Here is a 57,671-nt window from a genome sequence, read left to right as displayed (position 1 = left end):
AACAACTATCTTCATTTTCATACTTCCTTTCAAAATGTTGTAATATAATACTTCATATGAAATATTATTATATTACTATTTTTCGTAAAAAGAATCAACATTTTCCTTAGTTACAACACTTACTCCTGTATCAACAAAACGTGGAAGAGGATTTATTTTTTTATTTTTCCAATCTTTTGAAGGATTTATTAAATTGTGTTTAAGCTGATATAAAAAATTCATTGATTGATAACCCATAACATAAGTTTCTTGAGCTATAGAAGCAGAAATAATTCCTGATTTAATTGCATCTAAAGTTCCTTTTTCAGTGTCAAAACTTACTATCTTAACCTGACCTGCTTTGTTGGCTTCTTTTACAGCTGTAGCAGCTCCTACCCCGCTAGTAGCATCTGTACAAAATACTCCCTTAATATTAGGATGAAGCTGAAAAAAAACTGAAAGTACTTTTGCAGCCTCTGTTGGATCACTTTTACCATTTCCAATTTCAATAAGTTTTAAATTTTTATATTCTTTTTCTAATGCCTCTTTAAATCCAGCAGCCCTCTGCTCATGGTTTTGCTGCATTGGAAGAGTTATTATAACAACCTCACCTCCATCTTCTCCTATCTGCTCTGAAAGAGTTTTTGCCGCAACATATCCAGCATATTCATTATCAGTTGCAAGTGTTGAATATCTTTTACTTTTTGGAGAATCTGCATCAAAAGTAACAACAGGTATTCCTAAATCTACAGCTTTATTTATAGGTGCAGCTAAAGCATCTGGATTTATACACGATATAGCAATTCCTGCAGGTTTTTTAGCAATAATTTGTTCTAAAATTGTTACTTCTTGATTTATATCATATTGAATAGAACCTGTGTAAACTGTTTTAATTCCATATAATTTCCCGGCATCTTCAAACCCTCTATAAGCACTTTTCCAATACTCCATACCAGATTGAAAAGTTATCATATAATATTCTTCATTTTTATCTCCAACCATAGGACTATATGATTTTTCACTTTGAATATATTCATTTTTTTTAGCACATCCACTTATTCCAATAATTAAAGCAGCAAATAAAGATGTCATAAATAAAATATTTTTCTTCTTATTTAACATAAAAAGTCCCTCCATATGACTTTTAAACAAAATAAAATTAAAAATTTGATTTTACTTTTAAATTTTTAATTCTATTTTGATGTCTTATATAATCTATTGTAACAGCCCCAATCAAAATAATGCCATTTATTAAATCCTGCCAATAAACAGGTACATTTAAAAGTATAATACCGTTATTTATTAAATTTATAAAAACCAGTCCAAGAAAGGATCCCAAAATACTTCCTTCTCCTCCACTAAGACTTGCTCCACCAATAATTGCTGCTAAAATACATCTCATACTAACATCAGTACCTAATCCTATTGTAGGAACAGCAACAGTAAATCTTGCCATATTAAGTATTCCAGCAATACTTGACAATAAAGCTACTAACATATAAATTTGTATTTTAAGCTTAGAAGTATTTATTCCTGCAAGAATGGCTGCTTTTTCATTACTTCCAGTATAAAATACTTTTCTCATAATATCAGATTTCCTTACCATAAAATCTCCTATAATAGTTATTAGTAAAAATACAAAAACTATAAGAGGAAGTCCTAAAACTTTACCTTGTCCTAAAAATTCAAAAGATTTAGGAACCCCAAATAATGATATAGGATAACCTTGAGTAAGAACATAAGATCCTCCTCTAACTATACTCATAACAGCCAAAGTTGTTATAAAAGGATTTAACCCAACTTTACCTATAAAAAATCCATTTAAAAATCCACATAATACACCTGCAATTAAAGCTATAAAACATGAAATCCAAATATTTATACCTGCTGTAAATAAGGCTCCAGCAATTACGCCGCTTAAAGCCATAACTGCTCCTGTAGAAAAATCAAAACCTCCTGAAATTAATGCTATTGTCATTCCCACTGTTATAATACCATCTGTAGAAAATCCTATTATTGTTGCCATTAAATTATCTTTTGTTAAAAAATTAGGTGAAAGGATACTTAGTACAATAATAATTATTAATATAATAAATAATACTGTAGCCTCTCTAAAAGAATTAATCTTTTTCCACAGTTTTTTGGCTCTAAAGCTTAAATTTTTTCTTTTAATTCCTATATCAGAATTCATAGTTAAGCTCCCCTTATATAAAAATAATTTTATACATAAACGTTTTCCATATTGTTAAGTATACCAGTTTTATATCAATTATGTAAATGTCTTTTATGTTCCACAAACAAAATTTACAAATAAAGTAAGAAAAGGTTTGTCACAGGAAACCTTTTCTTACTTATTAATATTTTAATATTATGAATTCTTAGATTTTGTAAAAATATCAAAAGCTACAGCAATTAGTAAAACTAAACCTTTAATAGCTTGCTGCCAATCAATTCCTATACCCATTAAAGACATACCATTGTTCATAACTCCCATTACGAGTCCCCCTATGATAGCCCCAATTATAGTACCAACTCCACCACTTGCTGAAGCTCCACCTATATAGCAAGCCGCTATAGCATCAAGTTCAAAATTTGTACCTGCTTTAGGTGTTGCTGCATTTAATCTTGCTGTAAATACAAGCCCTGAAAGTGCTGCAAGCATGCCCATATTTACAAAAACCAAAAATACATTTCTCTTTGTTTTTACTCCAGAAAGTCTTGCTGCTTTTTCGTTACCACCTAGTGCATATATATGTCTTCCTAAAATAGTTTTGCTAGCTACAAATGAATAAATAAGAATTAATATAAATAGCAATATAAGAACATTAGGAATTCCTTTATACTTAGCTAAGGTAATAGTAAAGGCATTTATTGCAGCTGAAATTAAAACTATTTTAACTATAAAGAATTTTTGGGAAATAACTTCAAAATTATATTTCTTTTGATTGTTTCTATTATAAATTTCAAACAATATATATACAACTGTAAAAATTATACCTATAATAATAGTTGTTATGTGTATTTCTTTTCCATGAAAAATATCAGGCACAAAACCAGAACTTATTTTTTGAAATTCTTTAGGAAAAGGTGCCATAGAAGTACCATTTAAAGTTACCATAGTAAGTCCTCTAAATATAAGCATACCAGCAAGAGTAACTATAAATGCAGGTATTTTTACATAAGCAACCCAAAATCCCTGCCAAGCTCCTATAACTGCTCCTATTGCTAAACATATCAAAATTGAAGGAATAACAGGAAGCTTCATTTTTACCATAAGTATTCCTGAAACAGCTCCTATAAAAGCGGCTGTTGATCCAACAGACAAATCTATCTGAAATGCTACTATTACTAAAAGCATACCTATTGCAAGTACTAAAATATAACTGTTTTGCAATATTAAGTTGGTTATATTTAACGGTCTTAATAAAGTTCCTTTTGATACAATCTGAAAAAATATCATTATCGATATCAGTGCAATTAACATACCATATTGTCTAATATTTTTTTTAAATAAATCTTTTAAGTTCTCCATTTATTGTACCCCCTGCCCATGATTAATAACTAATTTCATTATTTTTTCTTGTGTTGCTTCATCTTTATTAAGCTCACCAGTAATTTTCCCTTCACTCATAACATAAATTCTATCGCACATTCCAAGTATTTCTGGAAGTTCAGAAGATATAAATATTATTGCTTTACCTTCATTAGCTAATTGATTTATGATAGTATAAATTTCATATTTTGCACCTACATCTATACCCCTTGTTGGTTCATCTAGAATTAATATATCTGGTTCTGCAAATATCCACTTGCTTAAAACTAATTTTTGCTGATTTCCTCCGCTTAAATTTCCTGCCTTCTGAAGTATACTTGAACATTTAATATTAAGCTTTCTACGTAAATTTTCTGTTTGAATTATTTCTTCATTGTTATTAATAACATAATGTTTTGAAACTTTATTTAAATTAACTAAAGTAGCATTTTCCTTTATATTATCATTTAAAATCAATCCATATTCTTTTCTATCTTCTGTAATATAGGCTATACCAGCTTCTATAGCTTTATTAACTGTACTTACATCAATTTCTTTGCCATTTTTTATTATTTTTCCACTTATTCTTTTTCCATATGATCTTCCAAATATGCTCATGGCAAGCTCTGTTCTTCCAGCTCCCATAAGCCCTGCAATACCAACAATTTCACCTTTACGAACATTAAAATTGGCATTGTTTACAATTTTTCTATCTTCGTTAAAAGGATGATATACAGTCCAATCTTTTACTTCAAATATAACTTCTCCTATATTACTTTTTCTCTTTGGAAAACGATCTACTAAATCTCTCCCAACCATTCCTTTTATAATCCTATTTTCAGTTACATTATCTTTTTTCATATCTAATGTTTCTATTGTTGAACCATCACGCAATATTGTAATAGAATCTGCAACTTTAGATATTTCTCCAAGTTTATGAGTAATCAAAATTGAAGTAATTCCATGCTTTTTAAGCTCTAACAATAAATTTAATAAATTTTCACTATCATCTTCATTTAACGCTGCAGTAGGCTCGTCTAATATAAGCAATTTAACTTCTTTAGATAAAGCTTTTGCAATTTCAACAAGCTGCTGTTTACCAACACCTAAATTTGTAACTAAAGTAGTTGGCTGCTCATTTAATCCAACTTTTTTAAGTAATTCCCTTGTTTTATTTATAGTAATGTTCCAATTTACAATTCCTTTTTTAGCCTGTTCATTACCTAAAAATATATTTTCTGCTATAGATAAATAAGGTATTAAAGCCAGCTCTTGATGAATTATAACTATACCTAACTTTTCACTTTGCTTTATATCCTTAAACTCACACTTTTTCCCTTTAAAAAAAATATCTCCAGTATAGGTTCCATGTGGATATACGCCGCTCAATACTTTCATAAGAGTTGATTTGCCAGCCCCATTTTCACCTAATAAAGCATGAATTTCTCCTTCTTTTACTTTTAAATTTACATTGTTAAGTGCCTTTACCCCTGGAAATGTTTTAGTTATATTTCTCATCTCTAAAATGGTATCCGACATATAATAATCATCTCCCTACAATATTATAAATAATTTAGTGATGGCATAAAGCAATCACTAAATTATGTTTTAAATATTTATTACTCAGCTAATTGCTCTTTAGTATAATATCCTGTTTCTATTAATTCTTTTTCATAATTATTCTTATCAACTGAAACAGGAACACAAAGATATGAAGGAACAACTTTTACTCCATTGTTATAAGTCTTTGTATCATTAACTTCTACTTCTTTTCCTGTTAAAATTGCATCTGCCATTTTAACAACTCTCTTAGCTAATTCTCTTGTATCTTTAAATACTGTCTGTGTCTGTTCTCCCTTTATTATTGATTTAATTGAAGGAATTTCAGCATCTTGTCCTGTAACTATTGGCATTGGTTGATTTGGAGTTCCATATCCAACACCTTTTAAAGAGGATATAACACCTATACTTATACCATCATAAGGGGATAATACTGCATGTAATTTATCTTTAGTATAATTTTTGCTCAATATGTTATCCATTCTAGACTGTGCAGTAGCTCCATCCCATCTTAATGTTGCTACTTGGTTAAAATCAGTTTGTCCACTTTTAACAACTAATTTTCCTGAATCTATATAAGGCTGTAATATTGACATAGCACCTTTAAAAAAGTAGTTTGAGTTATTATCATCTGGAGAACCTGCAAATAATTCAATATTAAATGGTCCTTTGCCTTCTTTTAATCCTAATGCTTTTTCTATATATTCTCCTTGTAAAACTCCTACCTTAAAATTATCAAAAGTTGCATAATAACTTATAGCATCCGTATTTCTAATCAAACGGTCATAAGATATAACAGGAATATTAGCATCTTTTGCCTTTGCTAATACATCTGTTAATGCTTCACCATCTATGCAAGCTACAATTAAAAGGTCTACTCCTTTAGTAATCATATTCTCTATTTGTGATACTTGATTTTCTACAACATCTTCAGCATATTGAAGGTTTGCTTTATATCCAAGTTTTTCAAGTTCTTTAACTACATTATTTCCATCGTCAATCCATCTTTGTGAAGATTTTGTAGGCATTGCTATACCTATTGTTTTTGCATCTTTTGATGAACCAGTTCCTGGTGCATCTGCCGGTTTTGAACTACATGCTGCTAATCCAAAAGATAATGAACTAGCAATAAGTAAAGATAAAATTTTTTTCATTTTCATTATAATTCCCCCTATCCATAATTTTCAGAAATTTTCGTTTGTTTTCGTTTACAATCAAATATTATCACATTCGAAACTAAAATACAATATATTTTTAAAAAATATATTATTATTTTTTGTTTTTATGTTTTTATGCTTTTGAATTTGTTCGTTGTTTTTTTCATATATTTTTTTATTTTTATGTTTTATTTTTTTATTTAAATGTAATATTTTATAATCATTGTAATATGCTATTTAGTTATGTATAATAAAATTAATTGCTACATATAGCTATTCTACATAATAAAAGCTAAATACATTTTGTTAAAAATTTTAAAGAAAATATATTTTTTAATAAATTTCCCAAGGAGGATTTTATGTTTGCTCCTGAACGATTGAGAATAATAAAGAAAATACTTTTAGATAAAAAACATATTAATGTTTCAGATTTAAGTGCTATGCTTAATGTATCTGAAGTTACTATAAGACGTGATTTAGAAAAATTAGAAAATGAAAATTTTTTAACAAGAACTCACGGTGGTGCAATTATAAATGAAGATAATGACTTTACTGAAGATAACTTAAACGAAACTGAATCTGACCCTTTTATTGAGCAAAGAACTGAAATAAGTGAAATAGCCTTTCATATGATTGATGATAATGATGTTATAATTTTAAGTCCAGGTATTACAAACTTATATATTGCAAAAAAAATAATAAATAAAAAGAACTTAACAGTACTAACTAATGATCTTAATATTGCTTCTGAATTTACTGCTAATCCAAGCACTAAAGTTATTGTACCTGGAGGAGATTTGGATCTTTCTACAATGACATTAACAGGAAAACTTACTGAAGAAAATTTAAAAAATTTCTTTGTATCAAAAGCATTTATTGAAGTTGAAGGAGTAAGTACTCAAAGAGGATATACAGTGCAAAGTATTGATAGGGCATCTGTAATAAGGGAAATGCTTAATATTACTTCTGAAAAAATAATAGTTTGTACATATAAAGCTTTTGATAATATTGCTTTTTCTCAAATAGGGCAATTAAATATAGCTGATAAGATAATAACAAACCCTTCTATACCTGATTTATATAAAAAATATTATTTTGAAAGCAATATAAAGCTTTATACTGCTTTTAACTCTTATGAAGGTGGTATTTAAAATGTTATCTCCAGTACTTAAGTTATCAAATATCAATAAAAAATTATCTGATTTTTTTTCTTTAAAAAATATTTCTATTGAATTTTACGGTGGTGAAGTTCATGTTTTAATGGGAGAAAACGGATCAGGAAAATCATCTTTAATGAATGTTATATGGGGAGCTTATCCAAAAGACAGTGGAGACATTTTAATTGATAATGTACCTGTTTCTATAAATTCTCCTATAGATGCAAAAAAATTAGGAATAGCAATGATTCATCAAAACTCTTCTTTGTTTGAAAATTTTACTGTTGCAGAAAATATTTTTATAGATAATAAACCATATTCAAATAAGCTTTTAAAAACAATAAACAAATCAAAAATGTATTCTCTTTGTGAAGATCTTTTTAATAAACTTGGCTTTTCATTAAATTGCAAAAGTATAGTTAAAGATCTAAATCTAGCCCAAAAACAGATTGTTGAAATATGCAGAGCTTATGTTTCTAATGCTAGAATTTTTATAATGGATGAACCAACTTCTTCACTTACCGACTCAGAGTCTTATCTTCTTTTTAAAATAATAGAAGAGTTAAAAAAATCTGGTGCTGCTATAATATATATTTCTCATAAACTTGAAGAAATACACAAAATAGCAGATAAAATAACAGTTATAAGAGGCGGAGAGATAATAGGTACCCAAGAAGTAAAATCTATGGAAGTTAACAATATAATTCATATGATGACAGGTATGGAATTAAAAAATAGGTATCCTAAACTTCATGTTAAAATCGGAAAAGAAGTTTTAAAAGTTAATAATCTTAGTTCTGATAATATAATTAAAAATATAAATTTTTCTCTTAAAAAACGTGAAATTTTAGGAATAATAGGTCTTGTTGGTTCAGGAAGAACAAAGATAGCTAAATCCTTATTTGGCATTGATAAATTAGATTCTGGGGAAATATTTATAGAAAATAAAAAGGTAAATATTAATTCTCCTAAAGATGCTATTGAAGCCGGAATAGGCTATGTTACAGAAGATAGAATTTTTAACGATCTTTTTATGTACCTAAATATACATGAAAATATAAGTGCTCCTAATATTTCTAGAGTTTCTAATAAACATATAATAGATAAAAAAATTGAAAGCAAAATTGCAAATTCATATATTAAAAGACTTAGAATAAATGCAGGTACAGTGAATAATAAAATTGCCTATTTAAGTGGTGGAAATCAGCAAAAAGTTGTTCTTGCAAAATGGATTATGTCTAAGTCTAAAATACTTATTTTAGATGAACCTACAAAAGGTATAGATATAGCTTCAAAAGTTGATGTTTATAATATAATGAATGAAATGGTTACCAAAGATGTTTCAATAATTCTTATTTCCTCTGATATAGATGAAGTTATTGGAATGTGTGACAGAATAATGGTATTATATAATGGAAATATTGCAGCAATGCTTAAAGGCGACAGTGCAACACGAGAAAATATAATGTTTTATGCAACAGGTGGTAAATAGCAATCTTTAAATAATCACTAAAATTATATAATACAATAAGGACGGTAATACAATTGAAAAAACAAATATTAAAATTACTTAAAGAAAATAATAATGATTTTTTATCTGGAGAATATATAAGCCGTACATTAGGGGTAAGCCGCAGTGCTATATGGAAACATATAAAACAGCTAAAAGAAGAAGGCTATAAAATAGAGGCTGTATCAAATAAAGGCTATAAATTAAAATCTTCTCCTGATTTATTAACTTTAGAAGAAATAGAGCCTTATTTAAACAGCTCTGTTATTGGAAGAAAATTTATTTATTTTAACTCTATTGATTCTACTAATAATGCAGCAAAAAAAATAGCTGATGATGAAAATTCCCATGGCACTGTTTTAATAAGTGAAGAACAAACAAATGGGAAGGGACGTCTTGGAAGACATTGGATATCTCCTAAATATAAAGGAATATGGATGTCTATTATTTTAAAACCAAATTTAGATCCTATAGATGCATCTAAGATTACTCAAATAGCTGCTGCTGCAGTAACTTTATCTTTATTAGAAATGAATATAAAAGCTTTAATAAAATGGCCTAATGATATAATTCTAAATCACAAAAAAGTATGTGGTATATTAACAGAAATGAACGCAGAACTTACAAATATACATCATGTTATTGTAGGAATTGGAATTAATGTAAATGCAGACAAAGAAGAATTCCCTGATGACTTAAAAGATATAGCTACTTCTTTAAAAATAGAAAGTAATAATAAAATTAATCGTCAAATACTTACCGCTAAAATATTGAATAATTTCGAAATTTTGTATAATAAATTTATAAATAATAATGATATAGAGTCTTCTTTAAAAATATGCAGGGAATATTCTGCTATTTTAGGCAGTGAAATAATAATAATAAATAAAGGAGAAAAAGTTTCTGCAAAAGCTATAGATATTGATGAAGAAGGAAAACTTATAGTAAAATATTCTAATGGTAATATAGAAAAAATCATATCTGGAGAAATTTCTATAAGAGGAAAAGAAAGCTACATTTAGGACATTAAAGCATAATGGTGTTAGTATATTAGTGTAGACACAAAAGTTCGAACACATTAAAATAAAAAACATGAGAGGATGTGTCTACAATGGGAAGAGGAAAATATTATACAGAAGAATATAAAAATATTATAGTAGAACTTTATAATTCAGGTAAAACTTTAGCAGAGTTAAATAGCAATATGGCCTGTCAAAATCAACAATATCAGGATGAATTAAGAAAGTAAAGCCAATAACTGTGGATAAAGATACAACTGTAACATCAGCAGAATATCAGGCAATACTTAAGAAAATGGCTAGACTTGAGGAAGAAAATGAAATACTAAAAAAGCCATGGCCATATTCGCAAAGAAATAACTAGTGTATTTCAATTTATTACTAATAATAAAGAAAATCATAATATTAACCTTATGTGTGAAGTATTATAGTTTTCTAGGAGTACCTACTATAAATATTTAAATAGAAAGACTAGCAAAAGAGAAAAAGAAAATGAGATCATCAAAAATAAAATAATAGATATCTATAACACTAGTGGTAAAGCTTATGGTGCACCAAAGATAAATAAGACCCTTGAAGGTGAAGGAATAAAAATAAGCTTAAAAAGAACTCAAAGACTTATGAAAAAATTAGAGATAAAATCTATTATTGTGAAAAAATTTAGACCTACAACTTCAAAAAGTAAAATAGACAATAAAGAAAATGTTTTAAAGAGGGACTTTTCTACAAACACAATTAATGAAAAATGGGTAACTGATATAACTTATATCCATACAATTAAAGATGGATGGTGCTATCTTGCTTCCGTTATGGATCTATACAGCAAAAAAATTATAGGATATGATATTTCTAAAAATATAGATACAGCTCTTGCTTTGCAAGCTGTTAAGAATGCCGTGCTGCTTCAAAAACCTAAAGAACCACTCCTTGGAAGTCAGTATACAAGCCTAGAGTTTGAAAAGTATATATCAGAAACTAAAATTATAACACATTCTTTTAGTGGAAAAGGTTGCCCTTATGATAATGCTTCCATAGAGTCATTTCATGCCTCTCTTAAGAAGGAAGAAGTAAATAAAGTTAAATACTATGATTTTGATACTGCCAGATTAGCAATATTTAAATATATAGAGTCCTGGTATAACAGAAAAAAAATTCACAGTAGTATTGGATATATTACCCCTCAAAAATGCGAGGAGCTAGCCAAGAAAATTTCATAATTTGTTCGAAAAAATATGTTTACACTATTGACATAAATCCATACAGAACTTGCTATGATAAAGGCACAGCTACTAAATAACAGAGGTCACAAATTAAATGTTCCTTATATACCTAATTCTAATTTTTTAGGAAAGATATAGTGAAACCACCGACTGTAAATAAATCGGTGGTTATTGCTTTTATATAATCATGTATATCTGTGTTATCATATTTTAGTTATTCATTTGCATTTTTTAATATAAAGCACAAGATAATAATTTCTATATCTAATTAAGTAAATCCATTTTCTAATAAGCTTCAATATTCCAATTGTAGTAAAAAACTTTATATGAAAAATGTGCTCCTTGAACTAACATAATTATAATTATTCAGAATTTCATTATTTGCTTACATAATAGATAGTTATTTATCATTTTTACTCTTAAACATAATTCTCTAATTCACTGAATTTTACTATCACGCCATCAACTTTAATAATTTTATCTTCTATTATTTGTATAATTCTATTATTTATATGATAACAATTATTAATCTTTCTAATACTGTAATTATGTTTATCTGCAATTTTTTTAATCTTCTTATACACTAAAACTTCTAAATTACTTTTATACTTTAACTCATGTGTATTTTGTGCATTTAACAATAAATATAACGTTGTATATGTTACAATCTGCGTTCCATATTGGATTGGTTCAATTTTAGGTATTTCCTTTATCCATTCAAAATTTATTCTAATGTACTCTTCATTTTCAGCTCCTTTTCTGCATTCTATTTCTCTGCATTCACTTCTCTTATACTCAATTATATCTTTTATTTTTCCATAGTACTTTATTCCTGAACTTTCATTAAAGGATTTATTTGATTGATAAAACGCTACATACTCAATATTGCTTCTAACATTAAGTAATGATTTTTTAGGTATATGATAAAATAATCCCTTTACATAGCTGTTGCAATGTTTTTCATCCTTAACATTAGCCACCATTACATTTTCTAATTTAAATTTACTATAATCATCATATTCATCTAAAACTACTCTCTTACTTCTGGCTTCTAGACTAGTTCCCTCTATTATATTTCTCAGATGCTCTGTAATTAATGATGTACTTCCTGGCAACATAGGAAATGCTCCTATGTTAACTTTCTCTATACTTTTATAGAATTTGTGGGATATAAATTGTTTTTCATTACTATAAGAAAACATTACATATGCCCCAAAAGTTTTATACTTAAATTGTACATTATTATCAAGTTCACTCACTATAGAATCCCTATATCTATGCATAACATTTATATCATCTTCAACCGGTCCAGGTTGTCCATTTGCATCTATTGATATTCTGTATTTTGCATCAAATATATATATTCTATTATATATATTCTATCATCATTTGCATCAGATACATTTTTTATACATAGCACTGTATCAGGTCTTTGATTTGTAGTTGGAAGAGCTGAATATGATTTGTTATACCATAACTCTAATTTGCTTTTCTCATTCTTGTATATCATTTTTGCTTCTTCATTTTGCAGCAGAGAAAAATATAATCCATTGTCACTAAACTTTGCAATACCATACTCAGTTACTTCATACCCAAGGTCTTTTAAAATATTATGTAATTTTAAATAGCACCATACTTCATATAATTTGTATATTTTCTTAGGTGTAATTTTATATAAATCTTTTCCAATATCTAATCCTTTATTTAACAAAATATATTTTTTATAAATCTCTTTATATCCTGGAGCCATCTGAAATACTAATGTCATTGATTTCTTATCTTTCAAATCATCTACATTTTTAAAATGTTTCTTTAAATGCCTGTTCAATATATTTATCTTTTGCCTTATAAAATTGATCCAGGAATTGTTACTATCATAATTTTTAAGGATACTTTTTTCTATATATTTAAGTCTCCTTATTATACTTGTAATCATATATTTTACATATCTATTTTCAAAAATGTTAGTAGTAGTTTCTTTTCTTATTTCTATTACTTTGTCTGGAATATATGATTTATTATTAATAGTCAATCTGCCATTTTTATTTTCAATAAGACTATTAGGATGTTTTCTAATGTAATCAATAGTTTTGTTAGAAATTCTCTTTGCTTTATGTGAATTTACCAATAAATAATTACTTTCCACTTTGTGTTTAGTATTACTTTCTATCCTCTTTAAAGCTCTCTCAATATCATCAAATATTATTTTTAAAATATTAATATATTCACTGTTACTTTGGTTTTCTGTATCAGTAAGTTTAGTATTAACATATGTTTTTCCTAAGAATTCAAAAGCTAGTCCACAAATCTCATCATTAACTTCTTTTATTAATTCCTTGTAATCTTTCATATAATCTATTTTAGATGGAAAGACTTCTATAGTTAAACTTAAAATACTTTTTCCGTTAACTAGAATATCAAATGTTGAATATCCTATATCAGATGAAAATTCTATAATTCCAACTTTAATATTTCCAACTTCAAGTAAGTTATTTTCTAAGTTTGTATCCATATGAATTATAGTTACTTCATTATTATTTTTGCTTTCTATAGCAATTTGATATTTCCCATCTTCAAAAAATGTAGGTGGCATTAAATTGCTGTTGTTTTCAACCAATTCGCCAAATGATGTTATTGTCTTTACCTTAGTTTTTTCAGCATATTCACCATCAATAAAAATATGTCCTTCTACATTTATATTTTTCCTTAAATCTAATGACTTTTTGTTTATAACATCACCTTGAATTGTTATTTCAAATTCTTCTTTACAATCTAATTTAATTAAAGTATTCTTATAGCCAGAAGGAAGTAAAGCCATCTTCATAACCTCTTAACATGATTATAATTTTCTCAGCACTTCTCTTATAGATTGCTGAATCTAATCCTTTTTCAGCTTCAGCTATATAATTTATATCATTTGATATTTGATTATTAGGATTGCAATAATTATATAGCTTTATTAATATATCTTTTATACTTAAATCTGAACCTGAAATTGTTGGCAAAATCTTTTGCATTATTTGAAAGTCAAATGCCTCTTCTTCACTTAGAAGACCAGATAATTTATTCTCAAGCATATAAAATACAATTTCATCCCTTACTCTATATCCAAAATGTTTATTTCCAGTTTTTAAAATTTCATTTATCTCAATGATTTTTTCATTTATATTTTGCGTGAACTCTTTATCTTTATTTAATGCATCCTTTATATTAATAAACCTTGTTCTAAGAAAATCATTAGTGGCTTCATATGAAGTAATGTTAGCATCTTTAAAACTTAAAAGTTCAAGGTTAACATTAGAAAATTCTATAGTGTTTGCTCTATCAAGTACCTTTCTGCTAAATGCAAAAGTTGTATCATCCATGTTGACTGTACCAATAACATATAAATTATCTGGAATAGTTAACTTTTTTAACTTATCTTTTAAACAAAGTGATTTAGGAAATATTAAATCTGTTACTACATTTCCATTTTCATTTAAACTTCTTGTCTCTATTAAACTCAAATATTCACTCAAATAATACTCTACTCTAGCCAGATTCATTTCATCTAAGCATACAAAATATGGTTTATTTCTATTTTCCTCTTTACTTGCATCAATTATTATTTCAGTAAGCTTACCACTAATAAACTCGTCATTTAAATTCTTATATCCTAAAAGCTCCGTACTGTCATTCCAATCAGGCTTAACACTTATTAAATTATACTGATTATTTTCAGGTGTTGCTCCAACAGCCTCTGCAAAAAGCTTTACTAGCTTAGATTTACCTGTTCCACTGATACCAGCTAATATTACAAATGGTTTGGTTTTTAAGCTTAAATAGAAATTACTTAATTCTTCATAGGTATATATAAATCCTTTAGAGTTAATATGCTTCATTATATCTTCCAAATAATCCCTTGCTCCAAAATTATTTAGAAAACTATCATGTACCAGCTCTGCTTCTCCATATAACTCTTTTTCTTTTAGTACTGTGTTATTTTCACTATCTTTTTTTAATGAAATATATAGTGGATTTGTTTGATTTCCTAACGCTATATCTCCTGAATCTGTTCCATATCGCTGAAATTTATTTATGATTTCAGGACTTTCATCTTCGATGCTATTAAACACTATTCCAGAAATACATCTATCTAAATCTGCTCTATAATAACTCGGTACTAAGTAAGATTTGCTTTTTACCTCTTCATTATTCAAAATATCAATTATTTTACCCTTAGCTTTAATATGTCCTCCTGTGGCAAAATAAGCATAAGTATCATTTCCACTTTCTATTTGATCTTTTATTTGTTTTATTTTATCTTTTGAAATTCCTGGGCTTTCAGCCTTTGGCTTTATAATTCCCCATATTACCTCATTATTTTCATTTATAATTTCTTTATGATTACTAATAGTATCAACTGAATATACATTATCATTATATTTAAGCACAATGTGCATTATTTGCTTAATATTACCCCTCTTATTCTAAATAATATTTTAAATATAATTGTATTCCCATTCTCATACAGATTAATTATATCACTTTCATAATTTCCTTACTATGTCTTTGGAAACATATAAACTTTTGCACAAAAAAATAACCCTGATTTCTCAAGGAAGTCTCAAAGTCAAGGATATACCCTCTCATTAGCTCCATATTTTAAAATTATCCCTATGCTTATAGGATTTTCTTAACAACTATCGTTTTTTAATGAAATTATTAACTTTGATTCATTCCTGAATAATAGGTGTCATTGTCATTAGAAATTCTAAATAAAATATTTACATCTCCCAATCATTAATTATTCAAAATTACTTACTGATAAAGGTAGTTTATCACATCAGTTAATTTGAAAAAAGTGATAAAAAACATTTACTTCTAAACGCTATTTACTAAATTACTCACATTTCTTTCATAAGTTCCATTTTATAACTTGTACTACTTTTTTCATATAAATAAATTAACAATAGAAAAGTAAGAATAGTAATACCAATCATTCCAACTTTAAACCCAAAGAAATAAATTATTCTTGATAACGAAACCATAAATATAGCATTCATTATATTATATATAAAGCTAACAAAAGACATATTATAAGCTTTATTATTTTTTGAATGGGTTAATACGTAATTATTAATAAATGGTTTAACTTTAGATTTTATTAGAGAAACAATTAATATAAATAAAAATAAAGCTATTTTATTGTTGAAAATTGTGGTTAAATACATTAACGGCATTAAAAACATTAATGTTTTATTAAATTTAAAGTTTAACTTATTAAAGATTATTGTAACAACATTACTTAAGCAGTATAAAACACCTATATAATAAGCATCTATTTTTAAGTTATTATAAAAAATCTGAGATACTACATAACTTCCAGATAATATTCCAATTAATACTCCACAAATTATAACGTCCTTATCTATAGAAGTACTTTCAAACGTTGATATTGAAAATGTCTTTTCCTCTTCATTTATGGATTCATTTTCAATATCACCAATTGATTTCTTTTTATACACAACAAATACTATATATGCTATTGTTGATAAAAGATATGTACATGCAGTTATCAAAAATGTAAGCTTTCCTTTTGAATCTAATTTATATACTATTCCTGAAAAAACAAAACTTATAAGCGTACCTATTGTTGTTAATCTATATAACTTATTTTGATATTCCATTCCATCTTTTTCACCTTTCTTTTCTAAATAAGTTGCTAAGCTGCTATAATCTGATCCGCTTATACATGAACCAAATATACCTAATAAGACTTGTGATATTATTATCATTACTAAATTAAATGAAAAAGCAAAAATTACATAAGACACAGTTGTTCCAATTAAACCTAAAACAACCAATTTATCATGACCTATTTTATCACCTATAAAGCCAGTGGGAATTTCAAACAAAAATATTGTAAAATAATAACAAGCCTCTATTAATAACATATCGCTAGATGTAATATTTCTCTTAGTATATATCATTAGCAGTACAGGTAAAAATAAAAGGAGATTGGAAAATACTGCATACAGATAGAAAAATTTAATTACTTTATTTGATTTACTCATTGTTCCCCTCCAAATTTAGCTGATTACTTTATATTTGCTAAGCTAAAGAAAATAATATTATCCATTTTTAGCCAAATATCATTTTTATATTTTATAACATCAAATTTATTTCGAAACAAATTTACTATATTAAAATTCATAGGCATCTTAATTAATGATATAGCTTCATTATTTTTGAATTGGACAGCATGAAAAACAAAAGTGCATCCTCCTGATTTTAAATCAAATGCGTGATTTCCTTCTGATGATATATTAAAATATTATCTTCAAAATCCAGCTGCCTATTCTGAAAGGATTGTAATTTTATTTCTTTTGTTTCCCAATTTAAGTGTTTAAAAATACTGATGAATGATTTCTGTAATTCATTATCATCATATTCAAATTGGTATTGTCCAATTTATTATAACCCATCCATTAATTTCAATCTTTAGCCCTTCTATATTTTCATTTGTATCATTTGATACCTGGACATCAAATGTAAGGTGTTAAGCAAAGTGTAACCAACACCGATTACCACTAATACTAAAATAAGACATATAATCTGTTTTTTTTCATAAATAAAGCACTCATTAATATTAATCATGTATTTCTTAAACATATCAAAAAAAATATAATTTGGCAATATTTATAGTGATTTACAATTATTTTTTCACATAAATACAATTAGCTTAAATTTTTTTTAAAAGGTACTACCATTGATAAAATTATGCCTCCTATTTCACGCTTTGGTGGCGGCAGGGCTGTTAAAAAGCAAGGAATTATTGAAAAGTTAACGAAGTTTTTTGAGAAATATTTTGGATTAGTATAAGTTTCAATTTATAATGATTTTAAAGTATTTACAAAATTATATGATAATAACATAACAAATACTTTGATTTTCTTTCAACTCCTAAATGAAAGCTTCTTTTAGGAGTTTTATTTTTTATATTTAAATTTTTATAGTTAAAATTTTAGTATTTTATTAACAAAATGAAATTGTTTTAGTTGATAATTTTTTAACAAAGTGTTATATTTATATAAAAGATTAATTTGGGAGGATTTTTATGGTTACTATAAGTATTTGTATTGGTAGTGCTTGTCACTTAAAAGGGGCTTATAATGTAATTTCTTCACTTCAAAACGAAATAGAAAAATTAAATATAAAAGATAAAGTAGAACTTAAAGCTTCATTTTGCCTTGGGCATTGTACTAATGCAGTATCTGTAAAAATTGATGATGGACCTGTACTTTCTCTAAAAGCAGATGGTGTACCTGAATTCTTAAAAGAACAGGTACTTACAAAAATTTAAGAAATGGTGGTTTTATTATGGAATTAATTAATTTTACAAAAGCAAATTGCAGAAGCTGTTATAAATGTCTTCGTTCTTGTCCTGTAAAAGCAATTAGAATAAAAAATGATCAAGCTAAAATAGTAAATGAACGTTGCGTAACATGTGGTCAATGTCTTATAGTCTGCCCACAAAATGCAAGACATATAAAATCAGATGTATATAAAATTAAAAGTTCTATAAAATCAGACAAAACTGTAATAGCAGCTGTTGCTCCTTCCTTTGCTGGAGCTTTTAACTTAAAATCCTCAGGACAATTTGCAGCAGCTCTTAAATCTCTTGGTTTTAACAAAATTTTTGAAGTAGCTTTAGGTGCAGAAATAGTTACTGAGCTTTATAAAGAATATGCTCTTTCAAAAAATATGAAAAATTATATTACCACAAGTTGTCCTTCTATAAATTATTTGATAAATACTTATTATCCATCACTTTCAAAATATTTAATACCAGTAGATTCACCTATGATTGTTCTTGGAAAAATATTGAAACAAAAATATGAAAATTGCTTTATAACATTTGTTGGTCCATGTTATTCTAAAAAATTTGAAAGCATTGATGAAGATAATGTAGGAATTATAGATTCAGTTTTAACTTTTGATGAAATTTATAAATGGCTTGAAGAAGAAAATATAGATATAACTTCCCTTGAACCTATGAATTTTGATAAATCATCTAAAACCTTTGGAAAGAATTTTCCTATAATGGGAGAGCTTAAATATGAACTTATAAAAAATAAAAACTTTAATTACGATTTTATTAGTGCTGATGGTGTAGATAAGTGTATGCAGCTTTTTCAATCAATGGAAGAAAATGATATAAGTGAAGTTTTTGTAGAAGCATTCGCTTGTAGAGGAGGATGTATAAATGGTCCTGCTATGCCTAAAAATGAATTGGACTTTTTTACAAGGCAGCGAAATGTAAAAAAATATATAAAAGAAAATTCTACAAAAAATATTCCTGATTATTTAAACACAGATGTAAATATAAACTTTTCAAAGACATTTAAAACTAGAACTTTATGTAAAACTAATTTTTCTCAAGAGAATATTTCTGAAGTTTTGAAAAAAATGGGTAAATTTAGTCCTAAAGATGAGCTTAATTGTGGGGTATGTGGTTATAATACATGCAGAGAAAAAGCTCAAGCAGTATTAGATGGAATGGCTGAAATAAATATGTGTATACATTATATAAGAAACAAAGCAGAAAGTATAGCAAATGTAGTATTTGAAACTTCACCAAATGCAATATTTACTTTAGATGAAGATTTTCTTATTAAAGATTTTAATCCAGCTTCTGAAAAAATGTTTAATATTAAATATCAAGATATTATAGGTAAACCTATTTGTCTAATTATGGATGATAGTGATTTTTATAAAGTTAAAGAAACTAAAAAAAATATAATAGGCAGAAGAATTTTTTTTGAAAATCAAGATTTAATTGTACTGGAAAATATAATATATCTTCAAAAGCAATGTTTATTTTTAGCAATAATAAATGATATAACTTTAGAAGAAAAAAGTAAAGGAGAACTTGCAAGAGTTAAAGAACAAACAATTGACGCAGCACAAAAGGTTATAGAAAAGCAAATGAGAGTTGCACAAGAAATTGCAAGTCTTCTTGGAGAAACCACCGCAGAAACGAAAGTTATTTTAACCAAACTAAAAGCCTTAGCTCTTGGCGAGGTGAATGAAAATAGATGAATACTTTTATAGATATTTCATATAACAGTTTAAACAAAAGTGGTGAAGAACTTTGCGGTGATAAGGTAGAGATTATTAAAACTTCTAAAGAAATTATAATCGTAATGGCAGATGGTCTTGGAAGCGGGGTTAAAGCCAACATACTCTCTACTCTTACTTGTAAAATTGCAGGCACCATGCTTAAAGAAGGCTTAAGTCTTTATGAAACGGTAGATACAATAGCCCATACTCTACCTGTATGTAGCATAAGGCAACTTGCTTATTGTACTTTTACTATAATTAAAATTGATAATAGCGGAAATGTTCATGCTCTTGAATATGATAATCCTTCATATTTTCTTATAAAAAATAATATAATAACTACTCCAAAGAAAAAACAAATTATTATTAAAGATAAGCTTATAAATGAAAGCAACTTTAAACTTGATATAGGAGATGTACTAACTGTTGTAAGTGATGGTGCTGTACATGCTGGTGTAGGTGCAATACTAAACTTAGGATGGCAATGGGAAAATATTGCTGATTATTTAGAAAGACTTGTTTCTAAAGAAAAATGTGCTGCTAATATTTCAAAAGATTTATTGGTAACATGTCAAAATTTATATGCAGGTAATCCAGGCGATGATACTACTGTAGTTGCAGTTACTATGAGAAGACCTGAATGTGTAAATATATTTACAGGACCTCCTAAAGATCCTAAAAATGATCCTATTGTTATATCAAAACTTATAAAAAGCGAAGGTAAAAAGGTTATATGTGGAGGTACCGCTGCAAATATAGCTGCACGAGAGCTTAAAGAGGATATAGAAGTTAATCTACAGTATTATGATTATTCTGTTCCCCCTACTGCTAAAATTAGAGGACTAGATTTAGTAACTGAAGGAGTTTTAACTTTAAGCAAGGCTTTAGAAAAAATAAAATCTTATTTAAATAGCTCTTTAGAAGATAAAATATCTCTCAATTTAAATGGTAAAGATGGAGCTTCAAAACTTGCTAAACTTCTTATAGAAGATTGCACTCATTTAAATTTTTTTGTAGGTACGGCTATAAATCCAGCTCATCAAAATCCAAATTTCCCTTTAGATTTAAGCATAAAGGTTACTGTAGTAGAAAATTTAGCCGAAGTTATGAGAAAACTTGGTAAAATTGTAAGCATTGAATATATGTAATTTAAATAATATTTATATTATTTAATAAAGCCCTTGCTATGACGCAAGGGCTAATATTTGTTAATTTATTTTAAATTCTTCTGTTTTTTACCATCCACTACCAACTGCATTATGAACAAATGCTGATATTCTATCTACTGGAATATCTACTATTGAACCAAATCCTCTATCAGCATCGCATCTTATTCCACTTGGTAATACATTACCATCATCACATCTAGGATGAGAGTATTTATCACAACAGTTTCCAAGTGCACATCCTGGAGCTGGACCTATTTGAGTAATAAGTCTTACAAAATTACAGTTTACGCTAGCTAATACACCTGTAAAGCCTCTCCCTGATTCTCCTCCACTAGTTGTAAAAATTGTTACAGTTTGTCCAATGTGTCTTGCTAAATTATTTACTAAATTATATGAATTTGCCATCCTATGTGTCCTCCTTTCTTATATTTAAGCTTTTAAGGACCTTTGTCCTAATATATAGTATGTTACTATATAAATAATGTTCCAAAGTATAACTATAATTTTTAAAAAATTTATACAGCATTATGAACAAAAGCTGCAATTTTATTTATTGGTATGTTTATTACTATTCCTAATGAATTTTTTTTAATATCTTCAATTTTACACTCACTTTCTAAATCTATAACTGGAGGAGTCATAGCTTTAGATAGTATTTTTATATAATCTTTTTTTATATCTAACAAAACTCCTGTAAATCCTAAATCGCCATCTTTATTACCTACAATATATACTATTATTGTTTGGCCAATATATTTAAAAAGGCTTTGAATAAATGTATCATCTTCTAAATATATTTTAGTTCCTTTTATGTTTTTAGCTTCACAGTTTTTATTTGAATTTATATATATTTTATTCTTTTTTTTAGTTCTTATATTAAATATATTTACATTTCTTCTCACTATATATTACCGCCCTTAAAAATATTTACTATATTATAATATGTAAATATTCATTATACTGTTACCTAATACTGTTATCTAAAAAAGTAGCTGCTATGCAGCTAACTAAATAGTTATATGCACAGCAGCCTTTAAATTCATCTTAAATTAAATATACATTTTATTTTAATTTAATAATGTTTTACCATCCGCCGCCTACGGCATTATGAACAAATGAAACTATTTTATCTACTGGAATATCTACTACACAGCCAAGACCATGGTCGCCTCTGCAATCTATTCTTCTTTCATCAGGAGTATAATTCCCTTGATTTTGAACATTTTTTGCATCGTTTGGAGAATTTTTTTCTCCATCTATACATAAATAATCATCTTGAATATTTCTTAAATTCCTTGGGTACTGGTACTGATAATCGCAGCAATTCCCAAGTGCGCATCCTGGTGCAGGTCCTATTTGAGCAATGAGTCTTATAAAATCTGGATTTACCATTGCGAGCACACCAGTAAAACCTCTTCCTGATTCTCCCCCACATGCAGCAAATACAGTAACAGTTTGTCCAATATAATTTGAAATATTATACATAAAATTATTAGCCATCATCTTATGTGTCCTCCTTTCTTATTTTAAAGATTATTAGGACTTTTAATCCTGCTATATATTATGTAGATTATATTATAAGTGCCACCATATTTTATAATATAACTCTGTTAACTAAAGCATAAATTCATTATATAAATTAGAAAGCCATGCATAAATTAAAAGTTTTTTTATGCATGGCTTTTTATAAAAATTATATAACTATTTATTTTTATTTTATTAAATTATTTTCTCTTAAAAAATTTTCTGCTACCTTTTGTGGTTCTTCATTAAGTTTATCTACTTTATAATTTAATTCCCTCATTTTTTCATCATCTATTTTTCCACTCAACTTATTTATTAAATCTTTTAACTCAGGATATTTTTCTAAAGTATCATTATTTATTATAGGTACAGCATAATAAGGTGGAAAAAAGTTTTTATCATCTTTTAATACTTTTAAATCAAAAGCTTTAAGAAGCCCATCTGTAGAAAAAGCATCAATTACATCTGTTTTACCGTTATTTAATGATGTATATCTAAGTCCTCCATCTACAGCATTTACTTCTTTAAAATTCATATTATAAGCTCTCTTTAAACCCAAGTATCCATCTTCTCTATTAGTAAATTCAATTGTGCTCCCTAGCCTTAATTTATTTGATACTTTAGCAATATCTGAAAAAGTTTCAATATTATATTTTTTTGCTGTGTCTTTTGATACTGCTAAAGTATAAGTGTTGTTAAATCCTAACGGTTCAAGCCAAGTTATATTATAATTTTTATTAAAATAATCACTTACTATTTTATACGCTTTATCTGGATCATTAACTGCAGGCTGATTCATAATGTTAACCAATCCTGTTCCTGTATATTCAACATATAAGTCTATTTCACCAGATTTAAGTGCGTTAAATGCTATACTTGTTCCTCCTAAATTAAGTTTTCTTTCAACTTTTAAATCTGTATTTTCTTCTATAAGTGTAGCTAGCATATTGCCTAATATTAACTGCTCATTAAAATTTTTAGAACCTATTACAATTTTATCTTCTTTTTTATTATATTTTATTATACTTCCTCCTATTATTACTATAACTAATATTAAAGCAGCAAGTTTATATATCTTATTTAATTTTGAACTTTTTTTCTTTTTTATCTTTATACTTCCATCAGCTTTTCTAATACCAGCAGGTGTAACCATTTTTTCAATTTTACCAACAATAAAATCCATTAAAAGTGCTAATAAGCAAGCTGGTATTGCTCCTGCAAGTATCATATAATTATTTACAGTCTGTACTCCTGAAAAAACCATATATCCAAGTCCACCTGCTCCTACAAAAGCCGCTATAGTCATAAGACCAACAGCTGTAACTGCAGATATTCTTATTCCTGTCATAATAATTGGTAATGCTAAAGGTATTTGTACTATTCTAAGTATTTGATTTTTAGTCATACCTATACCTCTAGCTGCTTCTAATGTATCTGGATTTATATTTGTAAGTCCAATATAAGTGTTTTTTATTATTGGAAGAAGTGAATATAAAAATACCATAATTATAGCTGGTTTGCTCCCTATCCCAAGTATAGGAATTAAAAATCCCAGTAATGCTAAACTTGGTATAGCTTGTACTACATTCGCAAAACCTATAATTGGAGCAGCCAGTTTTTTTACTTTAGTTATAAGTATACCAAGAGGAATACCAATTATAATAGCAAGTAGTAAAGCTATTAAAGTAAGCTCTATATGTTCTACAATTAAATTTATTATTTGAAGTTTTCTATCTAAAATAAAGCTAAAAAATTCATTTATCATATATGTTATTCCTCCATTTCTTTATTGATGTATTGATTGCTTAATACAGTTAATAAACTACTCTTTGTAATAAGTCCAAGCAGCTTATAGTTATCATCTACCACAGGCATATATCCTACTTTGTATTCATTCATTTTATTTAAAATGTCTATAAGAGAATCTTCTTTATTCGCTGTTTTAACTTCTTTTTCCATTATTTCAGAAAGTTTTAAGCTTTTATTATCAGCTTTTCTAAGATCTTTTACAGTAACTATACCTTCTAAAATCCCATTTTTATTTATAATTAGAACACTGTCTACTTTATTTGATTTCATTATTTCCAAAGCTTGAAGTATAGTTCTATTAGAATTTGTTTTAATTGGTTCAAAAATCATAATATCTTTTGCTTTAATAAATTCAGGCTGTTTCCATATTCTATTTTTGCCAACAAATTCTTCTACAAATGCATTAGCTGGGTTTTTTAATATTTGTTCAGGAACATCAAATTGAACTATTTTACCTTCATTCATTATGCAAATTCTATCTCCAAGCTTTAAAGCTTCATCCATATCATGAGTTACAAAAACTATAGTTTTTCTAAGTTCTTGCTGCAGATTAAAAAGTTCATCTTGAAGCTGATTTCTTGTTATTGGATCTAATGCGCTGAAAGGTTCATCCATTAAAATTATATCTGGATTTGTAGCAAAAGCTCTGGCTACACCTATTCTTTGCTGCTGTCCTCCACTTAACTCGCTTGGATATCTGTCAATATATTCTTCTGGTTTCATTCCAACCATGTTTAAAAGTTCAATAACCTTTTCTTTTATGTTGTTTTCAGGCCACTTTTCTAATTTAGGAATAATACCTATATTTTCTCCAACTGTAAGATGTGGAAAAAGCCCTGTTTGCTGTATTACATACCCTATATTTCTTCTAAGTTCTATTGTATTTTGCTCTGATATATCTTTTCCATTTACATATATTTTCCCTGATGTGTTAGTAATCAATTTATTTATCATTTTTAAAGTTGTTGTTTTCCCGCATCCACTAGGTCCTATAAGAACTACAAACTCCCCTTTGTTTATTTTTAAATCTATTTCTTTTATTATGGCTTTATCTTTAAAATATTTAGAAACCTTTTTAAACTCTATCATAATTTCAACCTCCTTCAAAAGTAACAACTTAATTTTATTAAAAAGTTGTTACTTTATTTTAACATAAAGTTGTTACTTTGTAAACATTAGTACATAATTGTACTTTTCCTTTAAACTTTATAAAATAAAAAAATGTGCCAAGAAATCATTTTAATATACTCCCTTTAATGTAGGTAGATTTAAAAAAATCTGATACCTTAAGGGAACATATCATTTAAATTCCTTGACACAATTTTTACTTGACACAATTTTTATTTATAAATTTATTCATGCATAAAATTTTTTACTCTTTCATAAGAATTTTCATCGCCTATAACTATATATATATCTCCTTTATTAAAAATAGCATACGGTCCTGGAGATAATATTATTGTTTTATTTCTTCTTATACCTATAATAGTTGCCCCTGTGTTTTGCCAAAATTTCACTTCTCCTATAGTTTTACCTATTAATTTTGAATTATCAGGTACTTCTACTTCTATAGGCAAAAATGGATTAGAATTTTTAAATCTCTCTGAATAATCAATAAGCTTATCTATATATAAATTTAACTGTTCTTCAACCTTTTTTCTTTCATTTTGTAAATTTTTTATATCTTTTTTAAGTGATTCCATTGAATCTTTATCTTTAAATTTTTCTATAAATTTAAATGCTTCTTCTTTTGATTTTACAAATATTCCACTTCCTTGGATAACTTCTACTATTTTCATATCTTCTAATAGTATAACTGCTCTTCTTATAGTCTCTGGTGATACATTATATTGACTTGCAAGAGTAGATCTTCCATAAATTTTTGTACCAATTACAAATTCTCCCTGAGCTATTCTACTAGCTAAATCTATAGCAATCTGTTGATATACAGGCTTAATTATAGTATCTTGCGGCATTTTTACTCCTCCGTATTTTACTTATATCTTATTTAATAATATTATTACCACATATTAAAATTATTTTCAAATTATATATTTATAAGATTATTAAAATACTGTATAATATAAATGATTTTATTTAAAAAATAAATAATATTATATTTATTTTTATGCTTTTAACATATTAAAATTTTAATATGTTAAAAGCAATATTTGATAATGGACTTATTTATAAAAACTAATGAACTAAATATCTAATTTACTAATTTGAGAAAGAAGTGAACTATATGAATTTTTTAAAAAATAAAAAGACTAAAAAGATTTTATCTGTTTTTCTTGCAATTATTTTAATTTTAGGACTTTTTTTAGCAGGATATGGTTATTATCAATTAAACAAAATTAAAATAACCAAAATATCTAAAAGTAATGAAGATTTAGGCATAAATACAGATACTGAAAATGACCAAAAGGTAGAAATGGATGATGATATTGTAAATATTGCTTTATTTGGAACAGATAGAAGAAGTAAAGAAGAAAGAGCTAGAACTGATACTATTATGATAGCCACAATAGATAAAAAACATAGAAAAATAAAACTTTCTTCTATAATGAGAGATAGTTATGTAAATATAAATGGACATGGAATGGACAAGATTACTCACGCTTATTTTTTCGGAGGTCCTCAGCTTGCTATAAGAACTATTAACGAAAACTTTAAAATGGACATAAGAGATTTCGTTCTTGTAGATTTTTTTAGTTTAGAAAAAATAATTGATGCCTTAGGTGGATTAGTTGTAGATGTAAAAGATTATGAAGTAAAAAGTTTAAATGAATGTGTAAAAGAATCTGCTGCTTTGCAAAATGTTAAGCCTCATTATGTTACTTCTGGAGGAGTACAGCTTTTAGATGGTATGCAGGCAGTTGCTTATGGCAGAATAAGAAATGTAGGTAATGGTGATTATGAAAGAACTGATAGACAAAGACTTATTTTATCTTTAATTTTAGATAAAATTTCTGATGCAGGCTCATTAAAATTTCCTTATATTGTTTCTCAAATGCTGCCTTATGTAGAAACAAGTATGGATAAATCAACTATGTTAAAGCTCGGTTCTCAGGTTTTTGCAGGAAACATGATGAATATAGAGCAGCAGAGATTTCCTCTTATTAAAGCTTCAAGGGATATGACTATTGGTGGAGTTTATTATCTATGGCTTGATATAGATGCTACTGCAAAGCATATACATGAATTTATATATGATGATGTAATACCTGAGGTTAAGTCTTCTGATGAAATATCTACACCTCCATCATCGTCTTCTACAAAAAATAAAAAAACTACTTCAACTTCTAAAAAAACTACTTCTAGTTCTAAAAAAACTACTTCTAGTACATCTACATCAAAAAAAACTAATACACAAACTAATAATTTAAATACAAATAATGAAGTTAATACACAAAATAATAATAATGAAACTACTAATACTGAAATTAAAAAAACTACAGAATCTACTAATAATACTTTAAAAGAAGAACCTGTAGATAATACTAACTCTTTAGAGCAAAATCCTGATACAAATTCTGGAACAACTTCTGAAACAAAAACTCCTTAAACTTAAAATAAAAGTATGCAAATTTGCATACTTTTATTTTTTACAAGAATCTCTTTCAATTATTTGATGATTTAATACAAAATGATGTTGTACAAGTTCTGCTCCATTAATAAGCTTTATTAACATTCTCATGCCTACAGAGCCCATATCATACATTGGTTGAACAACCGTTGTAAGTTTTGGATAAAATATAGATGCACTATATATATCGTTAAAACCCATTACATCTACATCATCAGGAACTTTTATACCCTTTTCTCTAAGAGCATTTATAGCTCCCATTGCAAGTTCGTCACTTGCACAAAATACAGCATCTAATTCTACATCTTTACTGCTTAATATAGTATTAATTCCTTCATAACCATCATCAGCTTTTAAGCCGCCAAAATAACACAGTCTTTCATCAAGTTCTAGTCCATGTTCTTTAAGTGCATTTTTGTATCCAGAAAATCTAAAAGCAGAAGCATGAACAGCATCTTCATGTGTACCTATGTATGCAATTTTCTTATTGCCTCTATCAATAAGATACTTTGTAGCATCAAAAGCTGCTTTATCATTATTAATAGTTACACTAGGGAAAGTATTTGCCTTATCAGTAGTTTCAACTAAAACTACTGGCAGTTCAAGGTTCTTTATAAGATCAATTACTGCTGGTTCTAGTGAATTACTCATATAAAGCGCACCATCTACCATTTTTTCTTTTAATACTCTTAGATATTCCATTTCTTTATCTATATCTAAGTCAGTATTACAAAGTATTATATTATAGTTGTATATGTTAGCAACATCTTCTGCGCCTCTTACTATTTCTGGATAAAATTGATTGGATATATCTGGTATTATAATACCTATAGTTCTACTTTTTTGTGTCTTTAAGCTTCTTGCAACTATATTAGGTCTGTAGCCAAGTTTTTTTATTGCTTCTTGAACTTTCTTTTTGGTTTCTTCATTAACTACATCAACATCATTTAAAACTCTGGAAACAGTAGCAATAGATACCCCTGCTTCTTTTGCAACGTCTTTGATTGAAGCTGCCACAATATCAACTCCTAAATTATATTATATGTATATTATAAATTATAACCATAAAACTATTTTGTTACAAGTTAATCTAAACTATTTTTTATATATTATTTTATCCCTTTATATGAAATTTATTATAAAATTTTATATAATAAAATTTTTACTCAATTACCAGAACCTTAAACGCAGCAAAAAATATTTTATCATGATATAGCATAAAATCCAATACTTATTTTACTTTTTTTAATATTATATTAATTTTAAATGTAATATCAAATATCTTTAATCTAAAACTTAAAAGCTTATGCTAAAATTTTAGCATAAGCTTAAATCCTATATTACATTATAAATTTATTTTGGACTTGATTTCCATTTGTCTATTTGATTTTTCATAAGTATAAATCATGTATGATTAAATGATAAGTCCACTCCTTCATGAGTAAGTAGTTTAATCTTTTTATCAATACCACTGGCATAACCAGTAAGTCTGCCATTTGTTCCAACAACGCGGTGGCACGGTATGATGATGGATATAGGATTATGAGCAACAGCTCCTCCAACAGCCTGTGCAGACATTCTTTTCTTTCCCTGTTTTTTTGCAATTTGCTCTGCAATCTTACCATAGGTTGTCGTACTTCCATATGGGATTTCTTTAAGGATTTCCCACACACTCTGTGCAAAATCACTTCCAATTGGAGCAAGCTTAAGTTCGCTTATTGCTGGATTTTCTCCTGCAAAATAGCGATCAAGCCATTTCTTTGTTTTTTGGAATATTTCTAGCTTATCTCTCTTAATAATTTCTTCTTTCAAAGATCCAAGATAATATTTCTGTCCTTCAATCCATAAACCTATCAGTGCATTATTCTTAGCTGCAAGTAACATTTTCCCTAAAGGTGATTCATAATATGTTTTATATATCATTTTTTCACTTCCTTTATTTAGCATAGTGTTTTTATTTTAAAAATTGCACCTGCCTATTAGCCATTCTAATACTTTCTTTTTAATTTATCATGGTTTTATGAATTCATTGCTTGAGTCTTTAATATATTTGTCTATTGTTCTTCTATCACAGTTAAATCTTTTAGCTAATTTGCTTTTATTCAATACATCTATCTCCTCCTTAAGTAACTTTATTTGATTTAATACATCTTTTGGCATAATATCTCCAATCATTTTAGAAATATTATACTAGAAAAATGCACAAATCTATACATTTTGAGATTCTAATTTTTATGTATTTTTATTTTATCGTTTACAACCTGTCAGCATATATACACAACAATCCCCTAGATATTTCAGGCTATGAGAACAATGCTGAGAATTATCGCTTTTCAAGCCTTGCAGTATACCTAGGTTTAAAGTGTTAACCGTCCCTTATCCTTATCCCTATCCTTGATAAAATACAGATATAAAGACTTGTTGAGGTATCTGTAATGGAAAATGTGACAATACACCAGTAGAAAGCTTTACTGCTTACTACTGGATTTATTGTATGTTGAAATAATTGAAGCAAATGCATGCACAGATCATATACACATGCTTGTAAGTATGCCACCAAAATTAAGTGCTTCGGTATTTGTGGGATATCTCAAGGGTAAGAGTTTGCTCATGATTTTTGATAGACATGCAAATTTGAAGTACAAGTATGGCAACATGCAATTTTAGTGCAGAGGATACTATGTTGATACTGTAGGAAGAAATAAGAAGATAATAGAAGAGTATATAAAAAAATCAGATACAAGAAGATATATCATATAAACAAATGAGTTTGAAGGAGTATATTGACCCATTTATGGGTTAACCAGTAAATAAAGGCAAAAATAGAGCACCTTTTAGGTGCAGTCAGTAAAGATATGCAGTTGGCAAAACGTTCAGTGTGAGAGTAGCACACCCAGTAAACAAAGCCTTATAGGCGAAGAGCAAGCCACCAGTTTTACGGGTGATCCTGACTATATCAAATGATAAATCAAAAATGAATACGGAAATTTTTAACGCTTACCTCTTTTTTAAGAAAAAATCTCCTACAAAAGTTCCAATAAGTGCAATTATGGTATAAATAAAGCACCATATTAAAAATGTAATGTTAAACATAAGAATAAGCATAATAAAATATGTTACAAAAATAATGCATAATATAATTATTCTATTAGATATTATTTGCCGAAGCAAAATAGATGCTATAAAAGTTATTATTGGTAAAATTGTAATTACAATTCCAATTATTTTGGTATTAGTGTCAATAATATGCATATTCTTTCTTACCTCGCTAAAAACAAAATTTTAACTCTCTGGACAAATACCTTTCACAACATGTGAATGAATTGTTTCTTTTTTAAAGCATAATTGTTTTTAATAAATATGCTTTGACAGTTTATTTTTATCATAACATATTATTTAGTTATTAAGCTAAAAATATAAGACATTATTTAATTTAGTTTTTACCTTTTAAAACAATCTTATCATTTAATTATAAAAAAGCCTTGATTTCTGTAATCATTTTTAGTACATTTGATTTCAATTTTATTATATAATTTAAATGTAGTTGGATCATATATGTAAAGATTATTATCATCAAAAATATATAATTTATCTTTATATATTTCCATTTGATTAAGATTATGTTTAAAAGGCATATATTTTATATTTTTAGAATTCACATCGACAACCGAAAGAACATTCCCTTTTTTAGACATAGGATCAAATTGAGATATTAAAATAGTTCCATTGTATTGTTTTACTTGCCATGGAAAGTCTTTGTTTAAATTAATACTAGTAATTTCATAATTATTCAAATTTAGTTTATATAAACTTGTTGAAGGTGTCGAATCATCATTCTTAGTTCCAGTAGTAAAAAACATATTACTTCCCATAAACATACTGTCCCATACATATATATCTCCATTAACTTTAATATTTTTTACTACTCTAAAAGTTTTTAGATTAATTATACTTACCTCTAGACTAAATGTTTTTTTATCAGGAGGTACAATCGTACTAAAGACGTATAATAAATCATTTAGTAAATTGATATGTGTTACCTGTCCTTGCAACTGTAATGTATCTTCGATAGACATAGTTTTTTTATTATATTTGCTAATTATTGAACTACCAACAGGACTATGAGAAGTGAATATATACTCATCATTAGCAGTTATAGACCATATTCCATATGCTATTTCATAGGTCTTATAATTATTTTCATTTAAATTCACTTCTACTACCTTATTGCTATGATTTGTATAGCCTCCTAAAGAATTCATATAAGCTTTACATGAACTTATTATTGGATGTATAAACCCCGAGTTTATGTCTGGGACTTTTATTCTTTTTTCTCCCAAATATTCACCATTAAAATTATATAGTTTCAAATAACTTATATTATTATTAGTTGATGTCTGAATTGCTGCTATATTAGCATCATATATTTTTATTTCTTTATTTGTACAACCAGCTAAAGATATAATACATAACATAAATATTGTGCATATAGCACGTTTAAATTTCTTGTCCATTTTATTTTGAATATACTATATAAGTATTATTTGAATTTACTAAGTCAACTGGCCATACAATACCACCATCATCATCTGTATTTATCCCGTATAGATCCTTAAATGCAGCCCATACTAAATGAGAACAATAGAAAGAGCTTCTTATACTAGTGTTCCAAAAGTTCCAATTATATGGAAGCGACACTTTTGCACGACACCAATTTGAAGCTTCATTATCTTGGCTAGCTGTTGTACCTCTAGTTGTAACACCATATACACTTTTATACCGTGTATTCCAATCATTAGGTTTTGTTTGAACACCACCATTTGGGAAAGATTCTACCGTAGTAGTCGACGTCCATATTATACCAGCATGTCCTGTTCCAATTCCAGAAGAAACACCATCCGTTGTTACAAGTATTACACCATATCTAGTAGGATATGTACCTGTACTACTAGTAGAAAATATACCATCAGAGCGAAGAGAACTCTTAGGATCTACAAAAGAACCTTTTTTACCCTTTATTAATTCTTCTAATTTTATTTGCTTCTCAATTGCAAGCTGTTGTTCATATTTAAATTCAGCAGTATCTTTAATTGATTCATTTCCAACTACTGTGCCAGCAGCACTTACATGAACTGTGAATGTAGCAACAACTAATAAAAATACTCCTAGTGAAGTTTTAACTTTCTTCACAATTTCCATCCTAAATTTCTTTTTCTTAAAATAACTTAATTTCATATATACAAACCTCCATACCCTAATTATTATACTCTAGAACTCTCCTACATAATAATAATAATAATAATAATAATAATAATAATAATTGTCAATATTTTCTTTGTTATTTTTTCCCTTTATATGAGTTTTTAGTTAAATTAATTAATTATTTGTTGGGCATTGGGACGGTTAACATCTAAAATATCTTATTACTTTCCACTGACAGATATCTAATTAGCTTGTCAGCATATATACACACAACAATCCCCTAGATATTTTAGGCTATGAGAACAATGCTTAGAATTACCGCTTTTCAAGCCTTACACTCATTTCTTTTATTATCTTTAGTACAATACTAGGTAGTCTTTTTATTAAATCATTTATTTTTTACCATCTACAATACACACCGTAGTAGTTTCTAAGGCTTAATCATTGCTATTTGAATGAGAATTAATAAACAAAGAAAGTTATCCCATAAAATCTCCACATAGCGCTTCCTCTTATTTTCATTTTTATATCAATGGTGATTGCAGTTTTTGCCGCTGTTCTTCAAAAACTTTTAAAGGAAGCCATAAAAATAAAATCCGAAAACGACTTAACTGTTTAAAAGCTAAAAATTAATAATTTTTATGTGCAAATTTAGAAATACAGGATGAAAATTACATTATGGCTATTATAATTAATATTGATGTAATGCTGGCTAAAAGGGGAATGAGTGTAACAGAACTTTCAGCGGCGCACCAAAAGAAAGAGTATACAGCATCTTTGCTATATACTCTTTCTTTTTTATTTAACTACTTCAACAGCTAAATTTAATTTTTCTCCATTAATATTAGCTTCATTATATTCTCTATCAGCATCATAAATTACTTCTACTGCAAGAGTTTCTTTTTTAATATGATTTTCAAACTTTTTAATTATATTTTCTAAATTTTCGTTATTAGCTACATAAAGATTGATTTTATCAGCTACTTCAAAGCCGCTCTCTTTTCTCATGTTTTGAACTTTACTTATAATTTCTCTTACATGGCCTTCTTCTTTAAGTTCTTTAGTTATATGTGTATCAAGAACAACTCCTATCTGCCCTTCTCCTGCAAAAGCATATCCTTCAAGTCCTTGCATAGTTATAAGCAAATTATCACTGTTAAGTTCTATTTCTGTTCCTTGAACATTTATAACTACAGTACCTCCATTTTGAATTGTTTGAGCAAGCTCCATCTGATTTCTAGATGCAATTTCTTTTCTTATAAAAGGTATAAGTTTGCCATAAGTTTTACCAAGCACTGGGAGGTTTGGCTTGATTTCGAAGTTAACATATTTAGAAAGATCTGCTCCAAGCTCAAGTTCTTTTATATTAAGTTCATCCTTTATAATATCGCTATAATATTCTGGAAGTATTTTTGTGCTTAAAAGCATCTTTGATAAAGGCTGTCTGTTCTTTATGTTAGCAGAATTTCTTGCACTTCTTCCAAGTTTAACTACACTATAAGCTAAATCCATTTCTGCCTCTAAATCTTTATCTATAGCATCTTCATTAACTTCTGGCCAATGACAAAGATGAACACTTTCTGGAGCATTTTTATCTAAATTTACAACTAAATTTTGATATATTTCCTCTGTTATAAATGGTACAAACGGTGCTGCAACTAAAGTTAAAGTTTTAAGAACTTTATAAAGTGTTACATAAGCTCCTATTTTATCATCTGTTAACTCTTCAGTCCAATATCTTGATCTATTTCTTCTTACATACCAATTAGAAAGTTCATCAACAAAATTTTCTATAGATAAAGCTGCTTGAGTTATTCTATAATTTGATAAATGCTCATCTACAGTTTTAATTAAAGTGTTAAGCTTAGATATTATCCATCTATCCATTACATTTTGGCTTACAAAATTTTCATATTTTGTTGGATCAAATTGATCTATTTCAGCATACAAAACATAAAAAGAATAAACATTCCAAAATGTGCTTAAAAATTTTCTCTGAGCTTCTATAACTGCTTCTTCATAAAATCTTGATGGAAGCCATGGTGCACTTGCGGTATAGAAATACCATCTTGTAGCATCAGCACCTTCATTATCAAGAACAACCCATGGGCTTAATACATTCCCCTTATGCTTAGACATTTTAAGCCCATTCTTATCAAGTACATGACCTAAAACTACGCAATTTTCAAATGGATTTGTATCGAAAATTGCAGTTGATATAGCAAGTAGTGTATAAAACCATCCTCTTGTCTGATCAACGGCTTCTGATATAAATTGTGCTGGAAAATTAGCTTCAAAAATTTCCTTGTTTTCAAAAGGATAATGATGCTGTGCAAATGGCATAGAACCTGAATCAAACCAGCAATCTATAACATCTGGTACTCTCTTCATTTCTTTACCACAATGAGGGCACTCTAAATATACATTATCTATATATGGCTTATGAAGCTCTATATCTTCTGGTACATTTTTACCTTTAGCTCTTAATTCTTCCTTGCTTCCTATCATTTCTCTATGGCCACATTCACATTCCCAAATTGGAAGTGGAGTTCCCCAATATCTTTCTCTTGAGATTCCCCAGTCTATAACATTTTCAAGGAAATTGCCCATTCTTCCAGTTCTTACATTATCAGGGAACCATTTTATTTTATTGTTATTTTCTAAAAGTTTATCTCTAAGAGAAGACATTTTTATAAACCAAGATTCTCTTGGATAATATAAAAGCGGAGTATCACATCTCCAACAAAATGGATATGAGTGAGTAAAGCCTTCAGATTTATAAAGTATATTTTTTTCTTTTAAATATTCTATTATTTTAGCATCAGCTTTTTTTACAAATAATCCTGCCCAAGGCTCTACTTCAGGTACAAATTTCCCTTCAGAGTCTACTAAATTAATAAGTGGCAAATCATATTTCTTACCCATTAAATTATCATCTTCACCATAAGCAGGTGCTATATGTACTATACCAGTACCGTCTGTTAAAGTAACAAAATCTCCATGAATTACATAAAAAGCTTTTTTATCAACTTTAGCAAACTTGAACATTTGCTCATATTCAAGTCCTAAAAGTTCCTCTCCTTTAAATTTTCTAACTATTTCATATTCACAATCAAGTTTGCCTAAAAGTGCTTCTGCAAGTATTAAATGCTCATCATGATGAATAACTTCTACATAATCATAAGATTTATTTACGGCTAAAGCCACATTACTTGGAAGTGTCCATGGAGTTGTTGTCCAAACAAGTATATACTTATCTTGCCCTTTAACCTTAAATTTAACATACACAGAACTATCTTTAACATCTTTATATCCTTGTGCAACTTCATGAGAAGATAATGCCGTCCCACAACGTGGACAATATGGAACTATTTTATGGCCTTTATATATAAGCCCTTTTTCCCACATTTGTTTAAGTGCCCACCATTCTGATTCTATATAATTATCATGATAGGTTACATAAGGATTTTCCATATCTACCCAGTATCCAACTCTTTCAGTCATTTCTCTCCACTGCTCTACATAGGTAAATACACTGCCTTTACATTTTTTTATAAAATCTTCAACCCCATATTCTTCTATTTGCGGTTTCCCTGAAATTCCAAGTGATTTTTCAACTTCAAGCTCTACTGGAAGTCCATGAGTGTCCCATCCAGCTTTTCTTAAAACTTTATAGCCTTTCATAACTCTATATCTTGGTATAAGGTCTTTCATAACTCTTGTTATAACATGACCTATATGAGGTTTACCATTTGCTGTTGGAGGTCCGTCATAGAATGTAAAATATTCACCATCAGGATTCATATCAAAATTCTTCTTAATTACATCTTTTTCTTTCCAAAGCTTTAATACATCTTTTTCCATATCAACAAAACTCTTTGAAGAATCTACCTTTTTATACATAACCTCGACTCCTTTCACATATTATTTAGATTATTTACATATTTGGCTGAAAAAACTCATATAAAATAAAAAACCTCATCCCAAAAGGACGAAGTTAAACTTACTATACCACCTATGGTTCAAGCACTGACATACTCTATCCTTTAACGCAGGATTACGGATGCACTTACTATTAAGAAAATACATATATATTTATACTAAAGCATTTTCTAAAACATATTTCAGCTCTCAGCTCAGAGGTGATTTTCCTTAAAACTTCCCTGCAGGTTTTCACCTTAAAAGCACAAATCATTATAAGATAAATAATATCAAAAATAAAGTGCTTTACTCCTGCTCTCTGTAAGTTCCGTAATTAAGTACTTTTCCTCTTCAAAGCCTTTATATTATTCGATATTATTTTATTACAGCTTAAGCAAATTGTCAAATTTTTTATTAAATTTTTAAGTTTATTATTATTAATTTGTTATAATCTGCTAATACACCACTATTTTTGTTAATAACTCAACAAAAATAATTAAAAACACTGATTTAAAATGATGCTAATATTATAAAAATTTTAGCACATTTTTATAAACGATTTCTAATTTGATTAAATTTTAGAACAAAATTTATATAAAATAATTTATACTTATAATAATTAATTATTATTTATACAAAATCCAAATTTTTGCCATGGTTTAATATAATCTAATAAAAATATTTCTTCTTTTATAATTTTCCCAACTACATTTGTCTTGCCAGAGTTTTTCATATCATTTAATGCAATTTGAAGTTCTCCAGCATAATGATCATAAAGTGAAGTATCTATTAAAATATCGCCTCTTTTTATATCAGGGGTATTAAATGGTATAAATTTATGTTCTTTGTATTTAACTCTGCTTTGAGTTGAACGAATTAAATATTCAGAGACATCCCCTCTATTAAAATGAAGTTCTTCAAAAATTATTTTTTTCTCAATTTCTGGTATATTATCCACAAGTTCTACATCAAAAGTAAGTTTCTCTTTATTTATACTGCTTAATTTTTTTAATTCTTTTTCTGAAGCAAAAGCATTTGCTATTATTACATCATCAATTAATCCACTTGCAAATAGGTGTTTTACTTGTACACTTAAAGGCATTTTTCTGTGCATTTCCAAAGTACATAATCCTTCTTTTACAGGCCATGGTCCAAAAGTTGCATCATTAGATGATACAAAAGCTGCAGTTCTTATACCATACTGTTTAAACTGTTTTGTACAGTTTATAAAATGCTCGTAGCTTAGTCCTGAATATCTATGAGGATAAAAATTATGACATCCCAAAAGTTTTTCCGTATTAGGCATATAACTCATTATATTTTCTAAATATTTAGTACCACTGCTCATATTTATTTCTATATTTAGTCCGTATTGATTAAAAGTCATAAGTGATTCCTCTAAACCTGTATAACCTATATCTAATCTTATACCATAAACCCCTAAATCATTAAAAAAAGATAGCTCATTATAACTTATGTTTAGTGATTTAAAAACTTTTGGACTTACATCTGCAATTACCTGCATTCCAAGATTGTTAGCCTCAATTATAACATTTTTAAAGTCTTTAACTATTTTTTCTTTATTTCCTTCTACAGATAAAAGACATGTAAAAACTCTTTTAAAGCCATATTTGCTTGCAAGATTTAAATAAGCTATATTGTCCTCCATAGATGCATGTCCTGGATAAACTGAAATTCCTAATTGCCTCATATTATACCTCCTCTTAGTCCATAAAATTTTAAAGTGCAACTTTTTTTTAGCTCAAGTTACAACAATTACATTATTGTAATTATGATTTATACTTCATTCACAAACACTACTATGATCATTCTTTTTCATCGAAAGAATGATCTTATTTGTTAAAATTTTCTTAATTTTAACACTTTAAAGATTTATAATAATTTCTACTATATTTCCAATATCATCTTTAGAAAAATTAATACTTAATTTTTCTTCAATACTACTTAAATCCTTTTCTATATAATTAAATATATCTTGATATCTTGCTAATATAATACTGAGATTTTTGCACTTATCTCTTTCCTCTCTTATTATAAGCTTTTCTATTAAGCATCCAATATGCATAAATAGCCCTTGCATTTTTCCCATATCTATTGGTATATTAAATTTATGTTTTACTTTTAAAATAAGCCTTAATAAAGTATCAGCTATAAAATTATACTCTGGAATATTTAAATAATCCTTATATACAACTTTTATATTTTTTAAAAAAGTTTCATATTTTTTATTATCTTCTAAACTTTCACAAGCAAACTCTTTGAAAAATTTGTCCATAGATATATAATCTATACCCGGTATTTTTAAATCAAAAGCACTTATTATGTATACTATATTTCTTTCTTTTTTTATATTTTCTACAGTAATCTTAAACTCTTCTTTATTTTTTATGCTTAAATTTATAACTTCGTACCTATTTTTTGAAAACTTGCTATATATCATATCTTTAAGCTTTTGTGCTGTTCCTTCTCCTGTAGAACAAACTGTTATAATAACGTCTTTTTTAGTTTTTATATTTTCATCTAAAAAATTTCCTAAAAATCTGCTTTCTAAATCTACTGATCTTACAATTTCATCTAAGCTTGCATTCATAAGAGCTTTTCTTGTTGCTTCAATTACTGTAGCTGTTGTAACCATATCAACGGCTCTTACTTCAATACCTGTATCATTTTTTATAATTTTATCAAAAAATTTAAGAGATCCCATATCTACTAAAAGAATAACACCTTCACCTTGATTAATTTGTTTAACTAAATTTTCAATTTTATTAAGTGCATTTTCAGGTTTCATAGAAAGTGGCATATCAAAGCCTACTGCATGATTAGTATTTAAAAGCTGATTTGTTACTTCTACTATAGATGTTGCAGTACTATTTCCATGCATGGCAACAAGCACAGCTACCTTGCCATTAGGTTCTTTAGTATCAACTGCAAAAAACATAGTTATAAAGCCTATTTCATCTATAGGTACTATAATCCCATATTTTTCTTCAATTTTTTCTGCTAAATTCATAGCAAGTTTAAATTCATCTGGATATTCTTTTCTTATTTCATCAATTCTAGGATTTTCTATAATTCTATTTTCTTTAAGTCTTCCTAAAAATGTATCTATATGAATTAATAATCCTAAAAATGTATTTTTAGTTATTTTTCTATTAAGCTTATATTCAGCTAAATACATAAAATTATTTAAAAAATTGTATAAATCATTATTAACTATCCTTTTTATATCATCTTCTTTTTCATAATCACATATACTCTCTAAATAATTTCCTATAAATTTTTCTACTTCATTGGATACTTTATTCTTTATTTCATCTTCATTTAAGCCTTTATTTTTAAGACTTTCTGTCCTATTTTCTATAAATTCATAAATATTTTTTGATAAATTATATTTATCTTCAATATCTTCCTCTTTTAAGCTATCATTTGCTTTTATAATTAATTTTAAATTTTTTCCTTTTACTTTTTTAGATGCCAAAAGTTCTGCTCTGACTTCATTTGAAAAATCATCAATTTTTACCTTTACTACATCATCTTTAAACATACTCCTTAAAAATGCTTTAGCACTTGCGATTTGTATAAGGCTTTTTAATTCTCCAATATTATTAGGGCAATCATAATTTAATAATGCAATTAATGTTTCTTCTGAAACTTCTATCTTTTTTGATATTCTATTAGATTCTTCTTCAAAAAAACTTTTAATAAGGCTTAGTCTTTCTTCAATTGTTCTCTCCTTTAAACTTGGAAGAGATATTGTAACTGGAATTCTTCTTGTAAAAGTCTTAAGTAATGTTGAATCGATATTTTCAGTTGTTGCACAAATTATCATTACATTTATGCTTATTTCTTTTGTTTCCCCCAATGGAGTATATTTCCCTTCATCTATAAGTCTAAAAAGCATCTCTTGTCCCTCTGGAGGCAGTCTATGGACCTCATCTAAAAATAAAATGCCATCTCTAGCTTTTTCAATTATTCCATTTCTATCTTCATTAGCTCCTGTATAAGTTCCTTTTTTTACTCCTAAAAGATGAGAAACTAAAAGTTGAGGATTATTTGCATAATCTGCACAATTAAAAACAACAAATTTTTTATTATCTTTTATTACATTTACTTCTAATGCATATTTAAACATAGATTTAGCGAAAAAAGATTTCCCAACTCCAGTTTCTCCTACAATTAGAGTATGAAGTCCTCTTGGTGGATATACAATTGCAGCTTTAGCAAGTGATATTTGATGTTTTAAACTTGAATCTTTACCTATAATTGAATCAAAAATAGAAATATCTTCATTAAAAATATTGATATTTTTAGATGAATTTTTATATTTTATAAAATATAAAACAGGCCTTCCTTTGTTTTTATCTATAATTCCTTCTTTATAAAGCTTTGTAAGCTCTCTAGCTACATTGCTTCGTTGCATATTAAGTTTTGAAGCTATTTCTTTAGCACTAAATCCTTTTATAGTTCCTGTTTTATCGAATTCTTTTAAGCACATTTTTTTTAGTGTTTCATAGACTATTTTGTATTTCATAAATAATCCCGCCTTAAAACTCTCTACTTCTTTTTATATTTATCATCAAAATTTAAAATGCCTTTGATTTTATTATTTTCTAATTTTATTCTCGTAGTTTCAAAAAACATTATACACATTACTATAAATATTATATAAATAATATTCATAACTATATTATCTATATTTTTAAATATTAAGGATGGTACAATAATTACTAAAAAAGCACTAAGTCCTATAATCCATCTATTTACATTAAATTTTTTATTTATAAATTTTGTAATAAAAATAGAAGCTAAAAATAGTATAATAAAAAATAATATATATATAATTTTAATAAGCATTAAATTTGCCTCCTATAACAAATTATAAATTACTAAAAAATTTATTTAGAATAAATTAATCCAATCATATCTACCATCTGTTCAATAAGATTTTTTTCAGAAATTGCTGTCATTAGTTGATCTTGAGCATGTACCATAAGAAGTGACATATTTAAATTTTCTCCATTTATTTCTTTTTGAATAAGTTTTGTCTGAGTATTATGAGCTAAATCAAGTTCTTTCTGAGATTTTTTTAAAAGTTCTTTAGCCTTTTTTATTTCATTTTGTTTAGCTGCTTTTAAAGCATCGTAAGCAATACCTCTTGCATCACCACAATGTGATATTATTTCAAAAATTTCTACTTCTTGTTCCATTATATTACCTCCGCTAAAGTAATTTAAAGCTATATTTTAAAATTTAACAATAGCACCTTAATGTTTTATTTATCATAGGTGCTATTGTTTTTAATTAAGTTTTTATCCTCTTTGTTCTTGTTCTTCTTTTATCATTCTTTTTTCATAAATTTTGAAAAATGGATAATATATTAAAGCTACAACTATTATATTTATAATAACTAAAATCCCCGCCTTTAAATCTCCACCTGTTGCAAATATTGCTCCTATTGGAGCCGGCAATGTCCATGGTGCTAAAACATATACCTTTGAAACTAAACCAATAGCTGTTGCTATATAAGCTATTACACCTGCTACAACAGGTCCTAAAATAAATGGTATAGCAAGTATTGGATTCATAACTAACGGGGTACCAAATATTAAAGGTTCATTTATATTAAATATACCAGGAATTATAGAAAATCTTCCAACCCTTTTTAAATACTCTGATTTAGAAAAACACATTAATATCGCCAAGCTTAAAGTAGCACCTGCTCCTCCTATCCATATAAACCATTGAAAAAAAGGTTCTGGAGCAATATTAGGTAATGCCTCACCAGCTGCCACAGCTTTAGTATTGGCTTCAAGCAATACAAGCCATACTGGCCTTACAATAGAACCTATAACAGACATACCATGAATACCTGCTGTCCAAAGTAATGTTATAAATATTACAGGTATTAAAACTCCACCAAGACTGTTGCCCGCCACATTAACTAATGGTTTAAATATATTCATTATTACCTTTTGAATATCAAAATTAAGCCAAACTCTTATAAACCAAATAACTGTAATTATAATCGCAGCTGGAATTAATGCTTCAAAAGATCTAGAAACAGATTCTGGAACCTGTTCTGGCATTTTTATTGTAACATTATGTTTTTTTAAAAATCTTAAGGTTTCTACTGCAAATATCATACAAATAATAGCTACAAACATTCCTGCTCCACCTAGGTTAGCCATAGGTAATACCCATCCTAATGGTGTTCCCCCTTTAACTCCTGCTTTAGTTGCTTCATTTATGAAAGTATCTATATTAACTGGTATAGTAGCTAAAAGAAATGCTGAAAGTGATAAAACTCCACCACTTATTCCATCTAATTTGTAAGATTTAGCTAAACTATATCCCATACCATAGGCTGCATAAACAGACATAAGTCCCATAGTTAATCTATATGGAATCATTAATTTCCAAGCATTAGGTGCAATAGCATCTGCCCATGCTTTTATAGGAGGTTGCGCAATAATTAAAAAGAATGAACCAACAATAATTAATGATAATGTAGAAATAACTCCATCTCTTATTGCTTTTAAATGTCTTTGCTCAGAAAGCTTTGCCATTGGAGGCATTAATTTTTCCTCAATCCATTTTAAAAATTTTTCCATAAAAGAACCCCCTTAAAAATTTTATTTTTTATATTTTTTTATTTGTTCAAGAACTTTTGGTACTCCTATTGGAGTATATCCCATTGGCGCAACAAGTTCTATTGGTACATTAAAAATAGCAGCCTGCTCTTTAAAATTATCCATCCTATGTTTAACTTGTGGAGCAACCAATACTAAGTCATAGTTCTCTTTTTTTAGTTCATCTTCAAATTCACCTGTTCCAACAGCTTTTATGTCTAAATCAATTCCTTTTTTACAAGCTTCTTGTTTTATAGCTTTAACTACTATTGCACTAGACATTCCACCTGAACAAACCATTAATACTTTCAATTTAACTCCTCCTTTTTAATTATGTATAATTATATTTTTATATATTTTTATAAAGCAAATATCATACCAATTTTTTAAAGTCTTATAACTCAAATTTTTTATATTAGTGTATCTTACTGTATATTATTTGATACACTAATTAAATTGCCTTTTGATACACTTTTATTAAAATAAGAATTAATAAAATTTTATTTAAAAATATTTTTTGGCATTTATGAAATCGGCTTTTAGGGTATAATATAAAGTATGTTGTATTTTAATATTAATAAAGGGGTGTTTTTATTATGGAGATAACATGGCTTGGACATTCTTCGTTTTTGATTAAAGATTCGAAAGGAAGAACTCTTTTAACAGATCCTTTTGATGAAAGTGTAGGTTATAAAGTTTTTGAAGGTCATGCAGATGTTGTTACTATAAGCCATCATCATTTTGATCATGATTATATAGAAAAAATAACAGGAAATCCTGCTATTTTAGATAAAGTAGGTTTTTTTAATTTATGTGATATTGATATAAAAGGTATACCATCTTATCACGATAATGTTGAAGGAGCTAAAAGAGGAGAAAATATAATATATGTTTTTAAAATGGATGATTATAGAATTTGTCATCTTGGAGATTTAGGGCATGTACTTTCTGTACATGATGCAGATGCTATTGGTGAAATTGATATTCTTTTTGTACCTGTAGGAGGAAATTTTACCATAGACGGTAAAGAAGCCGCTGCTGTATGTAAGCTTTTAAATCCTCATATAGTTATACCTATGCATTTTAAAACTTCTGCTCTTACTTTCCCTATAGAAGGAATTGAAAATTTTCTTGCTCATATGAAAAATGGGGAAAATATTCATAGTACAACTTTAAAAATCGAAGGAAATCTTGAAGATAGAAATATAGTTAAGATTTTAGATTTTAAAAAATGAATAAATTTTTTATTGCTTTTAATTTATTCATTTTAATATAAAATTAACTATTAAGCCTAACACTTTTTAAAAATAATAAGAAGGAGATTTTCTCCTTCTTATTATTCATGTTCAACATGTGAAAGCGCTGAACTAAATATACTTTTTATATGGTCATCATCTAAAGAATAATATACTACCTTTCCTTCTTTTCTAAATTTAACAAGTCTGGCAGCTTTTAATACTCTAAGCTGATGAGATATAGAAGACTGACTCATTCCTAAAAGTTCTGCAATATCACATACACATAACTCTTTTATTAAAAGTGCGTATATTATTTTTATTCTTGTATAATCACCAAATACTTTAAAAAGTTCTGCAAGTTTTATAAAAGTATCATCTTCCAACATATTTTCTTTAACACAAGCTACACAATCTTTATGTATCTCCGTACAATTACATACTTCTATTTCATTACTTTTCATAGTACACCTCAAAGTGAAAAATATTTTTAAAAATATTATATTACTAATAAGTATTTACTGCAACTATGATGCTTTTCCATTTTTTATAGTAACTTCTATTCTTCTATTTTTCTGCCTGTTTTGTGCATTATCATTCGGTGCTATTGGTTTATGCTCTCCAAACCCCATAATTTCAAACTTTTTTGGATCAAGCCTTTTATCCTCTGGGAGTTCTTGAGTAAAATATCTTACAACACTTATAGCTCTTTCAGTTGAAAGTTCCCAATTATCTTTAAATTTACTATTTGAAATAGGTACATTATCCGTATGACCTTCAATTAATATTGTGTTATTATGTTCTCTTAATATATCGGCAAGTTTTTCTAATGTACTTATAGATTCACTTTTTAATACCGCTTCCCCTGAGTCAAATAAAACTTTATCTTTAAATCTTAAAAGAACTCCTTCTTCAACTTGTTCAACTTGTACATCTTGAGATAAACCTTTTTTATCTATAAGTTCTTTTACTTTTTTATATATATCATTCATCTCTTGCTCTTGCTGAACATCTATTGCATTATAAATATCTAAATTAGACATTGAATCTCCAGCACTGCTTTCAGGATTTATACTCCCTGATTGACCTATAATTCCCATAGAATTAAAAGCTGCAATAACCTGTTTAAATTTTTTATTATCTATAGTTGACATAGAGTAAAGCAAAACAAAAAAGCAAAGAAGTAATGTAACTAAATCGGCGTAAGTATTAAGCCATTCTCCACCGCCTTCATCATCATCATCTATATTAAAATTATCATCTGCCATAACGCTACCTCCTTCCTTTATTATTCTTGTTCTTTGTTATTTTTTGTTTCTATATTTTTAGCAGTTTTATCGTCTAAGAAAGAAAGCATTTTTTCTCTTATAGTATTAGGATTTTCTCCAGCTTGAATGCTTAAAAGTCCCTCAATAATCATTTCTTTTTGATAAATTTCTTCTTCTGTTTTTGCTTTTAATTTTTTTGAAGTAGGTATAAATACTATATTTGCTAAAATAGAACCATAAAAAGTTGTAATAAGAGCAACAGCCATTTGAGGTCCTATAGTAGAAGGATCGTCTAAAGTTTTAAGCATATTTACTAATCCTATTAAAGTACCAATCATACCAAATGCTGGAGCAAGAGCTGCACCTGCATCAAGCATAGCTCTATTACTTTTATGTCTATTTATAATACCTTTGATTTTTAATTCCAAAACATTTTTTATAGTTTCTGGTTCTGCTCCATCTACTATCATCATCATTCCCTTTTGAATAAATGTATCTGATATAGATTGAATAGTATCCTCTAAAGACAATAATCCCTCTTTTCTTGCTTTCATTGACCATTCTACTAAATTATTTATTATTTCTTCATTATCTACTTTTGTTTCCTTAAATAATATTGCAAATAATTTAAAAAAGTTTTTAGCATTTTTGCCTTTAGCAGTTATTAAGAGGGTTCCTATAGTTCCGCCAACAGTTATATATACTGAAGGTAAATCTAAAAAAGTTAATAGTGAGCCACTTGATAATATTCCATAAACTGTAAATCCAACTGCTAAAAGCATTCCTATAATTGAAGTTAAGTCCATAGTTTTCCCCCTTGCATTTTTCAACAATTTTGTATATTCTACATATTATTATCGTAACAGAATATATTTTCTTTAGTATTTGTCGATTTGTAAATAAAAATAGAAACAAGTTCATTTTAACCTTATAAACGAACTTGTTTCTACAGCTTTTACCTGACAGATGAGAGTTATTGCTGTGCTAAATATAACATAAACTTTAAATATATAATTTAGCAAAATAATAATCCAAGAAGGGAATATCTTTTATCTGACCTGTGAGGATTATTATTCTGCTAAAGATATCATCTCAAACTTTAAATATATAATTTAGCAAAATAATAATCCGAGCAAGGAATATCTTTTATCTGACCTGTGAGGATTATTATTTTGCTAAAGATATCATCAAACTTTAAATATATAATTTGGCAAAATAATAATACAAACAGGGAATATCTTTTATCTGTTTGTATTATTATTTTATTATAAACCTACACTATATCTAAAGCTACAACTTCTAAACTCTCAATACTCTCTCTTACATCTATTATTCTTTGATTTGAAGAACCTCTAAATTTAAGCCCTTCTTCTTTTTTATCTTCCTCAAACTTCCCATCTACTAATACATCTATATATTTTAAAAGCTCACTCCAGCCCTTTCTTTTATGTTGATTTTCTAAAATATATTCAAATGTATAACCAGTATAGCACCATATATTTAAGCCCATTTTTTTTACTTCTTTTGCTATATAAGCAAATTTATCTGCTTGTTCGAATGGTTCTCCCCCTGAAAATGTAACACCTTTTAATAAAGGATTTTTTCTTATATCTTCTATTATATCGTCCATATTAATTAATACCCCATCCGTATAAGAATGAGTATGAGGGCTAAAGCAGCCTTTACAATTATGAGGACAGCCTTGGCTAAAAAGCACCCTCCTAAGTCCCGGTCCATTGACTAAACTTTCTTTTAATATAGCTGCTAATCTTATTTTTTTATCTTCCAACACAAACATCCCCTAATTTAAAACATCAGAATATATTTTTTTATGATCATCTTCATGAGATATTCTGTCCGCTCTCTCTGCTACCTTTCCTGCCCCAAATCTTTCATCTAAACTTAAATACCCAGTTACTCTAGATATACCTTGTATATTTAAACTCCCACACTTACATACTTGTTCTCCATTTTTTAAATAATTCCCGCAATCTCTGCAATATCTAATATGAAAATTTATGCCAATATAACTTATATTAGTATTTTTATAAGCATAATTTAATATATCCATAATTACATCATCTGTAGGATAATCATCAAGTTCAATATAACTTATATGCCCTGCATTACAAAGCTTATGATAAGGAGCTTCTATGTCTATTTTATCTTTTATAGATATAGGAAAGTTTACAGGAATATGATAACTATTTGTATAATAATCTTTATCTGTTACTCCTTTTATTTCACCAAATATTTTTTTGTCCTGAACTATAAATTTTCCACTTAATCCTTCTGCAGGAGTTGCATAGCAAGACCAATTAAGCTTAGTTTCCTGTGTAAGCTTGTCTGTATAATTTCTTATATGCGATACTATTTTTAATCCTAATTTTCTTGCATTTTCATCTTCACCATGATGTTTACCAATTAAAGCAATAAGTGTTTCTGCAAGTCCAATAAAACCTATTGACCAAGTGCCCTGTTTTAATATAGGTTCTATAGAATCCTCCAGTGAAAGTCCTTCTGATCCTTTCATAAGTCCTTGACCTGCAACAAAAGGTAAGTCCTTTACCTTAAGCCTTTTAAGAACATCATATCTATGCATTAAAGATTCCCTTGCTAATTCTAATTTGCTATCTAAAAGCGAAAAGAACTTATCTATATCCCCTTTAGCTAATATGCCTAATCTTGGAAGGTTTATTGTTACTGGAGCAATATTCCCTCTACCTTTAACTCCAGGTTCACCATTTACATTTGACATTAAATAGGTTCTGCACCCCATTGTAGCTGGCATATATCCTTTATCGTAATATTCTTTATTAAAATCAGCATCTATGTTCATAAATGTTGGGTTCATACGTTTAGATGCAACCCTGCAAGCTAACTTAAATAAATAATAATATGGATCGTTAGGTTCTCTATTTACTCCTTTTTTAACCCTAAAAATTATGTTAGGGAATATTGGTTGTTCACCTTTACCTAATCCTTTTTCGTATTCTTCAAGAAATGTTTCACAAATTAAAGCAGCATCCTTACTATATGGTATTCCCAAATTTATAGAAGAAAAAGGAACTTGTGAACCTGCTCGTGAATGCATAGTATTAAGATTATAAACTATTCCCTGCATTGCCTGATGTACAGTTTTTATAAGCTTTTTTTCTACTGCTTCTTCAAGCTTTTCTCCTTCTAAACCAAACTGTTTTAATTCCTCTCTTATCTCTTGTCTTGTAGGTTCTACAAACACAGCCATATCATTATCAAAGTCAGGATGGGATTGCCCTCCAAACATATCATTTTGTGTTGACTGCAATAATATACAAGAAAGTTCTGCTGCTGATTCTATTCTCTTTGGTTTATTAATAGTACCATATCCAGTATTAAATCCTCTTTCTAAAACTTCCTTTGTTGGTATATGTAAACAATTAGTAGTTAAATTATATGAATCTAAATCATGGAAATATAAATCTCCATTTTCATGTGCCTTAGCTAAGTGTTTTGGCATCATAGCTAAATTATGCCATTTATTTGATTCACTTGCTATTCTTAAAAGTTTTGAACTAAAATTATTGCCAACATTAGCATTATCTCTATCCGTTTGTATACCAATTTTCTCTATAGCTTTCATTAAGTCAGATTTAATTTCTCTAACTTTATTTCTCTCTTTTCTATAATTGGAATATGTATTTTTTAAAATTTTATGATTACTTTTAGAAAGTACATCTTCTACTATGTTTTGTATTTCTTCTACTGCTATTTCTTCTTTATTTAAATTTTCTATTTCTTTTATAGCTTTTTTAGTAAGCTCTATAATTTCACTTTCTTTTATATTATAAGCAATTTCTTCTGCGGCTCCTTTTATGGCATTAGTTATTTTTATAGAATTAAACTCAACCCTTCTACCATCTCTTTTTACAACATATAGCATTTTAAAACCTCCCAATATACAACATATTGTCATTTGTTTATTATAATTCAGAAATTTTATTATGACAATTTTTTAAAAAACTATTTAATTAAATTACCTTCTTTTAGTATTATTTATCTTCCATTTTTATCATTTTTATAGTAAAAAGACTTGTTGCAAAAAATAAATTTTTATTTGCTATAATAAAAATACAAAATATGGAATATACTAATGAAATATTATATAATTTAAATATGATTGGAGTGATAAAAAATGAAAAAAAAGATAAGCATTTTAATTACAATATGTATATTCATAATATTATTTAATGGATGTGCAAAAAATAATGAAGATAAAAAGTCTGAAACTTCACAAACTTCTTCTAATAATTTAAATAAATCTTATAATGAAAGTACAAATAAATCTTTTGATAATGATGTTAAATTTTATGCTCCCTTTACAGGAGAAGAAGTAGATGAAAAAACTTTTGAAAATATACCTTTTATGGCTATAATTGAAAATTCAAAGGAAGCCAGACCTCAATCAGGTCTTGACAAAGCTGATATTGTTTATGAAACTATGGCAGAAGGAGGTATACCAAGAACCATTGCACTTTTTCAGAAAAATAGTCCTAAAAAAATTGGACCTATAAGAAGTGCAAGAGCTTATTTCCTTGATATATCCCGTGAATATAATCTTCCATTTGCTCATTGTGGGGCAAGTGATGAAGCTGATAATATAATAAAGGAAAATAACCTTATGTCTCTTAATGAATTTTTTTATACAGGTTTTTATTGGAGAGAAAAAGATAGAAAAGCTCCACATAATCTATATACATCAGCAGATAAAATAAGAGATGCCATTGTTTCAAGAAATTATAATAAATCTCCTAATGTTAAACTATCTTTTGATAAAAATTATTGGGATAATACTGCATTTCCTTGTGCAAATAACATATTATTAAATTTAAGTAATTATTATACAACAAATTATACATATAAAAATGGTAAATATTATAAATATATGAGCTCAAAACCTGCTTTAAATAAAGAAGATAACAATCCATTAGCTTTTACTAATATAGTAATTCAAATTACAACAATACAAAAAAAGAAAGAAAATATACTTATGGATATAAATTTAATAGGTGAAGGAACAGGTTATATAATAAGCAATGGAAAATATATAAAAATTAACTGGTATAAAAATAATATAGATTCTCAAACTGTATTAAAAGACGAATATGGAAAAAATGTTCCTTTAAATCCAGGTAATACTTGGTGGAATATAATAGATAAAAATAATATAGTAAAAATAGAATAAAGGATTTTAGCCTCCTTTATTCTATACTAAATTTATTTTAATAATTTCATCATAATAACATAAATCTCTTATAATATCATTTGCCTTGATATGTCTTGGAACAAGAATGGTATAAAGACATGTTTGATGTTCTGTTTCTTCATCTTCTTCTATTTCAAATTCTATATTTTGAACCTTTATATTTCTTCCTTTAAAATATTCTTCTAATTTCTTAACCATTTCTCCTCTATTTTTATATTCAATTTCAAATTTAATAATTTTTGCTTTTTCAAATATCCGTGCTTCAACTCTCTTTAGTGAAACAAGTACTATAAAAACACTTACAGCTGAAAGTATGCTTAAAAAATAATATCCTAATCCAACTGCAAGTCCAATGCAGGCAACTACCCAAATGCTTGCTGCTGTAGTTAATCCTTTTACAGAACCTTTTTCATGTATTATAGTTCCTGCACCTAAGAATCCGACTCCTGTTATAACTTGTGCTCCAAGCCTTCCTATATCAGCTTTTAAAGCATTAGCTAATGTTGGCTGTGCAAGTATCATTTTGGAAGTTTCTTCTATAGCATAAAGCTGTATCATAGATGTAACAGCAGCCCCAATACATACTAATATATGAGTCCTAAAACCTGCTGGCCTATTTTTATATTCTCTTTCATAACCTATAAGACCCCCTACTATTATAGCTAATATAAGTCTTATGATAACTTCATACCAAGTCATTATACAATCCCCCTATTATAATATTATGTTGCTATTTTTAAAAGTAGAAGTGGTCTCAATTATTTTTATATTTAAATCTTTTAAATATTCTATACTTTTTTCAAATTAACTTCAATATCATTTTTATATTTTAATAGACAAAATTCAAAACATTGAAATCAATTTTTTATACAAAATTTCATAAAAATTAGAGATAATAAAAAGTAATATTAAAAACCTAATAACTTTTTATTATCTCTTTTATTATCTCTTTTATTGTTTTTATTATTGATTTTTACATATTTTATTTAGCTTTAATTCTCCATACAACGCTTTTAAAATCTCCTTGTAAATCTGGAATTGGAACACCTATATTCATTAATTCATCTCCACCATAAATTCCATCTTTACCTTCTATTACATAATTTTTATTTGGATCTAATCCTCTTAAAGTTAATCTTCTAACTGGTGCATTTGGCTCAGCAAGAATTTTAAAGTAAGCAGCAAATGCATTTTCTTTATCTTCAGAAACAAATATCCAAGCAGTTTCATTGCCTTCAAATGGACTTTTGAGTCTATACATATCACCAAATTGGATAAATTCTCTTAGTTCTTTATACATAGCTATTTGTTCTTTTACTTCCTTCTTTTCTTCATCTGTAAACTTTGTCAAGTCTAATTCATAGCCAAAATTTCCTGACATAGCTACATCTCCTCTCATTTTAAGAGATGTATTTCTAAATACTTGATGATTAGGTACTGCGGAAACATGTGCTCCTATAGTGCTTACTGGATAGACAATACTTGTACCGTATTGTATTTTCAATCTTTCAACAGCATCTGTATCATCACTTGTCCAAATTTGAGGCATATAGTACAATATTCCTGCATCAAAGCGGCCTCCTCCTCCTGAACACCCTTCAAATAAAACATCTGGGAAACTACTCGTTATAACATCCATAACTTTATAAAGCCCAAGCATATATCTATGTGCTGTTTCTCTTTGCCTCTCTGGAGGTAAAATTGCCGAACCTATTTCAGTCATATTTCTATTCATATCCCATTTTACATAATTTATTGGAACTGTTTTTAAAATTGATGAAACTGCATTTATTATATAATCGCATACATCTTCTCTTGATAAATCTAAAATTAATTGACTTCTAGCCGTTGAACGAGGCCTGTTTGGAACATGTAAACACCAATCTGGATGCTTTCTATAAAGATCACTATCTGGCGAAATCATTTCTGGTTCAAACCACAATCCAAACTGAAGCCCTAAATTATGGACTCTGTTTGCTAAATCTTCTAATCCATTAGGAAGTTTATTTTTATCAACTACCCAATCTCCTAAAGAAGATGTATCATCATTTCTATGTCCAAACCATCCATCATCAAGTACAAAAAGTTCTATACCTAGTTCTTTTGCATCTTTAGCAATATTCTCTATTTTTTCTGCATTAAAGTTAAAATATGTTGCTTCCCAATTATTTACAAGAACTGGCCTTGTCTTATCTCTAAATTTTCCTCTGCAAAGTCTTGTACGATAAAGCTTGTGATATGTTCTAGACATTTCACCTATACCATTACTAGAATAAACCATTACAGCCTCTGGAGTTTGAAAATACTCTCCTTTATTAAGTAGCCAAGAAAAATCGAAAGGATTTATTCCTATTGATAATCTTGTAGTTTTATACATATTAATTTCTGCCTGCGCTAAAAAATTTCCACTGTAAACTAAATTAACTCCATAAATTTCACCATATTCTTCTGTACAATCTTTACTTAAAAGTGCTACAAAAGGATTATGCTCATGACTGCTTGCACCACGTCTGCTATCTATAGCTTGTATTCCAGGTCTTAGAGGTTCTCTTACAATATGTCTTTCTCTTGCCCAAGATCCAAATAAATGCATAAAATCAAAATCATCTCTTGGAAAATCAACACTCATACTTAATCCGCGAAGAAGTTTCAAATTTTCTTTTCCTTCATTTATAAAACGAACACTTCTAGTTATAGCATTAAAATCTTCAAATGCAGTATATAATAATACTACTTTAAGTCCAATTAAATTATCAAACAAAACTATTTCTAAAGTTTCTGCTTCATCTTCATTTTCTACATAAGTAGCTGGCAGCCCTTGAAGTTTTGGTTTCCCTTTAAAAATTCTATGTGATTTATATCTTAAATCTGTTATTGTTGTTCCATTTTCAAGCTGAAATTGATAAGCTGGAGTACGAAAATCTGTATTTCCATAAGCAGGATACTCCTGAGGTAAAGTATCTAATGAAAATGTTTTGTCATTTATATCTGGATTAGCAGAGAAAGATGTCCTTTCTTTAAGCATCATAATATCATTAGGATTAATATTTTTTACTCTTTTACCCCAATATAAATGTGCTAAATATCCATCTTTATAAATTTGCATAGCATAACTTGTATTTCCTGCTTGTAAGTGAAATATTTTATTTTCTTCATTATATGATATACTCATTTTATCATTCCTTTCACAGAATATATTTTTAGCTTTTATTAGTTTATTTTATCAAACTTTTATATAAAACGTATACATTAAAAATCTATGAATTATTATAATATTCTAAAAACATAAATAAAAAGGTAATGAAAAATAGATTATGTATAGCTTTAATGCCAAATTAATTTCTATTTTTCAATAACCCCATATTTATTCCAATATTATCTATGTCTTCTTTTTTAATAATAGGTACATTAATTATAATATTAGTTCCTTCATTTAATTTACTAACAACTTTTATACCATATTTATCCCCAAAAAACAGCTTAATTCTTTTTATTATATTACTAAGACCATAGCCTTTATCAATATCTTTATAAGATGTAATGGTGTTAAACATATCTGCTATATCTTTTTTTATTCCTATTCCGTCATCTGAAACTACAACTTTTACTTTATCATCTTCAGTATAAATGCTTATAACAATAATTCCGCTTTTTTTAGGTTTTATTCCGTGCACCACAGCATTTTCTACTATTGGCTGAAGTAAAAGTTTAAGTGTATAAAATTCATAAATTTCTTCTTCTACCTCAAATATAGCGTCAATTTCTATATTATATACATACCTCATTAAATCAATATATCTTTTAACCATATCTAATTCTTCTTTAAAGCTTGATATAGTTTTACCTCTACTTAATATGCCTTTATAAAAATTAGAAAGATTCTCTGCTATATCTACTATTTCCATTTTCCCTTCTTTTTTAGCTGTATAGCTTACCATAGCAAGAGTATTGTAAAGCAAATGAGGATTAATTTGCTCTTGAAGAAGTTCAAGCTTTACTTTGTTTATCATTATTTCTGACTTATATTCCTCTTCTATTAAATCATTTAATCTTTTAACCATATTATCAAAATGTTTATCTAGTTGTCCAAGCTCATCATTTCCTTCAAGACTTATTCCTGTATTTAAATTATGTTCACCTATCATATTGGCTTTCTTTACAAGAGTTTTTATTCTTTTATTAAATATATTAGATATTATATAAGCAATAAAAATACATAATGTTAAAGCAATTAAAGTTGAAATTGCAGTTATAATAAGCATGGATTGAGTTTTTTTAGTTATTTCATAAAAAGGTACTAAATATAATATTCTCCATCCAGTACTACTGGATTTTAAAGAACCTACTAAAAATTTATTCCCGTTTATAGATGTTGTATTTATACCTTCAGGAAGATTTTTATTTTTTAAGCTTTCAATATAATTAACTTCATTTAATTCTTCATTACCTACTGAAATTATTTTATTATAACTGTCATCTACATAGTAAATCTTATGAAATTTACTTCTAACATTTGAAGTAATTACACCTTTTATTCTATTAACAGGAATATAAACTTTAATAAGTCCTTTAGTTTTGGAATCTTCAAAATGTATAAGTCTTCTACTTAATGAAATATATGAAACGCCATTTATTTTTTCACCAGATTGCCATTTAAAAGCTCTTGTTTCTGATTCAAATTCTTTATACCATTTTTCATTTTTTATTATGCTTAAAGGTTTAGTATCACCTCCAAAAGCATTTATGGTGTTATTATCCAAATATAATTTATATAATATATTACCTCCATAATAATAAGAATTTTTTATTTCAGGATATTTGTTATCATTTTCAATATAGCTGCATAAAAGTTGTATTTTTTTATTTATATCTGCCGCTATACCTATATTAGTAACTTGAGTATCCATTATCTTTTGCAGCTCATCACTCATAAAAACTAAGTTAACTCTATCCATATATATTTCAAAAAAATAATCTAAACTATTATTTAATTGCTCCATGCTTTGCTTAATGTTATTTTTTTCACTTTCTATAAGATACTTTCTTGAAAAATAAGTTGATGTTAACCCTATAAGCAGCGTAGTTAAAACAATTAATATAGAAAATGATATTATTAATTTTTTTCTTATTGTTGTATTATTAATATAATTTATTATTATATTTTTAGCATTTCTTATTTTCATGATTTATACCTTTCTCTATATTCCTTTGGTGTTAAAGATGTATATTTTTTAAATACACTGCAAAAATACGCTGTATTGCTAAAACCTAAAGTTTCTGATATGTTATAAATTTTATTTCGTATATCTAAAAGCATCTCCTTTGCCTTTTCTATCTTTAAATTTGTTATATAATCTGTTATAGTTTCATTAGTTTCCTGCTTAAAAATATAACTTAAATAATTAGGACTATAATGGAGAAAATCTGCAATATTATCAATTGTTATTCCTTTTGTGTAATTTAAATCTATATATTTTTTTATTTCTTCAACAATAATTTTGTATTTACTACTTGCCTTGTTTTTCAAATATTTATTAACAGTAGTAAGAATTTCTAAAATCCAGCTTTTAGCTTCAAAAATAGTTTCAAATTTGGATAATTTATCCCATATTATTTTTTCATCTTTAAATATTATATTTAAATTTTCATTATTTTCATTAAGTACAAATATTACACAAGTTATTACAGAAAAGCAGAGATTTCTAACATATTTTTCTAAATCTTCATTATTATTTTGTTTTATAATATTATCAACAAATTTAATAATATCTTCTTCCTCACCAGAATTAAGCAGAAATTTTATATCCTTTGCCATTTTAT

Annotated in this window: 46 protein-coding genes and 4 pseudogenes (2 of these 50 running past the window's edge); 13 read left to right on the top strand and 37 right to left on the bottom strand. The window is 27.4% G+C overall.

What is annotated here, in order from left to right; genetic code table 11:
• The 6 genes from B5D11_RS07070 to chvE all read right to left on the bottom strand — a co-directional run.
• A protein-coding gene (locus B5D11_RS07070) for a 2-hydroxyacid dehydrogenase (protein ID WP_078682344.1) crosses the window boundary here: on the bottom strand, positions 1-15 show its 5' end (the start). It extends 942 nt beyond the left edge of the window; the window shows 15 of its 957 coding nt (coding positions 1-15); it begins with the start codon at positions 13-15; the stop codon falls past the left edge of the window.
• A 60-nt stretch (positions 16-75) separates the two neighbouring features.
• Positions 76-1,101, bottom strand: a complete 1,026-nt coding sequence (locus tag B5D11_RS07065) for a substrate-binding domain-containing protein (protein WP_078682343.1) — start codon at positions 1,099-1,101, stop codon at positions 76-78.
• A gap of 37 nt (positions 1,102-1,138) precedes the next feature.
• Positions 1,139-2,170 carry an ABC transporter permease gene (locus tag B5D11_RS07060; RefSeq protein ID WP_078682342.1) on the bottom strand — a complete coding sequence of 344 codons (1,032 nt, stop codon included), beginning with the start codon at positions 2,168-2,170 and terminating at the stop codon, positions 1,139-1,141.
• A gap of 177 nt (positions 2,171-2,347) precedes the next feature.
• The gene (mmsB, locus tag B5D11_RS07055; protein WP_078682341.1) at positions 2,348-3,511 is read right to left on the bottom strand and encodes a multiple monosaccharide ABC transporter permease; all 1,164 of its coding nucleotides are present in this window, start codon (positions 3,509-3,511) and stop codon (positions 2,348-2,350) included.
• On the bottom strand, positions 3,512-5,050 hold the full coding sequence (gene mmsA / locus B5D11_RS07050) for a multiple monosaccharide ABC transporter ATP-binding protein (RefSeq protein WP_078682340.1): 1,539 nt from the start codon (positions 5,048-5,050) through the stop codon (positions 3,512-3,514).
• A gap of 80 nt (positions 5,051-5,130) precedes the next feature.
• Complete coding sequence (gene chvE / locus B5D11_RS07045; protein ID WP_278320343.1) at positions 5,131-6,231, bottom strand: multiple monosaccharide ABC transporter substrate-binding protein; 1,101 nt, start codon at positions 6,229-6,231, stop codon at positions 5,131-5,133.
• Positions 6,232-6,587: 356 nt separating this feature from the next.
• Here chvE and B5D11_RS07040 point away from each other — a divergent pair, with 356 nt between their 5' ends.
• The 4 genes and pseudogenes from B5D11_RS07040 to B5D11_RS07025 all read left to right on the top strand — a co-directional run bounded on the left by B5D11_RS07040 (position 6,588) and on the right by B5D11_RS07025 (position 11,131).
• Positions 6,588-7,379, top strand: a complete 792-nt coding sequence (locus tag B5D11_RS07040; protein WP_078682339.1) for a DeoR/GlpR family DNA-binding transcription regulator — start codon at positions 6,588-6,590, stop codon at positions 7,377-7,379.
• 1 nt (position 7,380) lies between these two features.
• On the top strand, positions 7,381-8,877 hold the full coding sequence (locus B5D11_RS07035; protein WP_180376972.1) for a sugar ABC transporter ATP-binding protein: 1,497 nt from the start codon (positions 7,381-7,383) through the stop codon (positions 8,875-8,877).
• A gap of 53 nt (positions 8,878-8,930) precedes the next feature.
• The gene (locus B5D11_RS07030; RefSeq protein ID WP_078682337.1) at positions 8,931-9,917 is read left to right on the top strand and encodes a biotin--[acetyl-CoA-carboxylase] ligase; all 987 of its coding nucleotides are present in this window, start codon (positions 8,931-8,933) and stop codon (positions 9,915-9,917) included.
• Between the two features lie 89 nt (positions 9,918-10,006).
• Positions 10,007-11,131, top strand: a pseudogene (locus B5D11_RS07025) (IS3 family transposase).
• 422 nt (positions 11,132-11,553) lie between these two features.
• On the opposite strand, the gene B5D11_RS12940 reads toward B5D11_RS07025, so the two are convergent.
• The 4 genes from B5D11_RS12940 to B5D11_RS07005 all read right to left on the bottom strand — a co-directional run bounded on the left by B5D11_RS12940 (position 11,554) and on the right by B5D11_RS07005 (position 17,190).
• Complete coding sequence (locus B5D11_RS12940; protein ID WP_278320344.1) at positions 11,554-12,465, bottom strand: nuclease domain-containing protein; 912 nt, start codon at positions 12,463-12,465, stop codon at positions 11,554-11,556.
• The gene (locus B5D11_RS12935; RefSeq protein WP_180376971.1) at positions 12,462-13,952 is read right to left on the bottom strand and encodes a DUF2357 domain-containing protein; all 1,491 of its coding nucleotides are present in this window, start codon (positions 13,950-13,952) and stop codon (positions 12,462-12,464) included. Before B5D11_RS12935 ends, B5D11_RS12940 begins: the two co-directional genes overlap by 4 nt.
• Positions 13,927-15,567 (bottom strand): McrB family protein, encoded by a 1,641-nt coding sequence (locus tag B5D11_RS07010; protein ID WP_180376970.1) that lies wholly within the window; start codon positions 15,565-15,567, stop codon positions 13,927-13,929. The genes B5D11_RS12935 and B5D11_RS07010 overlap by 26 nt, the downstream gene beginning before the upstream one ends.
• Positions 15,568-16,020: 453 nt before the next feature.
• The gene (locus B5D11_RS07005; RefSeq protein WP_078682333.1) at positions 16,021-17,190 is read right to left on the bottom strand and encodes an MFS transporter; all 1,170 of its coding nucleotides are present in this window, start codon (positions 17,188-17,190) and stop codon (positions 16,021-16,023) included.
• A gap of 1,043 nt (positions 17,191-18,233) precedes the next feature.
• On the opposite strand from B5D11_RS07005, the gene B5D11_RS06995 reads away from it, so the two are divergent.
• From B5D11_RS06995 to B5D11_RS06985, 3 genes are read left to right on the top strand one after another with little or no spacing between them, the layout of a single operon-like run.
• Positions 18,234-18,479 carry a (2Fe-2S) ferredoxin domain-containing protein gene (locus B5D11_RS06995; RefSeq protein WP_078682332.1) on the top strand — a complete coding sequence of 82 codons (246 nt, stop codon included), beginning with the start codon at positions 18,234-18,236 and terminating at the stop codon, positions 18,477-18,479.
• Positions 18,480-18,496: 17 nt separating this feature from the next.
• Positions 18,497-20,218, top strand: coding sequence for a [Fe-Fe] hydrogenase large subunit C-terminal domain-containing protein (locus B5D11_RS06990; protein WP_078682331.1), 1,722 nt, complete (start codon positions 18,497-18,499; stop codon positions 20,216-20,218).
• A complete protein-coding gene (locus B5D11_RS06985) occupies positions 20,215-21,387 on the top strand; it encodes a SpoIIE family protein phosphatase (RefSeq protein ID WP_078682330.1) in 1,173 nt (390 codons plus the stop codon). Before B5D11_RS06990 ends, B5D11_RS06985 begins: the two co-directional genes overlap by 4 nt.
• A gap of 87 nt (positions 21,388-21,474) precedes the next feature.
• Here B5D11_RS06985 and B5D11_RS06980 read toward each other — a convergent pair whose 3' ends face one another.
• The 6 genes from B5D11_RS06980 to B5D11_RS06955 form a co-directional block, all read right to left on the bottom strand.
• Positions 21,475-21,813 (bottom strand): hypothetical protein, encoded by a 339-nt coding sequence (locus B5D11_RS06980; RefSeq protein ID WP_078682329.1) that lies wholly within the window; start codon positions 21,811-21,813, stop codon positions 21,475-21,477.
• Positions 21,814-21,923: 110 nt separating this feature from the next.
• On the bottom strand, positions 21,924-22,310 hold the full coding sequence (locus tag B5D11_RS06975) for a hypothetical protein (RefSeq protein ID WP_078682328.1): 387 nt from the start codon (positions 22,308-22,310) through the stop codon (positions 21,924-21,926).
• Positions 22,311-22,491: 181 nt separating this feature from the next.
• Positions 22,492-22,911, bottom strand: coding sequence for a hypothetical protein (locus B5D11_RS06970; RefSeq protein WP_078682327.1), 420 nt, complete (start codon positions 22,909-22,911; stop codon positions 22,492-22,494).
• A 208-nt stretch (positions 22,912-23,119) separates the two neighbouring features.
• Entirely contained in the window at positions 23,120-24,697 is a 1,578-nt protein-coding gene (locus B5D11_RS06965) for an ABC transporter permease/substrate-binding protein (RefSeq protein WP_078682326.1), read from the bottom strand.
• A 5-nt stretch (positions 24,698-24,702) separates the two neighbouring features.
• Complete coding sequence (locus B5D11_RS06960; RefSeq protein WP_078682325.1) at positions 24,703-25,830, bottom strand: ABC transporter ATP-binding protein; 1,128 nt, start codon at positions 25,828-25,830, stop codon at positions 24,703-24,705.
• A gap of 263 nt (positions 25,831-26,093) precedes the next feature.
• On the bottom strand, positions 26,094-26,717 hold the full coding sequence (locus B5D11_RS06955; RefSeq protein ID WP_078682324.1) for a TrkA C-terminal domain-containing protein: 624 nt from the start codon (positions 26,715-26,717) through the stop codon (positions 26,094-26,096).
• Positions 26,718-26,986: 269 nt separating this feature from the next.
• Between B5D11_RS06955 and B5D11_RS06950 the strand changes: the two genes are divergently transcribed.
• Positions 26,987-28,309: an LCP family protein gene (locus B5D11_RS06950; RefSeq protein ID WP_078682323.1), complete on the top strand. Its 1,323-nt coding sequence runs from the start codon at positions 26,987-26,989 to the stop codon at positions 28,307-28,309.
• A 33-nt stretch (positions 28,310-28,342) separates the two neighbouring features.
• On the opposite strand, the gene B5D11_RS06945 is transcribed toward B5D11_RS06950, so the two are convergent.
• The 3 genes from B5D11_RS06945 to B5D11_RS12930 all read right to left on the bottom strand — a co-directional run bounded on the left by B5D11_RS06945 (position 28,343) and on the right by B5D11_RS12930 (position 30,490).
• Positions 28,343-29,347, bottom strand: coding sequence for a LacI family DNA-binding transcriptional regulator (locus B5D11_RS06945; protein WP_078682322.1), 1,005 nt, complete (start codon positions 29,345-29,347; stop codon positions 28,343-28,345).
• Between the two features lie 387 nt (positions 29,348-29,734).
• Positions 29,735-30,253, bottom strand: coding sequence for a methylated-DNA--[protein]-cysteine S-methyltransferase (locus B5D11_RS06940; protein ID WP_078682321.1), 519 nt, complete (start codon positions 30,251-30,253; stop codon positions 29,735-29,737).
• 87 nt (positions 30,254-30,340) lie between these two features.
• Complete coding sequence (locus B5D11_RS12930) at positions 30,341-30,490, bottom strand: HTH domain-containing protein (protein ID WP_278320342.1); 150 nt, start codon at positions 30,488-30,490, stop codon at positions 30,341-30,343.
• A gap of 336 nt (positions 30,491-30,826) precedes the next feature.
• Between B5D11_RS12930 and tnpA the strand changes: the two are divergent.
• Positions 30,827-31,133: pseudogene (gene tnpA / locus B5D11_RS06935) on the top strand (IS200/IS605 family transposase); the annotation flags it as partial.
• Between the two features lie 658 nt (positions 31,134-31,791).
• Here the strand turns inward: tnpA and B5D11_RS06925 are convergent.
• Both B5D11_RS06925 and B5D11_RS06920 read right to left on the bottom strand, forming a co-directional pair.
• A complete protein-coding gene (locus tag B5D11_RS06925; protein WP_078682319.1) occupies positions 31,792-32,844 on the bottom strand; it encodes a hypothetical protein in 1,053 nt (350 codons plus the stop codon).
• 1 nt (position 32,845) lies between these two features.
• The gene (locus B5D11_RS06920; protein WP_242942254.1) at positions 32,846-33,565 is read right to left on the bottom strand and encodes a YiiX/YebB-like N1pC/P60 family cysteine hydrolase; all 720 of its coding nucleotides are present in this window, start codon (positions 33,563-33,565) and stop codon (positions 32,846-32,848) included.
• A 469-nt stretch (positions 33,566-34,034) separates the two neighbouring features.
• Here B5D11_RS06920 and B5D11_RS06915 point away from each other — a divergent pair.
• Together B5D11_RS06915 and B5D11_RS12810 are read left to right on the top strand one after the other, a co-directional pair.
• A pseudogene (locus tag B5D11_RS06915) lies at positions 34,035-34,151 on the top strand (DUF2975 domain-containing protein); the annotation flags it as partial.
• A gap of 59 nt (positions 34,152-34,210) precedes the next feature.
• Positions 34,211-34,276: pseudogene (locus B5D11_RS12810) on the top strand (transcriptional regulator); the annotation flags it as partial.
• Positions 34,277-34,330: 54 nt separating this feature from the next.
• Here the strand turns inward: B5D11_RS12810 and ileS are convergent.
• The 7 genes from ileS to B5D11_RS06880 form a co-directional block, all read right to left on the bottom strand.
• On the bottom strand, positions 34,331-37,435 hold the full coding sequence (gene ileS / locus B5D11_RS06910) for an isoleucine--tRNA ligase (RefSeq protein ID WP_078682318.1): 3,105 nt from the start codon (positions 37,433-37,435) through the stop codon (positions 34,331-34,333).
• A gap of 637 nt (positions 37,436-38,072) precedes the next feature.
• A complete protein-coding gene (locus B5D11_RS06905; protein WP_078682317.1) occupies positions 38,073-39,164 on the bottom strand; it encodes a DUF871 domain-containing protein in 1,092 nt (363 codons plus the stop codon).
• A 174-nt stretch (positions 39,165-39,338) separates the two neighbouring features.
• A complete protein-coding gene (locus tag B5D11_RS06900) occupies positions 39,339-42,005 on the bottom strand; it encodes a sigma-54-dependent transcriptional regulator (protein ID WP_078682316.1) in 2,667 nt (888 codons plus the stop codon).
• Between the two features lie 23 nt (positions 42,006-42,028).
• Positions 42,029-42,328 (bottom strand): hypothetical protein, encoded by a 300-nt coding sequence (locus B5D11_RS06895; protein WP_078682315.1) that lies wholly within the window; start codon positions 42,326-42,328, stop codon positions 42,029-42,031.
• Between the two features lie 41 nt (positions 42,329-42,369).
• Positions 42,370-42,681, bottom strand: a complete 312-nt coding sequence (locus B5D11_RS06890) for a PTS lactose/cellobiose transporter subunit IIA (protein ID WP_078682314.1) — start codon at positions 42,679-42,681, stop codon at positions 42,370-42,372.
• Between the two features lie 102 nt (positions 42,682-42,783).
• On the bottom strand, positions 42,784-44,085 hold the full coding sequence (locus B5D11_RS06885; RefSeq protein ID WP_078682313.1) for a PTS sugar transporter subunit IIC: 1,302 nt from the start codon (positions 44,083-44,085) through the stop codon (positions 42,784-42,786).
• A gap of 21 nt (positions 44,086-44,106) precedes the next feature.
• On the bottom strand, positions 44,107-44,415 hold the full coding sequence (locus B5D11_RS06880; RefSeq protein WP_078682312.1) for a PTS sugar transporter subunit IIB: 309 nt from the start codon (positions 44,413-44,415) through the stop codon (positions 44,107-44,109).
• Between the two features lie 284 nt (positions 44,416-44,699).
• Here B5D11_RS06880 and B5D11_RS06875 point away from each other — a divergent pair, with 284 nt between their 5' ends.
• Positions 44,700-45,338 (top strand): MBL fold metallo-hydrolase, encoded by a 639-nt coding sequence (locus tag B5D11_RS06875; RefSeq protein WP_078682311.1) that lies wholly within the window; start codon positions 44,700-44,702, stop codon positions 45,336-45,338.
• Positions 45,339-45,439: 101 nt separating this feature from the next.
• Here the strand turns inward: B5D11_RS06875 and B5D11_RS06870 are convergent, their stop codons facing one another.
• The 5 genes from B5D11_RS06870 to B5D11_RS06850 form a co-directional block, all read right to left on the bottom strand.
• Positions 45,440-45,802 carry an ArsR/SmtB family transcription factor gene (locus B5D11_RS06870; protein WP_078682310.1) on the bottom strand — a complete coding sequence of 121 codons (363 nt, stop codon included), beginning with the start codon at positions 45,800-45,802 and terminating at the stop codon, positions 45,440-45,442.
• Positions 45,803-45,865: 63 nt separating this feature from the next.
• Complete coding sequence (locus tag B5D11_RS06865; protein ID WP_078682309.1) at positions 45,866-46,606, bottom strand: OmpA/MotB family protein; 741 nt, start codon at positions 46,604-46,606, stop codon at positions 45,866-45,868.
• A 20-nt stretch (positions 46,607-46,626) separates the two neighbouring features.
• The gene (locus B5D11_RS06860) at positions 46,627-47,412 is read right to left on the bottom strand and encodes a motility protein A (protein WP_078682308.1); all 786 of its coding nucleotides are present in this window, start codon (positions 47,410-47,412) and stop codon (positions 46,627-46,629) included.
• Between the two features lie 467 nt (positions 47,413-47,879).
• Complete coding sequence (gene nrdG, locus B5D11_RS06855) at positions 47,880-48,404, bottom strand: anaerobic ribonucleoside-triphosphate reductase activating protein (protein WP_078682307.1); 525 nt, start codon at positions 48,402-48,404, stop codon at positions 47,880-47,882.
• Between the two features lie 3 nt (positions 48,405-48,407).
• Complete coding sequence (locus tag B5D11_RS06850) at positions 48,408-50,528, bottom strand: anaerobic ribonucleoside triphosphate reductase (RefSeq protein ID WP_078682306.1); 2,121 nt, start codon at positions 50,526-50,528, stop codon at positions 48,408-48,410.
• A gap of 252 nt (positions 50,529-50,780) precedes the next feature.
• On the opposite strand from B5D11_RS06850, the gene B5D11_RS06845 reads away from it, so the two are divergent.
• Positions 50,781-51,830 carry a DUF3048 domain-containing protein gene (locus B5D11_RS06845; protein ID WP_078682305.1) on the top strand — a complete coding sequence of 350 codons (1,050 nt, stop codon included), beginning with the start codon at positions 50,781-50,783 and terminating at the stop codon, positions 51,828-51,830.
• Positions 51,831-51,851: 21 nt separating this feature from the next.
• On the opposite strand, the gene B5D11_RS06840 is transcribed toward B5D11_RS06845, so the two are convergent.
• The 4 genes from B5D11_RS06840 to B5D11_RS06825 all read right to left on the bottom strand — a co-directional run.
• The gene (locus B5D11_RS06840; RefSeq protein ID WP_078682304.1) at positions 51,852-52,550 is read right to left on the bottom strand and encodes an MgtC/SapB family protein; all 699 of its coding nucleotides are present in this window, start codon (positions 52,548-52,550) and stop codon (positions 51,852-51,854) included.
• Between the two features lie 283 nt (positions 52,551-52,833).
• Positions 52,834-55,023: an alpha-galactosidase gene (locus tag B5D11_RS06835; RefSeq protein WP_078682303.1), complete on the bottom strand. Its 2,190-nt coding sequence runs from the start codon at positions 55,021-55,023 to the stop codon at positions 52,834-52,836.
• 163 nt (positions 55,024-55,186) lie between these two features.
• Positions 55,187-57,034, bottom strand: coding sequence for a sensor histidine kinase (locus B5D11_RS06830; protein ID WP_078682302.1), 1,848 nt, complete (start codon positions 57,032-57,034; stop codon positions 55,187-55,189).
• On the bottom strand, positions 57,031-57,671 hold the 3' portion of the coding sequence (locus tag B5D11_RS06825; protein WP_078682301.1) for a response regulator transcription factor. 970 nt of this gene lie beyond the right edge of the window; the window shows 641 of its 1,611 coding nt (coding positions 971-1,611); its start codon lies beyond the right edge, outside the window; the stop codon is at positions 57,031-57,033. The genes B5D11_RS06830 and B5D11_RS06825 overlap by 4 nt, the downstream gene beginning before the upstream one ends.

Origin of the sequence: Clostridium sp. USBA 49, assembly GCF_900167505.1 — a bacterium.
Classification (GTDB): domain Bacteria; phylum Bacillota; class Clostridia; order Clostridiales; family Clostridiaceae; genus Clostridium_AT; species Clostridium_AT prolinivorans.
Note: the sequence above shows the minus strand (reverse complement) of the source record. Positions and strands in the feature narration are given on the sequence as shown.

Bases quoted from the DNA above. Each gene is read 5' to 3' on its own strand.
- B5D11_RS12930 (WP_278320342.1), bottom strand. From the start codon at position 30,490: ATGCCAAAAGATGTATTAAATCAAATAAAGTTACTTAAGGAGGAGATA.
- B5D11_RS07060 (WP_078682342.1), bottom strand. From the start codon at position 2,170: ATGAATTCTGATATAGGAATTAAAAGAAAAAATTTAAGCTTTAGAGCC.
- B5D11_RS06985 (WP_078682330.1), top strand. From the start codon at position 20,215: ATGAATACTTTTATAGATATTTCATATAACAGTTTAAACAAAAGTGGT.
- B5D11_RS06900 (WP_078682316.1), bottom strand. From the start codon at position 42,005: ATGAAATACAAAATAGTCTATGAAACACTAAAAAAAATGTGCTTAAAA.
- B5D11_RS06955 (WP_078682324.1), bottom strand. From the start codon at position 26,717: ATGCCGCAAGATACTATAATTAAGCCTGTATATCAACAGATTGCTATA.
- B5D11_RS06950 (WP_078682323.1), top strand. From the start codon at position 26,987: ATGAATTTTTTAAAAAATAAAAAGACTAAAAAGATTTTATCTGTTTTT.
- nrdG (WP_078682307.1), bottom strand. From the start codon at position 48,404: ATGTTTGTGTTGGAAGATAAAAAAATAAGATTAGCAGCTATATTAAAA.
- B5D11_RS06830 (WP_078682302.1), bottom strand. From the start codon at position 57,034: ATGAAAATAAGAAATGCTAAAAATATAATAATAAATTATATTAATAAT.
- B5D11_RS06905 (WP_078682317.1), bottom strand. From the start codon at position 39,164: ATGAGGCAATTAGGAATTTCAGTTTATCCAGGACATGCATCTATGGAG.
- B5D11_RS06875 (WP_078682311.1), top strand. From the start codon at position 44,700: ATGGAGATAACATGGCTTGGACATTCTTCGTTTTTGATTAAAGATTCG.
- B5D11_RS06845 (WP_078682305.1), top strand. From the start codon at position 50,781: ATGAAAAAAAAGATAAGCATTTTAATTACAATATGTATATTCATAATA.
- B5D11_RS06840 (WP_078682304.1), bottom strand. From the start codon at position 52,550: ATGACTTGGTATGAAGTTATCATAAGACTTATATTAGCTATAATAGTA.
- B5D11_RS06850 (WP_078682306.1), bottom strand. From the start codon at position 50,528: ATGCTATATGTTGTAAAAAGAGATGGTAGAAGGGTTGAGTTTAATTCT.
- mmsB (WP_078682341.1), bottom strand. From the start codon at position 3,511: ATGGAGAACTTAAAAGATTTATTTAAAAAAAATATTAGACAATATGGT.
- B5D11_RS07065 (WP_078682343.1), bottom strand. From the start codon at position 1,101: ATGTTAAATAAGAAGAAAAATATTTTATTTATGACATCTTTATTTGCT.
- B5D11_RS06895 (WP_078682315.1), bottom strand. From the start codon at position 42,328: ATGCTTATTAAAATTATATATATATTATTTTTTATTATACTATTTTTA.
- mmsA (WP_078682340.1), bottom strand. From the start codon at position 5,050: ATGTCGGATACCATTTTAGAGATGAGAAATATAACTAAAACATTTCCA.
- B5D11_RS06885 (WP_078682313.1), bottom strand. From the start codon at position 44,085: ATGGAAAAATTTTTAAAATGGATTGAGGAAAAATTAATGCCTCCAATG.
- B5D11_RS06970 (WP_078682327.1), bottom strand. From the start codon at position 22,911: ATGATGGCTAATAATTTTATGTATAATATTTCAAATTATATTGGACAA.
- B5D11_RS06980 (WP_078682329.1), bottom strand. From the start codon at position 21,813: ATGGCAAATTCATATAATTTAGTAAATAATTTAGCAAGACACATTGGA.
- B5D11_RS06940 (WP_078682321.1), bottom strand. From the start codon at position 30,253: ATGATATATAAAACATATTATGAATCACCTTTAGGGAAAATGTTACTT.
- B5D11_RS07040 (WP_078682339.1), top strand. From the start codon at position 6,588: ATGTTTGCTCCTGAACGATTGAGAATAATAAAGAAAATACTTTTAGAT.
- B5D11_RS07005 (WP_078682333.1), bottom strand. From the start codon at position 17,190: ATGAGTAAATCAAATAAAGTAATTAAATTTTTCTATCTGTATGCAGTA.
- B5D11_RS06925 (WP_078682319.1), bottom strand. From the start codon at position 32,844: ATGGACAAGAAATTTAAACGTGCTATATGCACAATATTTATGTTATGT.
- B5D11_RS06860 (WP_078682308.1), bottom strand. From the start codon at position 47,412: ATGGACTTAACTTCAATTATAGGAATGCTTTTAGCAGTTGGATTTACA.
- B5D11_RS06920 (WP_242942254.1), bottom strand. From the start codon at position 33,565: ATGAAATTAAGTTATTTTAAGAAAAAGAAATTTAGGATGGAAATTGTG.
- B5D11_RS06890 (WP_078682314.1), bottom strand. From the start codon at position 42,681: ATGGAACAAGAAGTAGAAATTTTTGAAATAATATCACATTGTGGTGAT.
- B5D11_RS07035 (WP_180376972.1), top strand. From the start codon at position 7,381: ATGTTATCTCCAGTACTTAAGTTATCAAATATCAATAAAAAATTATCT.
- B5D11_RS06965 (WP_078682326.1), bottom strand. From the start codon at position 24,697: ATGATAAATGAATTTTTTAGCTTTATTTTAGATAGAAAACTTCAAATA.
- B5D11_RS06960 (WP_078682325.1), bottom strand. From the start codon at position 25,830: ATGATAGAGTTTAAAAAGGTTTCTAAATATTTTAAAGATAAAGCCATA.
- B5D11_RS12935 (WP_180376971.1), bottom strand. From the start codon at position 13,952: ATGGCTTTACTTCCTTCTGGCTATAAGAATACTTTAATTAAATTAGAT.
- B5D11_RS06865 (WP_078682309.1), bottom strand. From the start codon at position 46,606: ATGGCAGATGATAATTTTAATATAGATGATGATGATGAAGGCGGTGGA.
- chvE (WP_278320343.1), bottom strand. From the start codon at position 6,231: ATGAAAATGAAAAAAATTTTATCTTTACTTATTGCTAGTTCATTATCT.
- B5D11_RS06870 (WP_078682310.1), bottom strand. From the start codon at position 45,802: ATGAAAAGTAATGAAATAGAAGTATGTAATTGTACGGAGATACATAAA.
- B5D11_RS06990 (WP_078682331.1), top strand. From the start codon at position 18,497: ATGGAATTAATTAATTTTACAAAAGCAAATTGCAGAAGCTGTTATAAA.
- ileS (WP_078682318.1), bottom strand. From the start codon at position 37,435: ATGTATAAAAAGGTAGATTCTTCAAAGAGTTTTGTTGATATGGAAAAA.
- B5D11_RS06835 (WP_078682303.1), bottom strand. From the start codon at position 55,023: ATGAGTATATCATATAATGAAGAAAATAAAATATTTCACTTACAAGCA.
- B5D11_RS06995 (WP_078682332.1), top strand. From the start codon at position 18,234: ATGGTTACTATAAGTATTTGTATTGGTAGTGCTTGTCACTTAAAAGGG.